The 57671-nt window shown below is 58.5% G+C and carries 45 protein-coding genes and 1 other annotated feature (2 of these 46 running past the window's edge); of the genes, 16 read left to right on the forward strand and 29 right to left on the reverse strand.

The window, feature by feature from the left end:
• The 11 genes from KI612_RS08000 to KI612_RS08050 all read right to left on the reverse strand — a co-directional run.
• A protein-coding gene (locus KI612_RS08000) for a type II toxin-antitoxin system RelE/ParE family toxin (protein WP_226443286.1) crosses the window boundary here: on the reverse strand, positions 1 to 284 show its 5' portion. Its footprint begins 28 nt before the window's first position; only the first 284 of its 312 coding nucleotides appear in the window; its start codon is at positions 282 to 284; the stop codon falls past the left edge of the window.
• Positions 285 to 286: 2 nt separating this feature from the next.
• On the reverse strand, positions 287 to 571 hold the full coding sequence (locus KI612_RS08005) for a ribbon-helix-helix domain-containing protein (RefSeq protein WP_226443287.1): 285 nt from the start codon (positions 569 to 571) through the stop codon (positions 287 to 289).
• 62 nt (positions 572 to 633) lie between these two features.
• Positions 634 to 1827: a Wadjet anti-phage system protein JetD domain-containing protein gene (locus KI612_RS08010; RefSeq protein ID WP_226443288.1), complete on the reverse strand. Its 1194-nt coding sequence runs from the start codon at positions 1825 to 1827 to the stop codon at positions 634 to 636.
• Complete coding sequence (locus tag KI612_RS08015) at positions 1824 to 5198, reverse strand: ATP-binding protein (protein ID WP_226443289.1); 3375 nt, start codon at positions 5196 to 5198, stop codon at positions 1824 to 1826. The genes KI612_RS08010 and KI612_RS08015 overlap by 4 nt, the downstream gene beginning before the upstream one ends.
• Before the next feature lie 6 nt (positions 5199 to 5204).
• Complete coding sequence (gene ptuB, locus KI612_RS08020; protein ID WP_226443290.1) at positions 5205 to 5834, reverse strand: retron Ec78 anti-phage system effector HNH endonuclease PtuB; 630 nt, start codon at positions 5832 to 5834, stop codon at positions 5205 to 5207.
• A complete protein-coding gene (locus KI612_RS08025) occupies positions 5835 to 7325 on the reverse strand; it encodes an AAA family ATPase (protein WP_226443291.1) in 1491 nt (496 codons plus the stop codon). It abuts the gene before it with no gap.
• Between the two features lie 46 nt (positions 7326 to 7371).
• Positions 7372 to 8046, reverse strand: a complete 675-nt coding sequence (locus tag KI612_RS08030; RefSeq protein ID WP_226443292.1) for a DUF4194 domain-containing protein — start codon at positions 8044 to 8046, stop codon at positions 7372 to 7374.
• Between the two features lie 2 nt (positions 8047 to 8048).
• Positions 8049 to 9503 carry a DUF3375 domain-containing protein gene (locus KI612_RS08035; RefSeq protein ID WP_226443293.1) on the reverse strand — a complete coding sequence of 485 codons (1455 nt, stop codon included), beginning with the start codon at positions 9501 to 9503 and terminating at the stop codon, positions 8049 to 8051.
• A 3-nt stretch (positions 9504 to 9506) separates the two neighbouring features.
• Complete coding sequence (locus KI612_RS08040; protein ID WP_226443294.1) at positions 9507 to 9719, reverse strand: hypothetical protein; 213 nt, start codon at positions 9717 to 9719, stop codon at positions 9507 to 9509.
• Positions 9716 to 9838 (reverse strand): zeta toxin family protein, encoded by a 123-nt coding sequence (locus KI612_RS08045; RefSeq protein WP_226443295.1) that lies wholly within the window; start codon positions 9836 to 9838, stop codon positions 9716 to 9718. Before KI612_RS08045 ends, KI612_RS08040 begins: the two co-directional genes overlap by 4 nt.
• A gap of 9 nt (positions 9839 to 9847) precedes the next feature.
• Positions 9848 to 11752 (reverse strand): B12-binding domain-containing radical SAM protein, encoded by a 1905-nt coding sequence (locus tag KI612_RS08050; protein WP_226443296.1) that lies wholly within the window; start codon positions 11750 to 11752, stop codon positions 9848 to 9850.
• Positions 11753 to 11840: 88 nt separating this feature from the next.
• Here KI612_RS08050 and KI612_RS08055 point away from each other — a divergent pair, with 88 nt between their 5' ends.
• Positions 11841 to 12698: a type IV pili methyl-accepting chemotaxis transducer N-terminal domain-containing protein gene (locus KI612_RS08055; protein ID WP_226443297.1), complete on the forward strand. Its 858-nt coding sequence runs from the start codon at positions 11841 to 11843 to the stop codon at positions 12696 to 12698.
• A 27-nt stretch (positions 12699 to 12725) separates the two neighbouring features.
• Here the strand turns inward: KI612_RS08055 and KI612_RS08060 are convergent, their stop codons facing one another.
• Together KI612_RS08060 and KI612_RS08065 are read right to left on the reverse strand one after the other, a co-directional pair.
• Complete coding sequence (locus tag KI612_RS08060; RefSeq protein ID WP_226443298.1) at positions 12726 to 13625, reverse strand: patatin-like phospholipase family protein; 900 nt, start codon at positions 13623 to 13625, stop codon at positions 12726 to 12728.
• Positions 13626 to 13729: 104 nt separating this feature from the next.
• Positions 13730 to 14143 carry a hypothetical protein gene (locus tag KI612_RS08065; protein ID WP_226443299.1) on the reverse strand — a complete coding sequence of 138 codons (414 nt, stop codon included), beginning with the start codon at positions 14141 to 14143 and terminating at the stop codon, positions 13730 to 13732.
• A gap of 148 nt (positions 14144 to 14291) precedes the next feature.
• On the opposite strand from KI612_RS08065, the gene KI612_RS08070 reads away from it, so the two are divergent.
• Complete coding sequence (locus KI612_RS08070; RefSeq protein WP_226443300.1) at positions 14292 to 15632, forward strand: GGDEF domain-containing protein; 1341 nt, start codon at positions 14292 to 14294, stop codon at positions 15630 to 15632.
• Here the strand turns inward: KI612_RS08070 and KI612_RS08075 are convergent.
• The 3 genes from KI612_RS08075 to KI612_RS08085 all read right to left on the reverse strand — a co-directional run bounded on the left by KI612_RS08075 (position 15612) and on the right by KI612_RS08085 (position 20042).
• A complete protein-coding gene (locus tag KI612_RS08075; protein ID WP_226443301.1) occupies positions 15612 to 16643 on the reverse strand; it encodes a phospholipase A in 1032 nt (343 codons plus the stop codon). The genes KI612_RS08070 and KI612_RS08075 overlap by 21 nt on opposite strands.
• Before the next feature lie 324 nt (positions 16644 to 16967).
• Positions 16968 to 18917 carry a DNA topoisomerase IV subunit B gene (gene parE, locus KI612_RS08080; protein WP_226443302.1) on the reverse strand — a complete coding sequence of 650 codons (1950 nt, stop codon included), beginning with the start codon at positions 18915 to 18917 and terminating at the stop codon, positions 16968 to 16970.
• 72 nt (positions 18918 to 18989) lie between these two features.
• Entirely contained in the window at positions 18990 to 20042 is a 1053-nt protein-coding gene (locus KI612_RS08085) for an extracellular catalytic domain type 2 short-chain-length polyhydroxyalkanoate depolymerase (RefSeq protein ID WP_226443303.1), read from the reverse strand.
• A 145-nt stretch (positions 20043 to 20187) separates the two neighbouring features.
• Here KI612_RS08085 and KI612_RS08090 point away from each other — a divergent pair, with 145 nt between their 5' ends.
• The 4 genes from KI612_RS08090 to KI612_RS08105 all read left to right on the forward strand — a co-directional run bounded on the left by KI612_RS08090 (position 20188) and on the right by KI612_RS08105 (position 24103).
• Positions 20188 to 21111, forward strand: coding sequence for a DUF808 domain-containing protein (locus KI612_RS08090; protein WP_226443304.1), 924 nt, complete (start codon positions 20188 to 20190; stop codon positions 21109 to 21111).
• Positions 21108 to 22151, forward strand: a complete 1044-nt coding sequence (locus KI612_RS08095) for a serine endopeptidase (RefSeq protein WP_226443305.1) — start codon at positions 21108 to 21110, stop codon at positions 22149 to 22151. Before KI612_RS08090 ends, KI612_RS08095 begins: the two co-directional genes overlap by 4 nt.
• 70 nt (positions 22152 to 22221) lie before the next feature.
• Entirely contained in the window at positions 22222 to 23313 is a 1092-nt protein-coding gene (locus KI612_RS08100; protein WP_226443306.1) for an FUSC family protein, read from the forward strand.
• A gap of 328 nt (positions 23314 to 23641) precedes the next feature.
• Entirely contained in the window at positions 23642 to 24103 is a 462-nt protein-coding gene (locus KI612_RS08105; protein ID WP_226443307.1) for a hypothetical protein, read from the forward strand.
• 854 nt (positions 24104 to 24957) lie between these two features.
• Here the strand turns inward: KI612_RS08105 and KI612_RS08110 are convergent.
• A complete protein-coding gene (locus KI612_RS08110; protein ID WP_226443308.1) occupies positions 24958 to 26319 on the reverse strand; it encodes an HlyD family type I secretion periplasmic adaptor subunit in 1362 nt (453 codons plus the stop codon).
• A gap of 77 nt (positions 26320 to 26396) precedes the next feature.
• Complete coding sequence (locus KI612_RS08125; RefSeq protein ID WP_319002999.1) at positions 26397 to 38117, reverse strand: calcium-binding protein; 11721 nt, start codon at positions 38115 to 38117, stop codon at positions 26397 to 26399.
• Positions 38118 to 38195: 78 nt separating this feature from the next.
• Here KI612_RS08125 and KI612_RS08130 point away from each other — a divergent pair.
• Positions 38196 to 39427, forward strand: a protein-coding gene (locus KI612_RS08130; protein WP_226441047.1) for an IS3 family transposase whose coding sequence is annotated in 2 segments (ribosomal slippage) — positions 38196 to 38484 and positions 38484 to 39427 — 1233 coding nt in all. Because the reading frame shifts where the segments join, the coding sequence is not laid out codon by codon here.
• Positions 38474 to 38590: a sequence feature (AL1L pseudoknot), on the forward strand. Its footprint overlaps the gene before it by 117 nt.
• A gap of 12 nt (positions 39428 to 39439) precedes the next feature.
• Here KI612_RS08130 and KI612_RS08135 read toward each other — a convergent pair.
• From KI612_RS08135 to KI612_RS08170, 9 genes are all read right to left on the reverse strand, one after another.
• A complete protein-coding gene (locus tag KI612_RS08135; RefSeq protein ID WP_226443309.1) occupies positions 39440 to 40300 on the reverse strand; it encodes a lipase family protein in 861 nt (286 codons plus the stop codon).
• Between the two features lie 24 nt (positions 40301 to 40324).
• Positions 40325 to 41041, reverse strand: coding sequence for a hypothetical protein (locus KI612_RS08140; protein WP_226443310.1), 717 nt, complete (start codon positions 41039 to 41041; stop codon positions 40325 to 40327).
• Positions 41038 to 41964 carry a lipase family protein gene (locus KI612_RS08145; RefSeq protein WP_226443311.1) on the reverse strand — a complete coding sequence of 309 codons (927 nt, stop codon included), beginning with the start codon at positions 41962 to 41964 and terminating at the stop codon, positions 41038 to 41040. The genes KI612_RS08140 and KI612_RS08145 overlap by 4 nt, the downstream gene beginning before the upstream one ends.
• A 98-nt stretch (positions 41965 to 42062) precedes the next feature.
• Positions 42063 to 42494 carry an IS200/IS605 family transposase gene (gene tnpA / locus KI612_RS08150; RefSeq protein WP_226443312.1) on the reverse strand — a complete coding sequence of 144 codons (432 nt, stop codon included), beginning with the start codon at positions 42492 to 42494 and terminating at the stop codon, positions 42063 to 42065.
• Between the two features lie 107 nt (positions 42495 to 42601).
• A complete protein-coding gene (locus KI612_RS08155; RefSeq protein ID WP_226443313.1) occupies positions 42602 to 43333 on the reverse strand; it encodes a hypothetical protein in 732 nt (243 codons plus the stop codon).
• A complete protein-coding gene (locus KI612_RS19840; protein WP_264180833.1) occupies positions 43330 to 43458 on the reverse strand; it encodes a hypothetical protein in 129 nt (42 codons plus the stop codon). Before KI612_RS19840 ends, KI612_RS08155 begins: the two co-directional genes overlap by 4 nt.
• 148 nt (positions 43459 to 43606) lie before the next feature.
• Positions 43607 to 45748 (reverse strand): peptidase domain-containing ABC transporter, encoded by a 2142-nt coding sequence (locus KI612_RS08160; RefSeq protein ID WP_226443314.1) that lies wholly within the window; start codon positions 45746 to 45748, stop codon positions 43607 to 43609.
• A gap of 383 nt (positions 45749 to 46131) precedes the next feature.
• Positions 46132 to 46695 (reverse strand): hypothetical protein, encoded by a 564-nt coding sequence (locus tag KI612_RS08165; RefSeq protein ID WP_226443315.1) that lies wholly within the window; start codon positions 46693 to 46695, stop codon positions 46132 to 46134.
• Between the two features lie 31 nt (positions 46696 to 46726).
• Entirely contained in the window at positions 46727 to 47389 is a 663-nt protein-coding gene (locus tag KI612_RS08170; protein ID WP_226443316.1) for a helix-turn-helix domain-containing protein, read from the reverse strand.
• Positions 47390 to 47477: 88 nt separating this feature from the next.
• Here KI612_RS08170 and KI612_RS08175 point away from each other — a divergent pair, with 88 nt between their 5' ends.
• The 6 genes from KI612_RS08175 (at position 47478) to KI612_RS08200 (ending at position 52779) form a co-directional block, all read left to right on the forward strand.
• Positions 47478 to 47747, forward strand: coding sequence for a helix-turn-helix domain-containing protein (locus tag KI612_RS08175; protein WP_226443317.1), 270 nt, complete (start codon positions 47478 to 47480; stop codon positions 47745 to 47747).
• Positions 47748 to 48013: 266 nt separating this feature from the next.
• Entirely contained in the window at positions 48014 to 49528 is a 1515-nt protein-coding gene (istA, locus tag KI612_RS08180; protein WP_226443318.1) for an IS21 family transposase, read from the forward strand.
• Positions 49529 to 49544: 16 nt separating this feature from the next.
• A complete protein-coding gene (gene istB / locus KI612_RS08185; protein ID WP_226443319.1) occupies positions 49545 to 50297 on the forward strand; it encodes an IS21-like element helper ATPase IstB in 753 nt (250 codons plus the stop codon).
• A 326-nt stretch (positions 50298 to 50623) separates the two neighbouring features.
• Positions 50624 to 50953 (forward strand): hypothetical protein, encoded by a 330-nt coding sequence (locus tag KI612_RS08190; protein WP_226443320.1) that lies wholly within the window; start codon positions 50624 to 50626, stop codon positions 50951 to 50953.
• Positions 50954 to 51529: 576 nt separating this feature from the next.
• Positions 51530 to 51796, forward strand: a complete 267-nt coding sequence (locus KI612_RS08195) for a hypothetical protein (RefSeq protein ID WP_226443321.1) — start codon at positions 51530 to 51532, stop codon at positions 51794 to 51796.
• Between the two features lie 416 nt (positions 51797 to 52212).
• A complete protein-coding gene (locus KI612_RS08200) occupies positions 52213 to 52779 on the forward strand; it encodes a hypothetical protein (RefSeq protein ID WP_226443322.1) in 567 nt (188 codons plus the stop codon).
• A gap of 2 nt (positions 52780 to 52781) precedes the next feature.
• On the opposite strand, the gene narL is transcribed toward KI612_RS08200, so the two are convergent.
• Complete coding sequence (narL, locus tag KI612_RS08205; protein ID WP_226443323.1) at positions 52782 to 53426, reverse strand: two-component system response regulator NarL; 645 nt, start codon at positions 53424 to 53426, stop codon at positions 52782 to 52784.
• A gap of 8 nt (positions 53427 to 53434) precedes the next feature.
• A complete protein-coding gene (locus tag KI612_RS08210; RefSeq protein WP_226443324.1) occupies positions 53435 to 55303 on the reverse strand; it encodes a histidine kinase in 1869 nt (622 codons plus the stop codon).
• A 196-nt stretch (positions 55304 to 55499) separates the two neighbouring features.
• On the opposite strand from KI612_RS08210, the gene napF reads away from it, so the two are divergent.
• The 3 genes in view from napF to napA are tightly spaced (at most 2 nt apart) and all read left to right on the forward strand, a layout consistent with a single transcriptional unit that may run on beyond the window.
• Positions 55500 to 56063, forward strand: a complete 564-nt coding sequence (gene napF / locus KI612_RS08215; RefSeq protein ID WP_226443325.1) for a ferredoxin-type protein NapF — start codon at positions 55500 to 55502, stop codon at positions 56061 to 56063.
• Complete coding sequence (locus KI612_RS08220; protein WP_226443326.1) at positions 56060 to 56305, forward strand: chaperone NapD; 246 nt, start codon at positions 56060 to 56062, stop codon at positions 56303 to 56305. Before napF ends, KI612_RS08220 begins: the two co-directional genes overlap by 4 nt.
• 2 nt (positions 56306 to 56307) lie before the next feature.
• On the forward strand, positions 56308 to 57671 hold the 5' portion of the coding sequence (gene napA / locus KI612_RS08225) for a nitrate reductase catalytic subunit NapA (protein ID WP_226443327.1). 1186 nt of this gene lie beyond the right edge of the window; the window shows 1364 of its 2550 coding nt (coding positions 1-1364); it begins with the start codon at positions 56308 to 56310; its stop codon lies off the right edge, out of view.

The raw sequence follows: 57671 nt of genomic DNA on the forward strand, positions 1-57671 counted from the left end.
TAGCCCGCCTCGCGCTGGCTGCGTATGGCAAGAACAAAAATGGTGTCGAGCTCGACAATGTACCGGTACAAAGCGACATAGCCATGCGCGCGTCGGCCAATGATCAGTTCCCGCAAGTCCTTGCCCAGGGGGCGGCCGATCAGGGGATTGTGTTCCAGTACGTTGATTGCTTCGATGATTTCGCGAATTCGCTGGGCGGAATTTTCAATCTGATATCTGGCAAGGTGATCGATAACTCGATCAAGATCTTCCCCGACCTCCGCTGCCAGTTCGATTCTGGACATCTTCAGGGGGCCAGTTTGCGGGGCTGCGGACGCTGGGCGGATTCTCCGTCCAGACGCGCTTCCAGATAGCTGCGCATTTCCTCCCAGGCAACGGCTTTCCCGGTAGCTGTAATGTTGGCATAGCGGGCTTCGGCCTGCGCCTCAAACTCGGCGCGCTGTTCTTCCTGTGCCGCCTTTTCCGCAATGGCTTCGAGAATGAAGCTGTGTGCCGTGGTGCCGGAACGTTTTGCGGCGGCGGCAACGCGGCTTTTCAGGTCCTGCGGCAGGCGTATCGTTGTCGTGGTCATGATGACCTCCTGCATTTAAGTTGCCGATAAATGTAGCACGGCTGTGCTACTCGGGGTGCGGCTCAATTCTGAGCGATGCTTTTCAGAGCAGCTTGCAGCAGATCATAGGGGATACGTTCCTGTTCCAGTCTGAGTTTGTTGCCCAGCCGTTGGTCGCGCAGATCGTCGTAGAGCGTCTGTTCATCGGCCGTCAGGTGGCATAGTTCGCGTTGCTGCGGCAGGGGCTCGTCGCCCCAAAGGGCGCTATGGGCAAGAAAGGTCTGACGATCCATGAGCAAGGATTCGACGTGTGGGAAGTGGCTGCGCAATTCGTTGAGAATGGCAAAGCCGTGGGTGTCGATATCGCCCCAGTAGTGAATTTGGCAGGCGTGCAGCCAGGCTGCTTGCGCCAACGTGGCAAAGCCGTAACCGGCGCCGAAGATGAGCAGTGAGTTCGGCACGGCCGGGAAGGCGAGAAAGTTGATTTCGTTTTCGGTGATGAAAACCCGGTCGACCGTGCGGCCGAGGCCGGCAAAACTTGTGGCATCGAGCGTCAGATCGGCCTGACCCAGCGCCGGTAACGGCGAGCAGGCCGGGTCAAGCCAGCGCAGGCGGATGCGCTCGGGTTTGTCGAGAAAGCCGTAGCGGCGGTTGAACTGGTTGATGCCGTTGGCGCCGGCGTCGATTCCGGATTCGGGCAGGACCAGGTCGAGCAGCTCGCTGAGCACGCCACGCTGGGCTTCGACAAACTTGCTGTGCACGCCGGGAATATCCATCTGCCGCAGGTAGATGCCGGGGCGCGGGTGGGCGAGCAGCCAGTCGGTGACATCGAGTAGCTTTTCCCAGACTTCGGCGAGTTCGAGCGCACGCAGCGGGCGTTTGGTGAGCCAGGCGAGCAGTTTGGGCTGGCGGGCGGCGGTCGACGCGCCGATTTGCGCAAAAATGCGGGCTTCCTTCTGTTTGCCGAGCAGGGCGACGGCGCTAACCGCATCGTCGAGCCAGACTGCGCCCGGCAGGCTGTTCTGGCCGAAAACCTGGTGCCGGAAGTCGCGCATTTCGAGCCGCAGATGCGACATGGCGCGTAATTGCTGGCTCCACTCGCGGACGGCGGCAAAGTGGTCGCGCAGTTCGCTGGCACTCGGCGTCTTTAGCGTCAGGCGGCGGGGGACGATCGATGTGACGCCAGCTTCAGCCGGGAGCAGGGCGGCCAGGATGTCACCCCTGTCCCACCAGCGTTGCACCTGCTGGCGCAGATCGGCCGGCGTGCTCCATTTCATCCGGCCTGCCTCGCCTTTTCTTCCCGGTAGGCTTCGATGGAGAGATTGCGCAGCTTGGAGTCGCGGCCGTTTTCGTTATGCACGAAGCCGACGCTGGAAACGTAGGGTTCGATGATGTGGATTTTCTGCAACGGCGTGACGATCAGGAGTTGCAGGTTGAGCTGGGCGAACAGTTTGAGGCCGTATTGCGCCGATTCGTCCGAGCCGCGCCCGAAGGCTTCGTCGATGACGACGAAACGGAAGGAGCGCGAACGTGCGGCCCCCCATTCCAGCCCGAACTGATAGGCCAGGCTGGCGGCGAGGATGGTGTAGGCGAGTTTTTCCTTCTGGCCGCCGGACTTGCCGCCGGAGTCGGAATAGTGCTCGTGCTCGCTGCCGTCTTCGCGCCAGCGCTCGCTGGCCCCGAAAATGAACCAGTTGCGCACATCGGTGACCTTGGCGGTCCACCGCCGGTCGAGTTCGGATTGCCCGTCGCGACCACGAAAACGGTCGATGATGGCTTTTACCTGGAGAAACTTGTTTTCCGAATACTGGGCGTCATCCGAGCCGCTCAGCGCATTTTCGGTGCAGGCGCGCAGTTCGCCCTGGAAGTCGCGAATATCGGCATCCGGGCTGGGCTGCGCTTCGAGGACGATGAAACGGCCAGGGTTGTAGTCGATCTGGGTCAGCGACTGGTTGATCAGGGTGATGCGGTCGCGGATTTCCTCGCGCTCGCGGGCCAGTTGCGCGTTGAAATTGGCGATCTCGTTGATGGTGTTGACGTTGAGCAGATCCTTGAAACTGGCTTCAAAGCGCGGCAGGTCGTCGGTCTTGAGTTTGTCGAGCAGTTTTTCGTACTCGAAGGCGGCTTCGACGCTGGCGTCGATTTCCGCCGTTTCCAGCTTGAATTCTTCCTTGAAGGCGGCCATCGCCTTGACGATCTTCTCGGCGAGTCGGCCCAGGGCGCGGGTTTCCGCATCGATGCGGGCTTGCAGCCAGTCGCGCATGTCGCGTTCGCGGTTGTCGCAGGATTCGACGGTCAACTGGTGCTCGCCGAGGGCTTCACTGCGCAGGGGGTCGAGTTCGAGCGCGGCCTGCGCCATTTCCGGGGCGGGCAGGCTGGCGATGATCTCGCGGGCCTGGCTGGCCAGCTCTTCGGCGGCTTCGCGTTTGGCACGCAGGCCGCCGCGTTCATCGCTTTTTTCGCGAATCGCGCTTTCACTTTCGGCGAGCGCCGTCTGCGCCAGGGCAAGGCGTTCGCCCAGTTGTCTGAGCTGATCGGAAGCACTTTCCAGCGCACGTTTTTCGTCGCTCAGACGGGCAATCTCGCTGGCGACGGTCGACCAGTCGATTTCCCGGAAATCGCTGAAAATTTCCAGTTTCGACAGGGCTTCGAGGCGCCCGGCCAGCGCTACACGCTCTTTCTGCAAGCCGCTGATCTGTCCGGCAATGGCCGCCAGGCGAATTTCCAGTTGGCGCGTCTGGTCGCGGAGTGCGGCGATCTTGGCCGTGTTGGTCCAGCCCAGCACATAGCGGCTGCGGTCGTCGAGGCGGTGCCGGTCGTCCTTTTCATGCCGTTCGCCGGGTGCCTTGATCTGCCCGGCGCGGGTGATGGCGCGGGTTTCGCGGCGGAATTGCTCAGGCGTCGCGCAGCAGGCGACATTGAAGCGCTGCGCCAGTTCGTGTTCCAGCCAGTCGTAGAACGGCGAATCGGGCTTGATCGACAGCTTGCGGGCCAGCGAATCGCGGTGCAACTCGGGCAATTCGCCGCGTTTGCCGGTGCGTACCCGGTAATAGACCAGGTGGCCGCGCAGATGCGTGCGGTCTACCCAATCGGCAACCGCTGCGTAGTGCGCATCGGGCACCAGCAGAGAAAGGCCAAAACTGCGCAGCAGACGCTCGGCCGCGCCTTCCCAGTCGCGCTCTTCCTCCCGGACCTGCACCAGTTCGCCGGCAAAGGGCATATCGTCCTCGTCGAGTTCTAGGGCTTCGCACAGGGCAGTACGCAGGGCGATCTGCTCGGCCGTGATGTTGCTGCGCCGGCTTTTCAGGCTGAGGATTTCGCCGCTCAGGGCATCGTGCTCCAGCTTGCCCTGGCGCAGGCTGACGCCTTGTTCGGTGAGTGCATTCTGGATTTCCGCTTCCCGGCCGCGCACTTCTTCGAGGCGCTCGACCAACTGGCCGCGCTGGCAGGCGAAAGCGTTTTCGTCGGCGGCGCCGGTTTCGCCGAGTTTGGCGACAAGTTCGGCGTAAAGCCCGGCTTTCTGTTGGCGCCGGTTGCGTTCCTGTTCGAGCCGGCCGATTTCGTTGGCCAGGCGTTCGAGGCGGTCGCCGCCGTTGTCGGCGATGGCCTGTTTCAGTTCGTTGATGTCGCGCTGTTGGGCGAGGCGTTTGTCTTCCAGACCCTGGATGTGCGCGTCCAGCCTGGCGCAGTCGTCGGCCAGTTTGCCCAGACGCTTGTCGAGCAGGCGGAGTTTCAATCCGGCAAAGTAGGGGCGCAGCCATTCGCGTGCCTGCCGTAGCTTGTCGATGGCTTGCTGCAAAGCGTTGTGGCGGCTGCAATCGGCGATCAGCGGCGTGAGCAGTTCAAGCTGCCGCTTGGCCGCCAGCACCGCTCGATGCGCCCGGTTCAGGTCGTCGAAATGGCCGATCAGCGCGGCGATGCGCGGTACGACATCAAACGCTTCGAGCATGTGGCTGCGCACGAAATCGGTCAGGTTGCCGACCGATTTCATCGATACCGTCTGATGGAACAGTTCCAGCGCCTGCTCGCTTTCGATGCCGAAACGGCGCCGGAACCAGGCGCCGTAACGCGGGAAACTGTCCTCTATTTCAGCGCCCTGACTGCGCAGGCGTTTGCGCAACTGGGCGATGTCGCTGCCGAAATTGGCGAAATCGACGGCGATGCCCAGGTCGCGCTCGGCCCCGACAAAAAAGCGCGCCGGCTGGCCCTGCGCTTCCTTGAGCCAGAAAACCTGGGCCAGCGTCACCGTCTGGTCATAGCCGGCATTGTGGAAGACGCCGAGAATCACCGAGTAGTTGTTGGCATCGCGCAGGCTGACCGGCTTGGCCGAGCCGGTAATCTCGTTGCGCTCGGACTTGTAATGGCCGAGCACGTAGGAGCGCAACGACCGCTCCCGCGCATCGGCTCCGGCCGCCTTGTTGTAGGCAATGCGCTGGGCGGGCACGAGCAGGGTGGTGATGGCATCGACCAGGGTCGATTTGCCGGAACCGATATCGCCGGTTAAGAGGCTGTTCCGGCCATCGAGATTGAGCGTCCACACCCGCTGGTCGAAGGTGCCCCAGTTGAGGACTTCCAGACGTTGCAGGCGAAAGCCGGAGAGGGTGTCGTCGGCGAGGAAGTCGAGGGAGAGGGCTTGAGGAGTATTCAATGGGGTTCAGCCCTGGCGGGTGAGAACGTGTTTGATAGCGGTGGCAAAGGGGAGGTGGGCTGTTGCCGCGATTTCTTGCTGCAACAACGGCATCCATTCTTCTTCCTTGAAGCTCTCGGCGAGTGCGGCAAGATATTCGGCAGTTTGTACGTAGCCGCAAATTTCTCTATGCCGGATCGGCTTCAGGGCGGCGTCGAGGTTGAAGATGCGGATGGTTTCCCTGGCTCGGTTTTCATCTTCCGCTGACAAACCTTTGCGCGGGCTGACGCCGCCGTCCGGGGTAAAAACCAGGAAGCGTTCCGGGTCTTCTATGTCGGGTTTGATGAGTACCGCCGGCGGGTAAGTGCCAATACGATCCTTGTGCTTGCCGCAGGAATTTTCCCGGCTGCACGAGCCGAACAGGTTGGACCAGGCGAAGGTTTGTTTCGGATCGCGCCCTTTTTGCCGGAAGTGCTCGATATGCCGGTCCTCCGTTGCCATGTTGCCTTCGCAATAGGCGCAGCGTTGGTCTTGCATGACCCCCAGTTCGGTCCAGATGTCATCCTTGTCCGTTTTTGTGACGGCATCCCAGTTGTGGGTGCCGTGCCGATAGCTTTTCAGGCAGCCAGGTGCCTTGCCGCGAATTAGCTGGCGCATTCAGTCGGCCCTTTCAGCGTCTTCCTGTGGACGGTCCGGCTTGAATGCGGGTAAAGGCAGCTTTTGCTTGAAGGCTTGCAGGCGGATCAGGCGGTCGCATTCGCGGATGACAGGATGATCACTGCCGAAATGCTGTTCGATGGCCATGCGTAATTTCAGGCCAGCATCGTCGGTATGGCGATTCTGCTGAATCATGGCGTGATAGGCGGAAACATCCTGTGCTTCCGGCAGATCAGGGATGGGATCAACCCCCATAATTTCGGCAAGCAGGTCGGAACTGGCGACGCCTTTGGTCTGCTGACGTGGTCGTTCGACGACAACGCCAATGGCATCTTCGCTGAGGTGCAATTTGCGAATGCACGCTGCGTCTACGCTGGTTAAAACTTGCGGGCTGTGCGTGGTAACGACGAACTGGATACGCGGAAATGCTTGTTGCAGTTGGCCAAGGACGACTTGTTGCCAGCGCGGGTGCAGGTGCATGTCGATTTCGTCGATCAGCACCACGCCGGTGGTTTCCCGTGCTGCAGCACCGCCGAGGTGGGGGTTGAGCTTGACGCAGCGATAGGCGATGTCGCCGACCATGGCGAGCATGTTGCGGACACCGTCGCTGAGCGCGTCGACCTTCATGATCCCGTGTTCCGGGTGGTGCAAAATCAGCGAACGTTCATGGAAAAAGCTGTATTCCAGTCCGTGCCAGCCGGTGACTGCTTGCAGCATGGTGTCGATAGATTGGCGGACAACGGCGAGTTGATCCTCAATCCCGGAAAGTATCCGGGCATCCTGAGTCGAATTGGAGGGGCCGCTGAGTTTTGCGCCTCCTGACAATGGGCTTTCGTCGAGCGAGAAGATCATTTCCTTGCGGGCCGAAGAGGCCCAGCCAAACCATTCCTTGAAATGCAGGAAGGAAGATGCCGGATCGAGGCAGTTGCGATAGCCAAAGGTGCGGATGTAGAAATCTGTTTTCGTGGAGTCGTCTTTGACACGCGTTTGCTGGGTCAGCTTCTTGTTGGCATATAGACGGCCGGTACCGTAGTAGCCGAAGACCGGAAGATTGAGTGTTGGCTTTTCCGGGGCGCGAATTTGCTCCTGAAAATCCTTGGCACGCTGACGCATGAAGGCAGTGTCACCGGCGTCCTTGGTTTTCGAGTGCTCACTTTCTTGGTCGCGGTAGCGAATCCAAGTGCAGTTCGGGCCGCTGCCAAAATCACCCGTTACGATAACTTTAGTTGGAAGCTGACGCGCCATATCGTTGGCGTTCATTCGCAACAGGCGAATGTCGTCGATGGGGATGCCGTAGGAAGGGTCATTGAAGCGGCTTTTGGCCAGATCAAAACTACTCACAAATGGCCACAGTGCAATCCGGATGGCGTCCAGTACACTCGATTTGCCCAGCCCGTTTTCCGCTACCAGAACTGTCATTTGCGGGTGCAGGTCGAGTTCCAGAGCGGCGAAGCAGCGAAAATTCTCAAGGGCGATCTTGCTCAGGCGCATGGCTTAATCCTGTGGGGGTCCGGTGAAGGGCGAATTGGCGAGCATTTTAGGCTTTGTTCATGTCGCTGTGTGACGCAGCGGTTTCGCCCGCCAGTGCCGCCCGGTATTCCCCCAACCTATCATCAAACTCCGCCAGCCACTGCGCATCGACAAAAGCCTTGAGAATGCGCCTGACCTCGAAGTTTCCTCCACCGGCTGCGCTGCTACCAGCCGCCGGTTTTAGCCGGCGCAGGAAACCGAGGTCGACGATCTTGTTGATGTGGGTGTCAATCTGGTCGATCAGGCGGGCTTCGTTGCTGCTTTCCGGGAGGAAGAGGCGGAGCAGTTCGACGATTTCGTCGCGGGCCAGGATCAGGCGGGTTTGTTCGCCGCTGGCGTCGAATTCGGCGAGTTTCTTGCGCAGCAGGGCGAGCAGCAGGCTGACCGGGAAGGAGAGTGGGCGGCGGGCGATCAGGCGGGGCAGTTTGTCGGTTGGGTTGCCATCTTCCGCCTCGATTTCCGGTCTGGCACGCAGGAAGGCGTAGCCCTCGGCTTCGTCGAGCACCAGTTCCAGGCCGAGCACGGCGATATGGTCGCGGACGCGCGCTTGCAACTGGATCAGCGCGTTCCACAACGGGGCGTCATTTTCGAGATAGAGCACGCCCTTGAGCAGGCTGATGACGAGGCTGGAAAGCGCGTTGGCGCCGGGTGGGGATGGAACGTCGCTGGGGTTTTCGTTCATCGTTATCTCACGAAAATCACGCGCGGCAGGCGGGCGCGGCGGGTGACGGGGCTGGGGCCGGGGTCGTCGGCCTGCCAGGTGATCAGTTCCGGCGTGTTTTCATCGACCACGGCCTTGAACTGGTCGCTGCCCAGTTGCAGATAGGCAACGAGTTCGGCCAGGCCGTGGGCGAGCGGGTGGCGTTCGCTGATTTCCTTGAGGGTGATCTGTGAGCGATCCTGCAAGGCGTGGCGGATGTTGCCGGCGAGCTGCGCCTTGTCGACGACGGTTTGCGCATACAGTGCGCTGGCGTCGATTTCGTCTGCGTCGAGGACCTCGGCCAGCTCGGCGATTTTCGGTTTGCGGCGCGGCGTGTGCAGCGGTCGCTCTATCGGCAGTTCGATGTCGGCTGCCGTGTCGGCGATGTGCATGAATTCGCCGCTCGGCGCCTGGCCGCGCAGGGCGAGGGCCTTGCTTTCGATGCCGTGCAGGATGTCCATGATGCGCCGGTTTTCCAGCCAGGCCTGGTCGTCGAGAAAGCGGCGCAGTTGTTGCGAGAGCTGGGCGACGGTGCGCTGGGTGTGTTCGCCGGCCTCCAGCCAGTCGTAATGGACGCGGCGGGTGCGGGCCTCGGGTTTGAGTTCGCGCACGGCTGGCAGGGCAAGGATCTGGTCGAGGCGTTCGGTGAGTTCTTCCTGGCGCTGGCTCGACATCAGGAAATCCCAGAAGGCGCGGAAACTGCGGCCCTGGTCGGAATCGCCGATGGCATCGCGCTCGCCCATGATTTCGCCGAGCAACTCGCCTTTGCTGCCTTCCCACAAGGCGATGCGCTCGCGCACGCGGCGGTCGAGGCGGCGGAAATTGTGTTCGACTTCACGAAAGTCGCCGAGCAGTTCGCGGGCGATCTGCTGGAATTGCTGGAAGCGGTCGCGCAGCGCAGTGTCGTCGAGCAAGGGAATGTCGCCGCCCAGTACGCGGCTCATTTCCGCATCGATTTCATCGCGCCGGGCCTGCAATTCGGCGATGCGCCGCGCAGGATCGGCCTGGCTGCCTTCGCTCATCTGCTTGAGCAGGTCGAACAGGGTGAGCAGGCGCGATTCGGTGCCGACGAAACTGCGCTCGGTCAGGCTGCCCAGCCAGGCGATGGCTTTCTCGGTGGCCGGCGTCAGGTCGAATTGGGTTTCGTCCGAGCCTGGCCGGTAGAACTTGCGCAGCCAGCCTTTTTCCGGACTGGCCCAGTCGTTCAGGTAATCGCTGGCAGGTTTCGGATAGGTGTCCGGACCAAGCTGCTCGCGCAGGGCGAACAACTCATCTTCGAGCGCTTCGGCCAGATCGGCAGCAGGCAATACTCTCACATTGGGGGCAATGAAGGCGCGATGCAGAAAGCTGGCGATCAGCGGCGCGTGGTCCGAGCGCAGCAGGCGCCAGGCCGGGTGATGACTGCGCAGGGCATCGAGGGTGGGAAAGTCGAGGTTCAATGCCTATTTTTCGTTGTAAGGGGCTGGTGTTTGTTGCAGCATTGAAACGCTTTCTTTTTGCGGCTGACAGTACTCGAGAACGCCATCGCGGCTGATTACGATGGCTGTTCCCGTCTGCTCGGCAATTTCACGGGCGCGTTGGGCGGCACGTTGCAGGGCGACAAAGGAAAGGCGCAGATCGGCGTCGCGGGCTTGTTCAATGGGTTTGGGGTTCAAAACTCATCCTGGTCGAGCAATGCGGTTGTGCCCTTATTGGGCAGGAACTTGCGGGCAAAGGTGGTTTTCCCCGCGCCATTCGGGCCTGCGATGATAATGACGCGTGGGTTGTTGTCCATCGGCGGATACTATCTGTCGTTCAAGGCCTTGGCAATGAAGTGCCGCCCGACGCGCGGTTTCGGTACGCGCTCGTCGAACCAGGCGCGCACGTCCTCATCGAGCCCGATGCCGTGCATGTAGTTGTAGAGCGCCTTGTTCAACGCGCGGCCGAGGCTGTCGTGGTCGACGCCGGTCGGGTCGAAGAATTCGACGTCGTTGGTGGCAAAAGTGATCGGCGGCAGCGCCTTGAGCTTGATGCCGTATTCGGCCGGATTGAGACCGACCGGAGAATGCACGGTGCACGCGAAGCGGTGGAAGAAACCGGACTGGATGCAGCCTTCGGCGAACAGCTGGCGCACGTATTCGAGCGCATCGACCGTGTCCTGCACGGTTTGCGTCGGGAAGCCGTACATCAGGTAGGCATGCACGAGGACGCCGGATTCGCTGAAGGCACGCGTGACGCGGGCGACCTGGTCGACCGAGACGCCTTTTTTCATGAGCTTGAGCAGCCGGTCGGAGGCGACTTCGAGGCCGCCGGAAACGGCGATGCAGCCGCTGTCGGCGAGCTGGTTGCACAGTTCCGGCGTGAAGGATTTCTCGAAGCGGATGTTGCCCCACCAGGAAATCGCCCGGTTGCGCTTCTGCAATTCCTCGGCCATGGCCTTGAGCGCCTTGGGCGGCGCGGCTTCGTCGACGAAATGAAAGCCGCTCTGGCCGGTTTCGCCGATGATGGTCTCGATGCGGTCGACCAGCGTCGAAGCCGCAATTCCGTCGTAACGGCCGATGTAGTCGAGGCCGACGTCGCAGAAGCTGCATTTCTTCCAGTAGCAGCCGTGCGCCACGGTCAGCTTGTTCCAGCGCCCGTCCGACCACAGCCGGTGCATGGGATTGAGCATGTCGAGCAGCGACAGGTAGCGGTCGAGCGGCAGGCCGTCCCAGGTCGGCGTGCCGACGTCGGCGAAGGGCACGTCGGGCTCGCCGGTGGTGAAATAGCGGACCTGGCCGTCGATGCGCGTGAAGGTGCGCACGAGATTGAGGCGCGGCCGCTTGCCGGCGAGATGTTCGAGCAGCGCGATGATCGGCTGCTCGCCGTCGTCGAGCGTGACGTAGTCGAAATAGTCGAAGACGCGCGCTTCCTTCAATTCACGCAATTCGGTATTGACCCAGCCGCCACCGAGCGCGACGACGATTTTTGGATCGTGCGCCTTGATCGCCTGCGCCATGCGGAAGGCGGCATAGACGGAGCCGGGGAAGGGTACGGAAACCAGCACCAGACCGGGCTGGTGGCGGTCGACGGCCGCTAAAGTCAGTTTTTCCAGCGTTGCATCGACCAGGGTTTTCGGGGCCGCCAGGGCGCGTGCCAGCGGTTCGAAAGTCGGTTGGCTGCGCGCCAGCGATTCGGCGTAGCGGACGAACTCGAAGCGCGAGTCCACGGCGTCGCGCAGCACGTCGGCGAGGTCGTCGAGATAGAGCGTCGCCAGATGCCGCGCCCGGTCCTGCACGCCGAGCGAGCCGAAGGCCCAGGCCAGCGGGTCGCCGCCCTCGTCGTCGATGTAGTTGTCGAGCGAGGCGAAGCGCGGCCCTTCGGGCAGGAACTGGCGGCCGCAGATGCGGTGGCCGATCGACGGATCGCGCCCTTGCAGGAAGGCAACGGCCGGCGTGACGCTGGCCAGATAGCGTTCGAAATTGTCGACGAAGCAGTGCAGGCTGGGCGTGCGCTTTTTGGCCGGCAGGGCCAGCACCTTTTCATGCATGGCGCGCAGGCCGGCCGGTGAAAAGAGTTCCAGCACCAGTTGCAGCGCGATGTCCTCCTGCACCGCGTCGACGCCGCGCGAACGCAGGAAGCCGGTCAGGTAGGCGGTGGACGGATAGGGGGTGTTGAGCTGCGTCATCGGCGGGATGACGGAAAGGACGCGGAGATTGGTGGCGGGCATGGGGCGAATGATAGCAAGGGGCTGTAAAGCGCGTGACATCTTGGCGTGCTCCAATGCCCTCCCCGATCACGCTTGATACTGTTTCACGATGCCCCGATTCTGTTTGACCGGCACGACCTGCCGCAGCATTTTCCTTGTTTTTTCCCTGTTGACCGTTGCGCACGCGCAGCCGTCGGTGGCCTCCGTGCCTGCCGTGCGCACGGCCGATGGCAGTCCGCTGGCGCAGGATATCGCCGCCGCCGGCCGGCTGCGCATGCAGTCGCAGCGTCTCGCCAAGCTCTACCAGCAGGCGGTGATGGGCCTCAATGCCGCGCCGGCGCAGCAGCAGATCGCGCTGGCCGTCAGCGACGCCGACAGCGAGTTCGGCCGCCTGGCGCGTTACGGCAAGAAATCGGCGATACAGCGTACCTGGTCGCGCAGCGATGCACTGTGGCAGGAATTGCGCGCAGTGCTGAAAAAGGCCCCGAATGCGGCGTCGACCGAGCGGGTCAATCAACTCGCCGATGAATTGATGATCCACACCGGCAAGCTCGCCATGCAGATCGAGGCCGAGGCGGAAACGCCGGTCGGCCGGCTGCTCGACCAGTCATCGCGCCTCAACATGCTGGCCCAGCGCCTGGCCCGGCTTTACCTGCAGGCGCAGGGCGGCGACCGTTCGCAGGGCGTGCTGACCGACATCGAACAGGCGCGCCGCGAGTTTTCCACCGGCCTGCACGAACTCGACACGGCGCGCGAGAATTCATCGGTCAGCCGCGAGAACATTGCGCTGGCCAAGAACCAGTGGATTTTCTTCGACAGCGCGATCAGCCGCATGGGCAACACCGGGCGTGATGGCAAGGCAACACTGGATGTCGCCACAAGCAGCGAGCGCATCGCCCAGGTGCTCGATGCGACCAGCGCGCAATACGTGCGCGACTACGCCGAAGCTTCGCGCGCCGCAAAATAAGGCTAGGCGGCGCGTCGACCGCTACGCCTAGCGCCCGAGCTTCTGGCGGATCGCCGGCAGCGCGGCCAGCGCGGCGCGTTCGCCTTCGAGCATGGCATCGTGGCGGGCGGTGAAGTCCCAGGATTTGACGTAGGGCAGCTTGGGGCGGATGACGATGTCGGCGTCGCGCATTTCGTTGCGGCCGATGACGCCGCCCATGATGGTCGTGGTCTGCCACAGAATGCTGCTCAGGCTGTCCACCGGTTGACCGTCCGGCTGGGCCGAAATATCGACGGCGATGACGAAGTCGGCGCCCATCTCGCGTGCTGCCTGCACCGGCACCGGGCTGGTCAGGCCGCCATCGACATAGCTGTGGCCGCGGAATTGGGTCGGCTGGAAAACGCCGGGCACGGCGGCCGAGGCGCGCACCGCCATGCCGGTGTCGCCGGTGCGGAAGACGACGCGCTCGCCGGTCTTCAGATCGGTGGCGACGGTGGCGAAAGGCTTGCCGAGTTTTTCCAGCGGCCGGTTATGCAGGTGCTGGTTGATGAAATCCTGCAGCGCTTCGCCCTTGAGGAAGCCACGCCCGCCGAAGGTCCAGTCGGCGAAGATCTTCTCGTCGAGCTGCTGCGCGATCTTCTGCATTGCGAAGGCGTCATTGCCGGCTGCGTAGAGCGAGCCGACGACGGCGCCGGCACTGGTCCCGACCACGTAGTCGGCGACGATGCCCTGCGACTCCAGCATCTTGATCACGCCGATATGGGCAAAGCCGCGCGCCGCACCGCCGCCCAGGGCGAGGCCGATTTTCAGCTTGCGTGGCGGGTCGACCGCTGTCGCTTGCGGTTTGGCGGGCTGCAGCGTGGTGCAGGCGCCAAGGCAAAGCAGGGCACCGGCGAGCAGGATGCGCCGGCGGGTTGTGGCGAGGGAGGAGATGATCTGAGCGGGCATGGGGAGGGGCGTGGTGAGTGGCAGGCGGCGATTTTCCCATGTTCGCCGGAGGGTTATGGTATCCGCTTGTGACGCCGGGTCATCCTGCCTGACCGGAGTCGGTTTTATTCCCAGGTGCTGCTGCTATCGGTCATCGCTTCCAGTAGTTCGATTTCGCGGATACGTACGGCGATGCCCGCGGCGTGCGGAGCAAGCGTTCTCGGGAAGGCCGGAGCGTACCAGGTGCCGGTTTCGACGATGGCGTTGGCGCCCAGACTGCGGGCTTGCTCACGCAGCATTCTGATCACGTCGTCCTTGTTGCCGAACCAGCGGGAATACGCCCAGACTGATTCGATGACTTCGTAAGCGCCGGAGGGCGGTAGCGACTTCCCGGTAACGAGGATCTTGTCGCCGCGCAGTGCCTGCTGGCCGAGACTGTCGGAGCGATAAGTCGGGGCGTAGGTCTGGGCCGTGGCGCCGCCGAGCGAAGCGGCGAGCAGCAGGATGGCGAGGGCGGGACGCAGCGTGCGGGCGGCCATGGTGTTTCCTTTGCCGGTGAGGGAGGAGCGGATCGTTTTTGCCGTCATGCCGCGCATGATAGGGGAAAGCGGGGCGCACCAAAACCTCCTTGCATGCGATTTACGAGTTAGAGTTTGAAGTTGAACAACAGCAAAAGGAATCTGCCGCATGCCGCAAAAAGCCAGCGACCCCAATGTCTCGATCATCGGCCGGGTGTCCATCAGCCACCTGTTGCTGGTGATCTTTCTGGTTGGTTTGCTGACATCCTCGCTGGCGGTGTATTCGACCTTCGTTTCCTATCGCGTCGGCGCGGTTCGGGAAATGGCCAAGGCCGACGGTCAACGCATTTCGCACCTCGTTTTCGAGCACTTCTATTCGGTGATGCGCAAGGGCGCCAGTCGCGACGAGATCGATGACCTGGTGCATCACATCCAGAACCAGTTGCCCAATTACGAAGTGACGATCATCCGTGGCGAACCGGTCGCGCGTCAGTTTGGCGACCGTCCCGGGCAGGCTGACCTGCGTGCTCACGACCCGGTGCTGCAGAACGCCATGAAAAGCGGCGACGAGTATTCGGGCTTCCTCGGCAACAACCTGCGCTACCTGTTTCCGGTGCGGGTCACCGGCGAGTGCATCGGTTGCCATTCGCAGGCCGAGGTTGGCGAAATCAATGGCGTGATTTCGGTCAGTGTGCCGTTGGCTTCACTGGAAAAGCCGCTTGCTGCCTTTGCCTACCCGCTGATGTATCTGGCGCTGGGCCTGGTGATGATGCTGTTGCTGGTGATCTTTTTTGCCCTGCGCCGCCGGGTCAGTCAGCCGATAGTCGAGCTGGCCGGGCATGTTTCGGAAATATCCGGCGCGGCTGACTTTTCGCGCGAGGTAGTGCCGGGCAGTGACTGGCCGAAGGAAATCCGTGGCCTGGCCGACAACTTCAACGGCCTGCTCGGGCAGGTACGCAATTCGCAGGCGCAATTGCGCGAGATCTCATTGCACGATCCCCTGACCGGTCTGTTCAACCGCCGCCATTTCGATGCCGTGATCGAGCAGGCCAGTCAGGATGCCCAGGCTGGTGCGCCGGGTTTCTCCGTCCTGCTGATCGATCTCGATCGCTTCAAGCCGATCAATGACGTTTATGGCCACGCAGCCGGCGATGCCGTGCTGGTCAGCGTCGGCAAGTCGCTGCTCGGTGTGGTCAGGGAAAGCGATCTGGCGGCCCGGATCGGTGGCGACGAGTTTGCCGTGATCGCCTTGACGACGGGTTATGCGGAAGCGCTGGAACTGGCCGAGCGCGTGCGGCAGGCCATCGAAACGCCGCAGATGCGCTTTGCCAGCGATCAGGTCAGTGCCCGTTGCAGCATCGGCGTCGGCAGCTACCCGGACAGCGGTTTGCGCGCTTCCGACCTGATGCATGCCGCCGATCTGGCGATGTATGCCGACAAGCAGGCGCGGCGTGCTGCCGGCGTTGAAGCCGTCATCCGGCAGCCCGGCTCAGTACCACTCGAGCAGTGAGACGCCGACGCCGTAGTAGTTGGCGCGGTGGTTGTAGTCGATCATGCTCTCGCCGTAGCCGGAGAACCATTGCAGATGGCCGCGCAGTTCGCCGGCAATCGGGAAGGCATAATCCAGTTGCAGGGCGCCACGCCCGTCGCGCCCGCCCTCCAGGTTGTGGCGCAGCAGCACGGAAAACTGCTGCTTGCCCCAGCGTTTGACCAGCTGCACATCGGCCCGGCCGAGATAGCTGGAAATATCCGGGTTGTCGTCGTTGACGGCATTTTCCGGAATCCGCCACCACGGGCGCAGGGTCAGGGTCCAGTCATCCCTTTCCAGTGCCACTGCAGCAATCACCCGGTTCCAGCTGCGTGACAGCGGCAGCGAGCGGCCGTTCGACTGGTGATTGACGCCGAGCGAGACGTAACGCGCCCGCCAGCCGGCCAGGTTGTAGTCGGTGCGCCAGACCAGCATCGCTTCCGGCTCGTGGTTGGTCTCGCGGAAGGGCCGTGAATTGGCGCCGGTGTAAACCTGCCAGCGCGACGACTGGGTATAGCCGAACCACAAATCGCCATTGCTGCCGAAAATGTCTTCGTAGAGCTTGGTCTTCAGGCTGATCTGCAGCTTGGCCTCGTTGCTGCTCAGGTCCACGTCTTCACTGCTGTGCCCCGCGGCCGGCGAACTCGGCTTGCGGTTGGCGTTGGTCGCGTGGAACAGCGGCAGGGCATAGACCGGCTTGTACGGCCGGATGCGCAGGATGTGGCCGCGCTCGCCGGGATCAAGCTCCCAGGCCTTGCCGAGCAGGGAGTCGCTGCCTTCCTGCATTGCGGTCGCTGGCGGCTTGAGGCTGGCGGCGGTCGACGTTGCGGCCGGCGGCTTTTCCGGCAGCGTTTCCTTGTCCAGCCCGTCGTAGCAGGCGAGGCGCTGGCCGGCGTCGGCGATGCGCCGGCAGTCGGCGAGCGACTCGGCGCCGGCATGCGGCGCAGCCAGGATAAGAAGGGACAGCAGGCTCAGGCGAGGAATGGCAGGCATGACGTAAATCCGGCAAAACGACCATGAAGGGACGGGCGCGTGCATGATAGGCAAGGTGCCGGTCGGGGCAAGCGATGCGCCAACCGTTTTACCCGGATTTACCTTGTTTGGGCAAATGCCTTTGTTGTTTGGCCGGCTTAGAGGCTGTTCACGATCTTCCGAAAGTCATGAAACCGGGCTGCGGCATTATTTGATACGTCTGTAAAACCCCTCCCGACCTCCCCTTAACAGGGGAGGAGCCCCCCAAATCGCGCACCGGCGAGCTCCCTCCCCTGTTAAGGGGAGGGCTGGGGAGGGGTTTGAATGACAAGCATGAACAGCTTCTCAGACGTCCGCTTCGACCAGGCCGCCATCCTTTTCCATCCAGGCGCGGCGGCCGGCGGCTTCGCCCTTGCCCATCAGCAGGGTGAAAGTCGCGGTCATTTCCTTGATCGTTTCGCGGCTGGCCTGGAAGGGCACGAGGCGGCGGGTGTCCGGGCAGAGCGTGGTTTCCCAGAGCTGGTCCGGGTTCATTTCGCCGAGGCCCTTGAAGCGGGAGACGGTGATCTTGTTTTCCGAGACGCCTTCGTCGCGCAGCTTTTGCAGGGTCTGCAGCTTTTCCGCTTCGTCCAGGCAATAGACCTTGCGCGTGTGGCCGCGCGCCTCGACATCGACGCGGAACAGCGGCGGCTGCGCGACGTGGATGTGGCCGCGCTCGACCAGCGCCGGGAAGTGCTTGAGGAAGAGCGTGAACAGCAGCACCTGGATGTGCGAACCGTCGACGTCGGCATCGGACATGACGATGATGCGGCCGTAGCGCAGGCCGGAAACGTCGATGCTGTCGAGCTGGTCGATGCCGTGCGGATCGACGCCGATGGCGACCGAGATGTCATGCACTTCGTTGTTCTTGAACAGCTGGTCGCGCTCGACTTCCCAGGTATTCAGCACCTTGCCGCGCAAGGGCAGCACGGCCTGGGTTTCCTTGTCGCGGCCCTGCTTGGCGGAGCCGCCGGCCGAGTCGCCCTCGACCAGGAAAACCTCGTTGCGGCTGATGTCGTCGGATTCGCAATCGGTCAGCTTGCCGGGCAGGGTGGCGATGCCCGAGGACTTCTTTTTTTCGACCTTCTGCGTCGATTTCATGCGGTTCTGCGCCGCCTTGACCGCCAATTCGGCGATCTTCTTGCCGAAATCGGCGTGGCTGTTCAGCCACAGCTCGAACGGGTCGCGCACCATCTGGGTGACCAGTTTGTAGGCGTCGCGCGAAGTCAGCTTTTCCTTGGTCTGGCCCTGAAACTGCGGGTCGAGCACCTTGGCCGAAAGCAGGTAGGTCATGCGGCCGCAGACGTCTTCCTGCGCCAGTTTGACCTTGGCGGGCAGGATGGCGTGGTGTTCGGCGAAGGTCTTGACCGCCTCGAAGACGCCGGCCTTGAGGCCGGCTTCGTGCGTGCCGCCGTCCAGGGTCGGGATCAGGTTGACGTAGGATTCCGGCTTGCCGCCGCCTTCCTCGAACCAGGCCAGCGCCCAGGTCGCGCCTTCGCCGACCGCGAAACCGTTGGCCGTCTCGACATATTTTTCGCCGACGAAAATCGGCGCGACCGGCGTGCCGACCATCATTTCGTTCAAGTAATCGGCCATGCCGTTCTGGTAGCACCAGACCTTCTTTTCCTGGCCTTCGATGTCCAGCTCGACGGTGACATTGGGCATCAGCACGGCCTTCGAGCGCAGCAGATGCTCCAGTTGCGCCAGATTGACCTTGGGCGAGTCGAAATACTTGGGGTCGGGCGAAATGCGCACGGTCGTGCCGGTGTTGCGCTGGCCGACCTCGCCGATGCGGGCGAGCGGTTCGACGACGAAGCCGTCGGCGAAGACGATGCGGTGCACGCCGCCGCCACGCTTGATTTCAACTTCGAGGCGCGTCGACAGCGCATTGGTCACCGAGACGCCGACGCCGTGCAGGCCGCCCGAGAAACGGTAGGCGTTGCCCGACTCGGTCTTGTTGAACTTGCCGCCGGCGTGCAGCTTGCAGAAGACCAGTTCGACGGCCGGGCGGCCTTCTTCCGGGTGGATTTCAACCGGGATGCCGCGGCCGTTGTCGGAAACCTCGATCACGCCGTCGGCGCCGATGCGCACCGAAATCTTCTTGGCGTAGCCGGCCAGCGCCTCGTCGGCCGAGTTGTCGATGACTTCCTGGACGATGTGCGTCGGGCAGGTCGTCCTGGTGTACATGCCGGGGCGTTCCTTGACGGGCTCGAGATCTTTCAGGACGCGGATGGAAGAGGCGGAGTATTCAGTCATCGGTTTTCAAAAACAGGCAATTTTGGGTGTCGACCGCCTGGCGCAGCGGTCGACCGGATTCGGGGGCGGATTTTACCGTTTTGCGGCCTTGCCGAGTGCGTCGATCATCGCCTTGACGGCTCGCGGCTGCACGCCGTCGCGCGTGTGATAGTCGGCGCCGGTATAGCCCCACCAGTCCCAGCAGCCTTTCGGGTTGAGCACCCATTTGCTGGAACCGAAGGCAAAACCGTTGCGCGTCGCCGTTTGCGGGTAGAGCACGATCAGGCGATTGCTCGCCGCCCAGTGGTTGTAGCCGGCGCCCTCGATGAAGCGGCGGCCGACTTCGCCGACATTCTGGCGGCAGCCGTGGAAGGCGACATGCACGCGGCAACCGCCGGCCTGACAGGTCTTGGGCACGAAGGCATAGCCTTCCTCGGCCAGGCTGGCATCGGCGGCGCTGCCGTCGATGAAGGGGCGCTGGTCGAAGGCGATCAGCTCACCGTCGCTGGCCGTGGTGGACGGCTGCAAGGGGCCGAGCAGGTGAGTCAGCAACTGGCCGGCGGCGTCGAAATCCTGGCAGCGGTTGATGAAGGGCGGATTCGAGGTATTGCAGGCATTGGGCTGCGTATCGGCCACCGACGGCATGGCGTGGCCGGCGTCGGCCAGCTTGACGTAGCGCAGCGCGCCTTCCGGCAGCACTTCGCGATAGAAGGCGGCCAGCGTATCGACCACGGCGGGCGCGACGGTCTTGTCGGCGCTGCCCGAGAACAGCCAGACGCGGTCATCGCGCAGGTTCTTCACCGGGTCGATCTTGCCGGCGGCCGCGAGCTTTTCCATGGTTTTGAGGGTGTCGACCGGTGCGGGCGGGGCATCCTTGCCGGTCGGCTCCATGCAATTGGCGAGCGCCCGGCCGACCGCGCCTTCGGCACAGTAATAGGGACCGGCCGCGAGTACGCCGGCGCCGCGCACCAGGCTGGAATAGGCGACCTCGAACTGCACGGCCATGTAGCCGCCGGAGGAAATGCCGGACACGGTGACGCCGGCGACGTTGGCGCCCAGGCTGGGCAGGGGCGGTGCGGCCAGAACACCGGTGGCGGCAAGCAGCAAAACAAGGGCGCCGGCAGGGCGCAGCGGGAGGAATTTCATGGCGTTGCGGACTCCGTGGCAGGCGTGGGCGGATGTCTATCCGGGCGGCGGCAGGATAACAGATGCCGGCCCGCCCGGCGGTCGACGTCTGGCGAACGGCATTTTTCTTTAGAATGGCGGCTTCGCCATCAACCGAATGCCCCTCATGGCCGGAGCCAGCCTGCTTGCCCTGTTAGACGACATTGCCACCATCCTCGACGATGTCGCGGTGATGACCAAGGTCGCTGCCCAGAAAACCGCCGGTGTACTCGGCGACGATCTGGCACTCAATGCCGAGCAGGTGTCCGGCGTGCGCGCCGAGCGCGAGCTGCCCGTGGTCTGGGCGGTGGCGGTCGGTTCGCTGAAGAACAAGGCAATCCTGGTGCCGGCGGCGCTGGCGATCAGCACCTTCATCCCGTGGGCGGTCATGCCGCTGCTGATGATCGGCGGTTTCTACCTGTGCCTCGAAGGCGTCGAGAAACTCGCCCACAAATGGCTGCACAGCCCGGCCGAGGATCATGCCCATCACGCCGAGGAACTGGCTGCGGTGGCCGACGAAAACATCGATCTGGCCGCTTTCGAGGCGGACAAGATCAAGGGCGCGATCCGCACCGACTTCGTACTCTCGGCCGAAATTATCGTCATCGCGCTCGGCACCGTCGCCGGTCAGCCCTTTGCGGCGCAACTGGCGGTGCTGGTCGGCATCGCGCTGATCATGACGGTCGGCGTTTATGGTTTTGTCGCCGGCATCGTCAAGATGGACGATCTCGGCATGCACCTGCTGACCAAGCCGGGCAGCCTGCGCCAGACCGTCGGCAAGGGCCTGTTGCTGACCGCGCCGAAACTGATGAAGGCGCTGACCGTGATCGGCACAGCCGCGATGTTCCTGGTCGGTGGCGGCATCCTGGCGCATGGCGTCGAGCCGTTGCATCACTTCATCGAACACATCGGCGAAGTGGTCGGCCTGTTCGGTGGCGTCGTCGCTGCCTTGCTCAATGCGCTGGTCGGCGTTGCCGGCGGGGCGCTGGCGCTCGCCGTGGTCAGCGTGGGCGGCAAGCTGACCGCAGTTTTCAAGGGGCAAAAAGCATGAGCAAGGCACTGCGTCTGTCGGAAAAGTGGTTCCGTTTCGGCCTCTGGCTGGTTGCCTTCGTCTTCGCCAGCTTCCTGATCGGCCTGGGTGGGACGGTCGTGGAAAACCTGCCGCAGGTCGAGCATCACTACACGCTGGAAGATTTCATCGACCGCGACGCCGCCAATGCCGCGCGCGCCGCCATCCGGTCGACACAGGAAACACGGCAAAATGCCGACGAGAAAATGGCGCAGGCGCAACTGCGCCTCAACACCGCCCGCGCCGATGCGGCGACGGCGCGCGACACCTTCAACAACTGGCTGGCGACGCGCCACGTCACGCAACGCCCGGAGCAGGACCCGGAACTGCTCGCCCGCACGCGCCAGCTCGACGGCCTCAAGGCAGCCGAGCGGCAGGCACTGAACGGCGTCGAGGCGCAGCAGCAGATCCTGCTCGATGCGCAGCAGGCCGAAGCGCACGCCCAGCGCGACTTGCGCGAGCTGGAACGTGCCGCCACAGAGCAGCTATCGACCGAATTGCGCAGCCAGGAATTGCGCGTCTTCGGTTATCGCCTGCTGCTGACGCTGCCCCTGCTCGGCATCGCCGGCTGGCTGTTCGCCAAGAAGCGGCAGAGCACCTACTGGCCGTTTGTCTGGGGCTTCATCTACTTCGCGCTGTTCGCCTTCTTTGTCGAGCTGGTGCCTTACCTGCCAAGCTACGGCGGCTATGTGCGCTACGTGGTCGGCATCGTCATCACCGTGCTGGTCGGGCGCTCGGCGATCATCGCGCTGAACCGCTACCTCGAGCGCCAGAAGCAGGCCGAGTCCATGCCCGATGTCGAGCGGCGCAAGGAGCTGTCCTACGACACGGCGCTCGCCCGCCTCGCCAAGAAAGTCTGCCCCGGCTGCGAGCGCCCGGTCGACCTGGCCAATACGGCGATCGACTATTGCCCGCATTGCGGCATCTGCCTGTTCGATCACTGCGGCAAGTGCGAGCAGCGCAAGAGCGCCTTTGCGCGCTTCTGCCACGCCTGTGGCGCCGCGGCGAGAGCCGCCGAATAAGCACCGGCGGTCGGCTGGCAGCAGCCGGACTGGCCGCCTGTCACAGCAACTTCATTCGAAACGGGACCGCATGTACCGGCAAGCAGGGCGCAGATTACTGGCGCTGATCAAGGCAGATCTGCAGCATTTGACGACCATCCAGTCGTCCGACCGGCGCTGGCAGCTGCCGCTCTATGCGGCGCTGGCCTCGGGGCTGCCGCTGCTGGTCGGTGCCTGGTTCGGGCATCTCGATTACGGGCTGATCTCGTCGCTGGGCGGGCTGGTCTTCCTCTATACGCCGAACACGCCGCTCGGGCATCGCATGGTGCAACTGATGGCGAGCGCCTTCGGCATGATCGCCTGCTATACCTTCGGCGTGCTCAGCCATTTTTTCCCGCCGCTGATCGTGCTGGTGCTCAGTGGCCTCGCCATCCTGGTCAGCATGCTCTGCCGCTACTATCGTATGAACCCGCCGGGCAGCCTGTTTTTCATCATGGCCGCCTCGATCGGCGCCTATACGCCGGTCGATATTCTCCTGGTGCCGCTGCAGGTCGGTTTGCTGACCATGGGTGCCTTGCTCGCCTGCATGATTGCCTTTTTCTACAGCATTCACTCGCTGCGCTACCTGCCGCCCCAGCCGGTTGAGCCCTTGCCACCGGCCAGCTTTGATTTTGTCGTTTTTGACTCGGTGGTGATCGGCGCCTTTGTCGGCATTTCACTGCTGCTCGCGCAACTCCTGCAGCTGCCGCGCCCTTACTGGGTGCCGGTCAGTTGCCTGGCGGTCATCCAGGGCATGAACATGCGCGCCGTCTGGACGCGCCAGGTGCACCGCATGGCCGGCACCGTGCTCGGCCTGCTGCTCGCCTGGGCGCTGCTGCAACTGCCGCTCAATCCGTGGAGCGTTTCGCTGATGATGATGCTGCTCTCCTTCGTCATCGAAACCCTGATCGTGCGCCATTACGGCCTGGCGGTGATCTTCATCACGCCGCTCACCATCCTGCTCGCCGAAGCCGTCCAGCTCGGCCACGGCTCGCCCGAAGCCACCGTGCTCGCCCGCCTGATCGACACCTTGCTCGGCTGCCTGGTCGGCATCGCCGGCGGCGCCTGCCTGCACAGCCCGCGTTTCCGGGCCGTGGTGGGGGGCTGGATGCGGCGGCTGATTCCGGAGCGGTTGGTTTCTTGAGGGGCGATATTTGGCTCGGGTCCGGAAAAAATCGAGCTTGGCCCCTTTAACTCCCGAGGCTTGAACAATCGACACCCAAGTGTGAGCTCAACCTCTTTCTGGTGAGCTCCAACCCTTCGAATCAGCACCCAGCTGTGCCCGAACCGCATCAATCGAACACCTTGGTTCATGCCATGCGATTGACTTCAAACCGCCGCTCCTTACAATCCCCATAACCATCGCCCGTCCGGCGGTCCAGTCCAACGAGGTTTATCCGCCGATATGACTTCCTGCTCTCTTCAAACTCGTCCGCGTCGGCGGATAAACGCTATTCGTTAGGGCTTATCAGATGACAAATCACACTTGGTTTTCTCTGCTCCTTGTTTTTTGTCTTGGGGTATCTGGCGTATCTCAAGCAGCACAAGAAATGCCATGTGTTCCTGATGGCGAATGCAGCGACCCGTGCATTTATTTCTCAGACAAGGTTGTCCTTATCGATACCAACGATGGCGCGAAGATTAAGTATCAAGGGGAGGTCAGAAATCTTGACTTTGTTTCATCGAAAGACATACGCAAGCGCTATCCTCTCTTTGAGATTCCAGGAGACATACAGGTTAGAAGTTTCAGCGCCGGGAAACTAAAAGTAACAGCTCGATACAAAGTTGAGGACACCAGTTGTGCGGAGAAAACTGCCAAGGGAAAGTGGGTGCAACGTGAAACTTGCTGCTGGACAGAACAATCCGTGGAATTAACAATTCACGGCCCCCGGGGAAAAGAAGAGTTTTCGACCAACTGGCGTAGCGGATGCTGAGCCCTAACCTCTCGGTCGAGGCGCGGCTTCGCCGCTGGGAGGATGGTCAAGCTGCGCTTTCACAGCGCCCCTCACCTACACGTTCCTGAACGTCCGCTTTTCCAAACACTCAACTTCCGCTTTAAGTTAAATCGAGCCTGGCCCCTTTAATTACTGCGCCTGATCGACACCTTGCTCGGCTGCCTGGTCGGCATCGCCGGCGGCGCCTGCCTGCACAGCCCGCGTTTCCGGGCCGTGGTGGGGGGCTGGATGCGGCGGCTGATTCCGGAGCGGTTGCTTTCTTGAGGGGCGATATTTGGCTCGGGTCCGGAAAAAATCGAGCCTGGCCCCTTTGATCGGCCCCTTTGATCCTTTGATCCCGATGGAGGAATCCCCTGTTCCGCTACGCTCCACAGGGGATTCCTCCATCACAAAGACAAGGTCAGAGGCAACGGCAACATCCAAATCAAAGGCAAAACCGGAGCAGCGCCGTCCAGCTGCGAGTGAAGTCGAATGTGCTGCTTAAACTGACGGCATTACTGTCTTGATGCGTATTCCGAAGAAAACCGACATCCATTCCGATCTGGGGTAGGCCTCTGATTCCGCTGCAAACCCTGCCAGTCATTCCACTCGAAACCTTGCCAGGTATTCCGATCTCCCCGGCCACCTGGGACGCTTCTCTTGACTCAATAGGTTCGTGCGAAGGGAGCGTCCGTGCCCTGATCGATTACGGCATTGATCGCGGGGCTGCGGGTGAGGTTTTCGCTATCTAAATAAACGTGGTTTTCCCCACAAAGACAGCCTGGGCTCGGATCGGCGAAGCCGAACGAGCCAGGAGGCAAGCGGAGCGCGGCAGAGTTTATTCCTTGGGCAAACTACCGTTCCCGCCCCGCCTCATGCCAGGCTTTCCTGACGGGCGAGAGTAAATACTCCATCACCGTCCGATCACCCAGGCGAATCTCGGCATTCGTCTGCATCCCGGCCGAGAGCACAAAACGTTCACCGTCCATTTCGAGATTCAGGCGCTTGAGGGCGACCAGTGCTTTATAGACCAGCGGCTGGTTTTTCTTGGCCGGATCGGTCTGGCTGTTGCCGTTGCCTGTATTGTTGTCCGCCGCATCGGCGCTGACATGCTCGACCGTGCCTTCCACCATGCCGTATTTCTGGAACGGGAACGCCGCAAATTTCAGCTTTACTGGCTGGCCTTGCCGCACGAAACCGATGTCTTCATTACTGACCCAGACTTCGGCGCGAAGCGTCTCATTCTGGGGGACCAAGGTCAGCAGTACCGTGCCAGGCTGCACCACGGTACCGACGGTGTGGGTCGCCAGATCTTTCACTACGCCATCTTGCGGTGCCTTGAGTTCAAGTAGTTCCTGCTTGTGAGCTTGTTTGGTGACTTCCTGAGCCAACTTATCGAACTGCCCCTGAATATCATTGCGGTCGGCATGCAGTTGCCGGCGATAGTCAGAATCGATCTGAGCCAGGCGTTTTTCCGATTGAAGAATGCTGGCGCGAGCTGACTCGATCAGGAAAGCCTGAGTTTGAAGTTCCTGCTCTTTCTCGACGCGCTCCCGCCTTTTGTCACTGCCCATCAACGAGCCGGCAAAGCCATCCTTAACGAGCTTCTCGTAGGCTTTGTCCTGGTCGCGGTAATGCGGCAGGGTTTCCTCAAGTTTGTGTTTGACTTGCTCTGCCGCTGCCAATTCCTGTTTGGCCTTGATCAAACGCGAACGTTCTTCTGCCAATGCAGCTTCAAAGGAAGCACGGTTGGCACGATACTGGGCATTGATTTCCTGGGTCAAATCCAGCGGATCGTTGGCTTCGCTCTTAAACGGGACACCCGAGAGTTCCGCCTGAATTCGGCGCAACGCCAAGCGCTTGCGTTGATAGTCGGCCTCGATGGACTTTGTGTCGGCTTCGCTGATCAGCGTATCCATGCGCATCAAGACCTGACCAGCTTTCACGCTTTGCCCTTCCTTGACCAGGATTTCCTTGACGATGCCGGACTCGGAGGGCTGGACGATTTTGACGTAACTTTCTGGGATCAGCTTGCCTTCGGCTACTGCAACAATATCGAGGCGCCCCAAAATGGCCCAGAGCAGCAGGGCTAACAACATTACCAGTAATACCCAGAGCACCTTTCGTCCCAAAGGATTCGGAGACGTCGCCTGCAGACGCAACAAGGGCGGGGAAAAATCAATGGCCTGGGCATCAGCCGGAAACAGGGATTTCATTAAGTGTTTTCTGAGAAGAAGGAAACCGGGAGAGGCTGGCCTCTCCCGGTACAACGGTCATTCAAGACAAATACACCTTACGACAAACGCGCCGATCCGGTTTGCAACCCGGCGAGTGGCGAAAGCGTTTGTGCTGAAGACCCCAAAGCCGTATCCGACAAGGTGTTCAATGCCGCTGTCGCGCCAATCCCGGCCAATGTCCCATTCTTGCCGTACTGGTAGGCAATATCTCCGCCCAGTGCAGCTGAATCGGAGCCAGCCAACTGGAAGTTGGTTAATGCATTGGTCAACGCCCAACTGGTTAGACTGGTGTTGGCTGCGCGCGCAGTATCAAAGGCGCCCACCAGGCCAGCAAAGTTGAACTCCTCGACTTTCTGATCCTTCAGCGGGTCACTGCCACCTGCTGTAAAGCCGGCCATGGCCTCGGCGATGACTTGCAGGTTTGCTACGGGCTTAGAGGGTGTCGTGACATACCAGTTCTTAAAGGTGATCTGGTCGCTGGTACCGATCTTCAGTACGAGGTCATTCGTGGCCTTGCTGAACGACAAATCAGCATAGCTGATGCCGCCGCCCAGCGAGATCGTGTCGCTCCCCGTGCCACCTGTGGCAAAGGTATCCTGCCCATCGCCCTTGTTGAACAGAATGATGTCGTTACCTGCCGCCGTGGTATAGGTGTCGTTGCCCAGACCGCCGAGATAAATCTCAGCACCAGTGCCGCCAGTAATACTGTCGTCACCAGCGCCACCATTGAACAAGGCCGTTCCAGAAGTATCAGTCAGGATATCGTTGCCGGCACCACCTTCAAGAATGTCATTACCGGCACCGCCGTTCAGTGTATTGACTGCCGAATTGCCCCGCACTAGGTTGTTCAGCGCGTTGCCGGTACCGTTAATCGCCGTCGTACCACTCAGGAACAAGGCCTCAGCATTGGCAGCCAGCGTCAGCGTAATGGTGCTATTAACGATATCAAAGCCTTCGTTAGCATTTTCGGTAACAATATCAGACGCGTTGTCGATAAAGTAGGTGTCGTCACCCAACCCGCCAAGCAACTTGTCGGCGCCGGTTCCTCCGTCGAGCGTGTCGTTGCCGGCACCGCCGGTCAGCGTATTGACTCCGCTATTGCCGATCAGCACGTTGTCCAGGGCGTTACCCGTGCCGTTGATGGCGGTCGTACCGGTCAGGGTCAGGTTCTCGACATTGGTGGCCAGTGTGTAGGTGACACTGGATTGGACCAGGTCGGTACCTTCGCTTACGGCTTCGGTCGCAACATCTGCCGTGTTATCTACGACATAGGTGTCGTTACCGGCACCACCATCCAGCGTGTTATTGCCAGCATTTCCGGTCAGCACATTGTTCAAGGCATTACCGGTGCCGTTGATCGCGGTCGTGCCGGTCAAGGTCAGATTCTCGACGTTGGTAGCCAGCGCATAGGTCACGGAGGCTTGGACCAGATCGGTACCTTCGCTGGCGCTCTCGGTCACGACATCCGCCGTGTTATCTACGACGTAGATGTCATTACCGACTCTACCAACCAAAGTGTCGGCCCCGGCACCACCATCCAGCGTGTTATTGCCAGCATTTCCGGTCAGCACATTGTTCAAGGCATTACCGGTGCCGTTGATCGCGGTCGTGCCGGTCAAGGTCAGATTCTCGACGTTGGCAGCCAACGTGTAGGTCACGCTGGCTTGGACCAGATCGGTACCTTCGCTGGCGCTCTCGGTCACGACATCCGCCGTGTTATCTACGACGTAGATGTCATTACCGACTCTACCAACCAAAGTGTCGGCCCCGGCACCACCATCCAGCGTGTTATTGCCAGCATTTCCGGTCAGCACATTGTTCAAGGCATTACCGGTGCCGTTGATCGCAGCCGTGCCAGTCAGGGTCAGATTCTCGACGTTGGCAGCCAGCGTGTAGGTCACGCTGGCTTGGACCAGATCGGTACCTTCGCTGGCGCTCTCGGTCACGACATCCGCCGTGTTATCTACGACGTAGATGTCATTACCGACTCTACCAACCAAAGTGTCGGCCCCGGCACCACCATCCAGCGTGTTATTGCCAGCATTTCCGGACAACACATTGTTCAAGGCATTACCGGTGCCGTTGATCGCAGCCGTGCCAGTCAGGGTCAGATTCTCGACGTTGGCAGCCAGCGTGTAGGTCACGCTGGCTTGGACCAGATCGGTACCTTCGCTGGCGCTCTCGGTCACGACATCCGCCGTGTTATCTACGACGTAGATGTCATTACCGACTCTACCAACCAAAGTGTCGGCCCCGGCACCACCATCCAGCGTGTTATTGCCAGCATTTCCGGTCAGCACATTGTTCAAGGCATTACCGGTGCCGTTGATCGCAGCCGTGCCAGTCAGGGTCAGATTCTCGACGTTGGCAGCCAGCGTGTAGGTCACGCTGGCTTGGACCAGATCGGTACCTTCGCTGGCGCTCTCGGTCACGACATCCGCCGTGTTATCTACGACGTAGATGTCATTACCGACTCTACCAACCAAAGTGTCGGCCCCGGCACCACCATCCAGCGTGTTATTGCCAGCATTTCCGGTCAGCACATTGTTCAAGGCATTACCGGTGCCGTTGATCGCAGCCGTGCCAGTCAGGGTCAGGTTCTCGACGTTGGCGGCCAGCGCATAGGTCACGCTGGCTTGAACCAGATCGGTGCCTTCGCTGGCGTTCTCGGTCACGACATCGGACGCGTTGTCCACGAAATAGCTATCATCCCCTAAGCCACCAACCAAGATATCTGCACCAGCCACTCCATCAAGTGTGTCATTGCCAGAGCCTCCGGTCAGCGTGTTATTGGCAGCATTTCCGGTCAGCACATTGTTCAAAGCATTACCGGTGCCGTTGATCGCGGTCGTGCCGGTCAAGGTCAGGTTCTCGACGTTGGCGGCCAGCGCGTAGGTCACGCTCGACTGGACCAGATCGGTACCTTCGCTGGCGTTCTCGGTCACGACATCCGCCGTGTTATCCACCACGTAGGTGTCATTACCGATTCCACCAACCAAGGTGTCGGCCCCGGCACCGCCGTCAAGCGTGTTATTGCCAGCATTTCCGGTCAATGCGTTGTTCAAAGCATTACCGGTGCCGTTGATCGCAGTCGTGCCAGTCAGGGTCAGGTTCTCGATGTTGGCGGCCAGCGCATAGGTCACGCTGGCTTGAACCAGATCGGTGCCTTCGCTGGCGTTCTCGGTCACGACATCGGACGCGTTGTCCACGAAATAGCTATCATCCCCTAAGCCACCAACCAAGATATCTGCACCAGCCACTCCATCAAGTGTGTCATTGCCAGAGCCTCCGGTCAGCGTGTTATTGCCAGCATTTCCGGTTAGCACATTGTTCAAGGCATTACCGGTGCCATTGATCGCGGCTATACCGGTCAAGGTCAGGTTCTCGACATTCGCCGCCAGCGTGTAGGTGATGCTGGCCTGAACCAGGTCGCTGCCTTCGCTGGCGTTCTCGGTCACGACATCGGACGCGTTGTCGACGAAATAGCTATCATCCCCTAAGCCACCAACCAAGATATCTGCACCAGCCCCTCCGTCAAGTGTGTCATTACCCACGCCACCTGTCAGCGTGTTATTTCCTGCGTTTCCGGTCAGCACATTGTTCAAGGCATTACCGGTGCCGTTGATCGCGGTCGTGCCAGTCAAGGTCAGGTTCTCGACGTTGGCGGCCAGCGTGTAGGTCACGCTCGACTGGATAAGGTCGGTACCTTCGCTGGCGTTCTCGGTCACGACATCCGCCGTGTTATCTACGACGTAGGTGTCGTTACCGGCACCGCCAACCAAAGTGTCGGCCCCGGCTCCACCGTCCAGCGTATTATTGCCAGCATTTCCGGTCAGCACATTGTTCAAGGCATTACCGGTGCCGTTAATCGCGGTCGTGCCGGTCAAGGTCAGATTCTCGACGTTGGCAGCCAGCGCATAGGTCACACTCGACTGAACCAGATCGGTGCCTTCGCTGGCGTTCTCGGTCACGACATCGGACGCGTTGTCGACGAAATAGCTATCATCCCCTAAGCTACCAACCAAGATATCTGCACCAGCCCCTCCGTCAAGTGTGTCATTACCCACGCCACCTGTCAGCGTGTTATTTCCTGCGTTTCCGGTCAGCACATTGTTCAAGGCATTACCGGTGCCGTTGATCGCGGTCGTGCCAGTCAAGGTCAGGTTCTCGACGTTGGCGGCCAGCGTGTAGGTCACGCTCGACTGGATAAGGTCGGTACCTTCGCTGGCGTTCTCGGTCACGACATCCGCCGTGTTATCTACGACGTAGGTGTCGTTACCGGCACCGCCAACCAAAGTGTCGGCCCCGGCACCACCGTCCAGCTTGTTATTGCCAGCATTTCCGGTCAGCACATTGTTCAAGGTATTACCGGTGCCGTTGATCGCGGTCGTACCGGTCAAGGTCAGGTTCTCGATGTTGGCGGCCAGCGTATAGGTCACGCTCGACTGGACAAGGTCGGTGCCTTCGCTGGCATTTTCGGTCACGACATCTGCCGTGTTATCTACGACATAGGTGTCGTTACCGGTACTGCCAACCAAAGTGTCGGCCCCGGCACCACCGTCCAGCTTGTTATTGCCAGCATTTCCGGTCAGCACATTGTTCAAGGCATTACCGGTGCCGTTGATCGTCAGCGCACCGGTCAAGGTCAGATTCTCGACGTTGGCAGCCAGCGTATAGGTCACGCTCGACTGGACAAGGTCGGTGCCTTCGCTGGCATTTTCGGTCACGACATCTGCCGTGTTATCTACGACATAGGTGTCATTACCGACTCCACCAACCAAGGTGTCGGCCCCGGCGCCACCATCCAGCGTGTTATTGCCAGCATTTCCGGTTAGCACATTGTTCAAGGCATTACCGGTGCCATTGATCGCGGCTATACCGGTCAAGGTCAGGTTCTCGACATTCGCCGCCAGCGTGTAGGTGATGCTGGCCTGAACCAGATCGCTGCCTTCGCTGGCGTTCTCGGTCACGACATCGGACGCGTTGTCGACGAAATAGCTATCATCCCCTAAGCCACCAACCAAGATATCTGCACCAGCCCCTCCGTCAAGTGTGTCATTACCCACGCCACCTGTCAGCGTGTTATTTCCTGCGTTTCCGGTCAGCACATTGTTCAAGGCATTGCCTGTGCCATTAATTGCGGTCGTGCCAGTCAAGGTCAGGCTCTCAACGTTGGCAGCCAACGTGTAGGTCACGCTCGACAGGACAAGGTCGGTACCTTCACTGGCGTTCTCGGTCACGACATCCGCCGTGTTATCCACCACGTAGGTGTCGTTACCGGCACCGCCGATCATGGTGTCAGCTCCGGTTCCTCCGTTCAGGGTGTCGTTACCCACTCCGCCGATCAGAACGTCATTGCTCGCGGTACCCAGTAGAGTCAGGCTGGAACCTGTGATGCTTTGGCTCTTGATCCCAAAATTGGTGTCGTTCAATTGCGTGCTAATTGCCACATCTGTCATGGAGGACAGGTTGCCTGATTTACCATATTGGTAAGCCATGGCACCACCGAGTGCCTGGGTATCTGAACCACCTAGGCTAAATTCAGATAAATGAGGTGCCAATTGCCATTTTGTAACCGTCGGATCTGCGACAAGCGCAGCTTCGAACTGGCTGACCAAACTGACAAAATCAAATTGCTGGATACGTTTAGCCAATAACGGATCAGTTGCGCTGGCACTATAACCAGGCATTGTTTCGACGATCAACTGAAGAACCTTGACGGGCGTAGAAGAGGGGCCTGATGAGTTGAAAAAACCCAGCAAGCTATTGAATTTTATGCTGTCGCCGTTGCCAAGATCGAGTACCAGCGTGCTCCCCGACTTGGAAAAAGCTAAATCAGCGTAAGTAATGCCTCCGCCTAACGAAACCGCGCTTTGTGGCACGGAAGGAGTGGATGAATTTATGCAGGCATCCTGGCCATCCCCGCGGTTGAACAGTAGGACATCATTTCCTCTCTCGGCAACGAGAATGCTGTCTGTACCCGTGCCGCCGATAATTAAATCGTTGCTACCCGTAGATTGAATCGTGTCGTTGCCTGCTCCACCATCAAATAGGTCGCTCGCACTATCATCGGTAACGAGATCGGCATAAAGCGTATCCGCTCCATCGCCACCATAGAGCAGATCGGCTCCGCCATCACCCAAGAGCACATCATCCCCGCTGCCTCCTCTCAAAGAATCATTGCCTGCGCCACCGGAAACCAAATCGTTTCCACCCAGTGCATCAATAACATCGCTTCCTGGTGTGCCTAAGATGTAATTAACGCCTTCCGAAGGCGGTGTCGCAAGCATCGAGTTCAAGTTGCTTACGCCCCAGGTTGTACCATTGGCAAAGATGACTTTCTCGACTTTGTAACTATCGTGAAGAAGCCATGATTTCAAGGTCACGACATCCGTTGTGCCAATGATAGATAGCAGTAAATCTCCTGAGGAATTGAAACTAACAGTGACATCCGTCGGCAAAATATTGGCCCCAAGACGAAGTACATCGGTATTGCTGAGTGTTTGATCTACGTCGTAGATCGAATCCTGCCCAGAGCCTCGACCGAATAGATAGGCATCATTTCCATTCCCGCCCCGCAAGATGTCATTGCCAGCCCCACCGTCCAAGGTGTCATTGCCAGAATCGCCGTATAAGGTATCGATTCCACTTGTTCCAATGATCGGAATAGCTGCAATCTGAGACTGCAAGAACGCCTCATTCCATGTCGTTCCATCGGCAAAGGTTACGCGCTCAATACGACCGCCACTCCCGTTGTCCTGATTCCAGCTTGAGATTTTTATTTGGTCGCCACTACCGTTGATACTGAGAAGCAGGGCATCACCACTACGTGAGAAACTTATATCACTAGATGAAATACCGGAACCAAAGCTGATGGTATCGATATTGCCTGCCGTTTTGTCGATGTCAATGATGGAATCCTGTCCATCGCCACGATTAAACAGATAAGTATCATTCCCGACACGTCCATATAAGACATCGTTTCCCGCTTTACCATCCAAAACATTGCTTCCGTCATCCCCATATAAGGTATCGTTACCGCCCGTTCCCATGACAGGGATTGCTGACACTAAAGCCTGCAAATATGCAGCATTCCAAATAGTGCCATTAGCATACTCCACGCGTTCAATTTTACGATAGTCCCCATCAAACCAACTCTTGACAGTAATTTGATCACTGGTGTTATTGATCTTAAAGACTAGGCTCGTACCGCTCCGGACAATCGTTATATCGCTCGCAGCGATCCCGGCGCCAAAACGAATGGTGTCCAAATTACCGATAGTGACATCAAAGTCGTCAATCGTATCCTGCCCACCCCCCTGATTGAACAGGTAAACATCATTTCCCTCTCGACCAATCAATGTGTCACTACCTGTACTGCCATTAAAAATATCGTTTCCGACATCCCCATATAGCGTGTCATTGCCAATTGTTCCCATAATGGGCAATGCTGACACCAAACCCTGTAGATATGCTTTATCCCAGCTTGTGCCATCGGCAAAAGCTACTCGCTCAAGACGATAACAGGAATCCTCTCGCCAAGACTGCACGGTCAATTGATCATTAGTGCCTTGAATCCTCATTACCAAATTCGAGCCCCTGCACTCCAGGGAAATATTGCTTGCAGTAATTCCAGCCCCAAATTGGAGGGTGTCCAGATTTCCCACTCTCGAATCAGCATCGTAAATCGTGTCTTGTCCATCACCTAGGTTAAACAGATAGACATCGTTCCCCTTACTACCTTGCAGAACATCATTGCCCCCCCCTCCATTCAGTGTATCGTTACCATCACTGCCATAGAGGTTGTCATTTCCCTCAAGCCCTCGAAGGGTTGCATTTTCACCTGACCAAGCTTGCAGTGTGTCACTGCCGGCACTACCGATAAGAGGCACTCCGGCAATTTGCGCCTGCAAAAAGGCTGCATCCAACGTGGTCCCATTAACAAATTCGAGGCGTTCGATCCAACTGTTCGCCCCGTATCCCCAACTCCCGATTTTGATTTGATCGCTCGTTCCCTTGATCCCCAAAACCATATCTTTGCCGCTACGTACAAAAGTGATATCGCTTGGTGCAATTCCGGCTCCGAAACGGATGGTATCCAAATTTCCTTGTGTAGCATCGGCATCGTAAAGCGTGTCCTGCCCACCGCCCAGATTAAAGAGGTAGATATCGTTACCCACCCCCCCTTGCAGGGAGTCGTTGCCAGTCCCTCCGTCTAGAACATCGTTACCGAGACCACCGCTTAAAGTGTCATTTCCCCCCATTCCTTGGAGGGTGGCGTTTTCATCTGCCCATGCTTGCAGCGTATCGTTACCGATAGTGCCGACGACCGGTAGCCCGATAATTTTTGACTGCAATAAAGCGGCATCGAAAACAGTGCCATTGGCAAACTCAACACGCTCAATATGGTAGGAATCCCCCATTCCCCAGTTCTGTATTTTTACCTGATCGCCCGTTCCCTTAACTCCCAGAAGCATATCTCTGCCACTACGCCCAACGGTGATGTCACCTGGCGTAATCCCCGTACCAAATTGGAGAATATCCAAGTTACCCACGGTGGAATCAGAATCGTAAATCGTGTCCTGACCGCCACCAAGGTTAAACAGGTAAGTGTCGTTGCCAGTACCGCCCTGCAGAGTATCATTCCCTGCTCCTCCATCTAGGATGTTATTCCCGATATCACCCTCCAGGACATCGTTGCCATTAGTCCCTATAGTCAGGGTGGTCGTTGCACGTGCCTCTAAATATGCCGTATCCCAGATTGAGCCATCGGTAAATGTCACGCGCTCAATATGGTATGGATCTTCATCGCTATCGCCCCAATCGCCTATCGACAACTGATCGTTGGTGCCTTTAATGCCGAGTACAAGATTATTATTACTTCGCGCAAACGTGATATCGCTCGGAGCAATTCCAGCGCCAAAACGGACTGTATCAATATTGCCCTTTGTCGAATCATTGTCATAAATCGTATCTTGCCCATAACCCAAATTAAACAGGTAGATGTCATTGCCGAGAGCGCCGCGCAAGATGTCTCGCCCAGCACCGCCGTCAAGAATGTCGTTGCCATTGAAACCAATAAGTATATCGTCTCCGGTTTTTCCCTGAAGACTGGCGTTTTCATTGGCCCAAGCAATTAGCGTATCGGCGCTATCCGTACCCACCACGGGCATGCCAATCATTTGAGCCTGCAATTGCGCCGCACTCCACTTCGTGCCGTCACTGAAATCGATACGCTCAATACTGTAATTGTCGCCCCCACCAAAATTCTGCAGAGTCAACTGATCAGTAGAGCCGTTAATTTTTAATACCAAATCGTAGCCACTACGCACCACGATAATGTCGCTAGGTGCTATTCCTGCGCCAAATCGAACAATGTCAAGATTGGCGACTGTCGAGTCTCTGTCGAAGATGATGTCCTGACCGCCACCACGGTTAAATTGGTAGACATCGTTACCTGTACCCCCCTGCAGACTATCGTTGCCAGCTCCACCATCTAGGTAATCGCTCCCCTCATTGCCGTATAAACTATCATTCCCTCCATACCCATACAAAGCATCGTTATCACTACCCCCTTTCAGCTTATTGTCATTGATATCGCCTATCAAATCGTTGGCTCCAATCTTGGTTAACAAACCAGTGAAACCACTGTCAAGAGGATTACCTTTGGAACGTAGTGCATCAAGCACTTGCAATCCGATTTCTCCTGTTGATCTAAGCGTATCGCCAAATTCATTGATAATGACGGAGTTATTGATTGGGTCGGCGTCATAAAGTTGATGGAGCATAGTGACGGTATTGCTGACATCACGCTCAATTTTTTTGGCGGTTGAATTCCAGACTATCCCTACACTATCGTATAGGGATTTGAAGTGGGTCTGCGCCATGAGTTCGGCATAGACATAATCACACAAGTTGCCAAAAATATCCGCCAGGGACTCCGCTGCAACGGGTCCCGCACCACCTGGGAAATAGCCTGATTCTTGGACATAGCCTTCTCCCAGAAATGCCTCAATGGCATATAGCTGTCGCGCATCCTTCATATAGCCGCGACTGTCTGGCGCCATATTTTCCGCTCCTGTCCAGGCAAAAATAATTTGGGCGGTAAGTTCTTTGCGGGCAGCACTATCCTTTTGCGTAACGAATTGGGCGACCAGACTTCTTAGATGCCCACTGCTGTCACGCATCATGGCCTGGTGGAGATCGTAAACCTGACCATAACCTCGTGCATTCGGCTGGGCAGCGATATCAATAGAGACCACTTGTTGATCTTCTGCTATCGTGAATGTGCTATCTACTTGAAACCAGATATCCTCAGCCACAGCCTTGCTGCCATCGGTACGGGTGTAACTGCCGGCTAACTGGTGAATGTTGCCTTGTGCATCGGTGCTACCGAGGGTGTTGTAAGCGATATCAAGCGATTGCACCCCCACCTGAGTTAAGGTTAGCAATTCCGTTGCCTGACTCACACCATCGCTGTTCGCATCTTTCCAGATACACAGTTTGGCGAAGACACTATCTTTATTGTCTATTTTTCCGTCGTGGTTGTTATCCAGTTCAGACAGCGCAGCATAGCCATTTGGCGCTTTTTTGCCATTTTCCAGTATTGTTTCTGATCCAAATAGTTCCGCACCGGAACCAATCCGGCCATCTCCATTACGGTCATAAACCAGAAGACCATCGTCAGGAGCTGCCCAGCCGGTACTTTCGGCAAATCCGTCTCCCGCATGGTCGAAGTAGGTACGTGCCTCAGCCCCGACGGTTTCGACACCATCGCCATCAAGATCAAGAATGATCGGAGAAATAACTTTTTCTGCGGCCCCAAAATCCTTTTTTATTTTTTTCATCGGATCATCCGGTTCCTCATCTAGATGAATACCCAATTCATCATTGCTAAACCCTTCGATTACCAGAGGATCGTTAATCTCCAGACGATTACCCCTCAATGCATAGGTATTTCCGATGTTGTCCGTCCAGACGACTTCCCCCTCTTTGCGCTTAGCCAGGGTGAGTTGCTTATTATTGAGGTAGACAGTGCCTTGACCGTCCGAATCGCGGATGGTATCGCCGTTATCGGCGTAATAGGTATCGAAGCCGTCACCTCCTTCGAGGGTGTCGCCGCCAGCACCATCGTTGCCATAGAGGATGTCGGCATCAGCACCACCGAGCAGGATATCGGCCCCAGAGCCGCCAACGAGTATGTCTTTGCCGGCACCACCAGCCAAAATATCGGCCAGTGAACTCCCCGTCACAGTGTCCGAGTTGGCCCCACCCAACATGAAGACTCGTTCTGTTCCACCCGTTGAAGCCATGCCGGAAGTACCGGCCTGGATATACCAGTCTTTGATACTGGGTAGTTCCGCAAGAATTTCATTTAGCTCGTTACCACTAAAATTATTTTGCAAATAGGTCAGAAAATAAGCCGTATAACCTTTGGCTTGATTCAAAGAGGCGGAGACATCTCCACGGTCAAAGTGGATTCCTCCGCTAATTTCAGTAAAAAGTGTTTTGTGTACATCCGTCGCATTCGGGCTCTCGTAATACATTTGCATGGCAAATGCCGTCAGCGCTTTGCTAACGTTGCTATCTGCCAACGACAAACCACCATCTTTGGCAATTTTCCAGAGATCACGGGTGAAGCGGGTGAGCATGGCATCCGCCTTCGCTCCGCCGGGAGCGTTGCCTGCCTCGTGGCGAACAAGGCGTTCGAGGAAGTTTTCGTGCTCCGTATTCGCTATGCTGGTATCAAAGGCGTACAGGTTCTTATCGAACACCATCTTCAATAGATCGGGCAGCTTGAAGGTATGAATCGCCCCGGGAATTGAGGAGGCTCCATTTCTTGAGAGAATGGAGCCATGAGTAAGACGAACAAATATTCCCCGGAAGTCAGAGAGCGCGCCGTACGGTTGGTCCAGGAAGCACGCAAGGATCGACCTTCGCTATGGGCAGCGGTCGAGTCGATAGCGCCGATGATTGGCTGTTCAACGGTGACGCTGCACGAGTGGGTCAAGAAACACGAAGTCGATACCGGCGTACGTGATGGCATTCCGACCGCCGAGCGCGAGCGCATCAAGGCGCTGGAACGCGAAGTCAAGGAACTGCGGCAGGCCAACGAGATTCTGCGATTGGCCAGTGCGTTTTTCGCGCAGGCGGAGCTCGACCGCCTCAAGAAGAAGTGAGGGCCTTCATCGACCGGCACCGTGAGCGTTTCGGGGTCGAGCCGATCTGCACGTTGTTGCAGGTCGCCCCGTCCGCTTATTGGCGCCACGCCGCACGCCAGCGCGATCCCTCTTTGCTGAGTGCCAGGGCCCGCCGGGATGCCTTCCTGACTCCGCACATCCAGCGCGTCTGGCAGAGCAACTTTCAGGTGTATGGCGCCGACAAGGTTTGGCGGCAATTGCAGCGGGAAGGCATTCAGGTCGCGCGTTGCACCGTCGAGCGCCTGATGCGCTGGCTGGGTCTGCGCGGCGTGAGGCGCGGTAAGGTGGTACGAACCACCTTCGGTGACGCCGCGGCGTCGTGCCCGCTGGATCGGGTCAATCGACAGTTCAAGGCAGATCGGCCGAATCAGTTGTGGGTTTCCGATTTCACCTACGTTTCCACTTGGGCAGGATTTGTCTATGTCGCCTTCGTCATCGACGTGTTTGCCCGCCGTATCGTCGGTTGGCGGGTCAGTCGCTCAATGCGCACCGACTTTGTTCTAGATGCCCTGGAACAGGCGCTCTATGCTCGCCAACCAGAACGGGATGCCAGCTTGATCCATCATTCAGATCGCGGCTCGCAGTACGTTTCCATCCGCTACACCGAGCGACTGGCCGAGGCAGGTATCGAGCCCTCTGTCGGTAGCAAGGGCGACAGTTACGACAATGCCCTGGCCGAAACCATCAACGGTTTATACAAAGCGGAGCTAATCCATCGCCGGCCCCCCTGGAAAACGGTGGAATCCCTGGAACTCGCCACCCTCGAATGGGTGACCTGGTTCAACCATCAACGACTCCTTGAGCCCATCGGCTACATCCCACCCGCCGAGGCTGAGGATCGGTATTATCTGCAACTCACCGCGCAGGCTGAACACGCCTGCACTTAAACCACGGAGCCTCTACGAAACCCGGGGCGATTCAGTAACCCGGTTGAGCGTTTTTGCGTTGGCATTGCTGTTGGTGGCCGCGGTCGGATCGCTTTGCAGGAAGGCCGTGAGCAGCGCCTGGGAATGCAGGTCGATGCCACCTACTCCATCGTGGCTATTGGGGATATCGGCTTGCGAGCCGATACGGTTGGAGGTGGGCACCACCGGCCAACTGGTCAGGAATTCGCCATCGGTGTTGATATTGGTGACTTTCTGTTCACGAACGGCAAGCGTGTCCCCGACGATAGGATTGGGATACGCGGGGTCGCCTGCAATGACAAACGCTTTGAGGCTAGCCAACTGTTTCTCGCTGTAACTACCCCTGTTTCGTAGATAGCTCAGCAAATCGGCTGCAACCGAGTGGGAGATGATGTTGCCACCGATGTTCGAGGTAGAACTCAGGGCAGAACGACGGAACGGAGCTTGGTCGAAGGTGGTGGCACTTTCGTTGAAATAAACGGCCATCAACGCAGCCAAGCCACCGCCCAAGCTGTGGCCGGTGAAGGTAATAGTCGCGTTGGCGTTGAGCGCCTTGATTTGCAAGTAATAGTCGGCAGCCTGGCGAAGTTGGTCGCAAATGTTCCCCAAGGCGAGTGCCCCATCCGTGGCAATGTCGCCGGAAAGATCGGCGGGGTTCGTGCCAGCGTAGGAAATGACGATCTCGGAGGCCTTCTGAAAGGCAACGGCCTCGAAACCGCTATTTGGCAAGTTCCGGTAAGAACCACCAACCTCACTCCATCCTAAGTCAGTTGGCTCTGGGAAACGGTTGACCTGGGCACGGGTGGAGCGATATGCAATACCGGCCAACAACGCGTATTCAATACTTACTGTCATGATCAGTTTTTCCCCTTGAATTCGTTACTTACAAATATTCTCGAAATACTTTCGATTAAATTCGCCGGGGGCCCCCCAGCCACATTTGTAATGAATTAACTCTTCACAACTGCTTATTCCCAACCCCGCCGCCACAGCCTCCCTCAAAATGCTCTTATTCTCAGGCTGACGAAGTTCACTGGTAATTCGCCGTATCGTTTCAGCATCTACAAAGTATTTCCCTAGGCGCTCCACTTCAGTGTCGGGCGACGACGAAATCAGATTCGGGGTCTTGGTTTCCAAGGGAAGCTCCTGCAATGGAACGTGCTCCCAAGTCTTGCCTCCGTAACGGAATACGACATAAGGAGGGTTCGGCCTGTCCCACTTGTTGTAGGCTAGGCACCCCATCGGGTTGGCAACCAGATAAATCGTGCCCTGGTAGATATCGAGCGCCATGGGCAGGAAATTACTGCTGCCCAAATCGGGTGTGGCCTTGTCTTCCCAAATGACCCGCTCACCCGTGGTCGGATGCGTAAACGCCAACGCCTGTTTCGTGTAGGCAGGCTTTTGTCCAACTTCGTGGCGGCCACCTCGCTCGACGCTTCGGTCTACGACAAGCTTGTTGCCGTCGTGCAGCAGGACTTCTTCTTGCCAACTGTCGCCACCGAAACCGAGCAATCCAGCGCAGGCGTTCAGGCTGAACAGGGCGACCAGGGCTAGTAAGGTGGCGAAACGCCTCAACAGCAAATGTCCGTAGCTCATGCCGCATTCCTTTCGGGGCTATTCGCTATGCTGGTATCAAAGGCGTACAGGTTCTTATCGAACACCATCTTCAACAAATCGGGCAGCTTGAAGGTGACCCGGTTGAGCGTTTTTGCATTGGCATTGGAGTTGGTGGCCGCGGTCGGATCGCTTTGCAGGAAGGCCGTGAGCAGCGCCTGGGAATGCAGGTCGATGCCACCTACTCCGTCGTGGCTATTGGGAATATCGGCCTGCGAGCCGATACGGTTGGAGGTGGGCACCACCGGCCAACTGGTCAGGAATTCGCCATCGGTGTTGATATTGGTGACTTTCTGTTCACGAACGGCAAGTGGGTCCCCAGCGATAGGATTGGGATACGAAGGGTCGCCTGCAATGACAAACGCTTTGAGGCTAGCCAACTGTTTCTCGCTGTAAGTGCCTTTGTTTCGTAGGTAGCTCAGCAAGTCGGCCGCGGTCGAGTGCGTGATGATGTTGCCGCCGATGTTTGTCCTAGATATCAGGGCAGAGCGGCGGAACGGGGCTTGGTCGAAGGTGGTGGCACTTTCGTTAAAATAAACGGCCATCAACGAAGCCAGGCCACCGCCCAGGCTGTGACCAGTGAAGGTGATAGTCGCGTTGGCGTTGAGCGCCTTGATTTGCAGGTAATAGTCGGCAGCCTGGCGAAGTTGGTCGCAAATGTTCCCCAAGGCGAGTGCCCCATCCGTGGCAATGTCGCCGGAAAGATCGGCGGGGTTCGTGCCAGCGTACGAGATGACGATTTCGCTGCCGCTTTTGTAAGCAGTAGCTTCAAAGCCACTTGATTTATCTTCCGGGAGACGGGAATAGATGGTCCAGCCATTCGGGAGCGGAAAACGGTTGATGTCCGAGCGCGTATCGTAATACGAGGCACCCGCAAGCAAAGCAAAGTCGACAATCGTGGTCATTTCGATTCTCCGAAAAGTTAAATCCCCCCCGGCAGAGCCGGGGGCCTATCACTGGGGCGCCTCAAAGGCGCTGGTAAACCTGGAGCCGCCCAGGGCGGCTATACGCCTAATTTCATCTGGTCGTAGCGTTCATCTTGATCTTCCTGGTTACGAATGTAGGCCCTCACCATCGCCTCATCCAGCCCGACCGTCGAGACAAAATAGCCTCGCGCCCAAAACACTTCGCCCGTGAAATTCCGGGCTCGCCCACCAAAATCTCTCGCGATCGCAATCGCGCTTTTGCCCTTGAGGAAGCCGACCACGTTCGACACCGCAAACTTCGGTGGAATGCTGATGCAGATGTGCACGTGGTCACCCATCAGGTGCCCTTCGACGATTTCCGACTCCTTTTGCTTTGCCAGCTCTCGGAAAATCTCCCCGAGATGCGGGCGTAGTGCCCCAAATATCCGTTTCTTCCGCTTCTTCGGGATGAACACCACATGGTACTTACAGTTCCACCGGCTGTGACTCAGGCTTTGATACTCTTGCATCGTGAATCTCCTTCTCTTGGTCGAGATAGAAGACTCACAACGACCGCCGTATAGGTCAAACCTGGGTGAGTCCCCCGGCAGAGCCGGGGGATTACCTCAATGATTTATTACTGCTTATCCTGCTTTTCGCGTTGATCAATCATGCTTCGAGCAATCGGGTCGTTTGGAATAATCCAATACCCGTTGTACAAAACCCGTTCCTCGCACATCTGCTCAAGCCGCTCCTTCGATAAGGCCTCCCGCAGAATGGCTTTGTATTCGGGTTGCCGAAATCCGGCATTTAGTCGCTTGATGGCCTCTGAATCGACAAAGCGTTTCCGTAGGCTCTCCACTTGCGTGTCTGGCGACGAAACAATCAGGTTAGGAGTCTTGGTTTCCGGCGGTAGCTCGTGCAACGGAATACGCACCCAGGTCTTGCCGTCGTAGCGGAAAATGACGTAGGGTGGATTTGGCCTGCCCCACTTGTTGTAGGCTAGGCACCCCATCGGGTTGGCGACCAGATAAATCTTGCCCTGGTAGATATCGAGCGCCATAGGCAGGAAATTGCTATTGCCCAAATCGGGTGTGGCCTTGTCCTCCCAAACGACCCGCTCACCCGTGGCCGGATGCGTAAACGCCAGCGTCTGTTTGGTGTAGGCAGGTTTCTGCCCAATTTCATGGGGGCCACCTCGCTCGACGCTTCGATCTACGACAAGCTTGTTGCCGTCATGCAGCAGGACTTCTTCTTGCCAGCTATCGCCCCCCAATCCGAATAGTCCGGCGCAGGCGTTCAGGCTGAACAGGGCGATCAGGGATAGTAACGGTGCGAAGCGCCTCAACAGCGAATATCCATAGCTCATGGCGCATTCCCTTCGGTGCTATTTGCCTTACTGGTATCGAAGGCGTACAGGTTCTTGTCGAACAACATTTTCAATAGATCGGGCAGCTTGAAGGTGACCCGGTTGAGCGTTTTTTGCGTTGGCATTGGTGTTGGTGGCCGCGTTTGGATCGCTTTGCAGGAAGGCTGTGAGCAGCGCCTGGGAATGCAGGTCAATGCCCTCCACTCAGTAGTGGCTGTTGGGGATGTTGGCTTGCGAGCCAATGTGGTCAGGAATTCGCCGTCGGTGTTGATATTAGTTATCATCCTCTACAACCTCCATTTGCCGAGTTGTAGTTACACCAAGCTCAATCACTTCATCCACCTGCAACCCCCGTGGAATCTGATGCGTAATAAATAGCATCGTCACCTTCCCCTTGAGCTTGTTGATCGTTCGCGCAAAGTGTTCTGCCGTCTGCTGATCCAGATTGGACACCGCTTCATCAAAGACCAGAATCTTCGGCCGCTTGAGCAGCGCCCGGGCAATGGCGATGCGTTGTCGCTGCCCGCCAGATAGCCCGGTACCGCGTTCGCCGATTTCCGTCTGGTATCCATCATTGAGCGTTTCGATGACTTCGTGGATTTCCGCCGCCTTGCAGGCCTGGATGACGTCCTCGAAGCTGGCATGCGGGTGGGCCATGACCAGGTTGTCGTAGAGGGTGCCGGCGAAGAGCACGGTTTCCTGCGGCACGACGCCAAAGGTGTTTCTGAGTTCGTTGGCGGCGAGGTGGCGGATATCCTTGCCGTCGAGGGCGATATGGCCTTCGTTGGGTTGGTAGAAACCGAGCAACAGTTTGGCCAGGGTACTTTTGCCGCAACCGGAGGGGCCCATCAGCACGGTAAGGTGGCCGGGTTTCAGGCTCAGGCTGAGATTCTTGTAGAGCCAGGGGTGGTGTTCGGAATAGCGAAAGGCAAGATGTTGCAGGTCGATGCGGCCCGGCCCCTGGTTCTCGCGGGTCGGTGTCAGGGTGTGCGGTTCATGCGGCATGTCGAGAATGTCGCCGAGGCGTTTGACGGCGATATTGGCCTGCTGGAATTCCTGCCACAAGCCGACGAGTCGCAACAGCGGCTGGCTCATCCGTCCGGCAAACATCTGGAAGGCAACCAGCATGCCCACCGTAAAGCCATCGTTCTGCATGACCAGCAAGGCACCGACGACCAGGATGGCCAGTGTCATGACTTGTTCGAGGCCGTTGGCGATGACGTTGTAGGTATTGCCGACCTGCTTGGTCGAGAAGCCGGCCGCCAGATATTGGGCGAGGAAGTCGCCGTATTTCTTGTCGATGTCGGCTTCCATCTGCAATGACTTCACCGTCGCCATGCCCGCGACGTACTCGGTGAGAAAGGACTGGTTTCTGGCGCCAAGCATGAACTGCAGGTTGAGCTTGTCGCGAAATACCGGGGCGACCAGGAAGCTGATGAAGGCGATGGCACCGAGCAAACCGACGGCGATCAGCGAGAGTTGCCAGCTATAGGCAAACATCACGGCCAGGAAGATGAGCAGGAAGGGGAAATCGAGGACCAGCGTGACGGCGGCGCTAGAGACGAATTCGCGGATGGTTTCGACGCCGTGCAGGCGGGCGACCAGGGTGCCGGTGGGACGGTTCTCGAAATAGGGCAGCGGCAGCCTGAGCAGGTGCCGGAAGACCTGGCTACCGAGCACAGCATCGATGCGGTTGCCGGTGTGCAGCACCAGGTACTGACGCAACCAGGTCATGGTGCTGGTGAACAGCATGAACATGACGAGTGCCACGCCCAGTACGATCAGGGTGCTGTTGGTTTGGTGGACGACGACCTTGTCGATGATGACCTGGGTGAACAGCGGCGTCGCCAAACCGACCAGTTGAATGGACAGGCTGGCGAGCAGCACGTCGCGCCAGATGGTTTTGTGTTTGAGGAGTTCGGGGATGAACCATTTAAACCCGAATTCCTTCTTCTCGGCCGTGAAACCGGGAACTTCGTCACCCTTATTGGTGCCGCTGGCTTCACGGGAAATCAGGATGATTTCGGCTTCGAACTGGGTGGCGACTTCTTCGACCGCGATGGTTTCCGGGGTTTGCGAGCCAGCCCGAAAATAGAGAAGCTTCTGGCCATCCGTCTTGAGGACGAGGACGGGAATGGTGGCCTGCGGTGTTTCTGCTTCGGGTACGGTTTCCGGAGTCGCGCGCAGGAAAGCAATGGACGGCAGCGGCAGCTTCAACCAATCCAGATGGGCGGTGGTGCAAGTCCCGGTTTTATAGCCCAGCGCCCGGGCGGATTCGTGGAAGGTTTCCAGCGAATACGGCGGCGGGAATTCCTGCGCGACGAGATTGGCATCGAATGGCTGGCGATAAAGGCTGCAGAGGCTACCGAGCAGCCACAGCACATCGTTGTCCCGCAGCTTTCCCACTGATGCCATTGTTATCTGAATAGCCCATTTTAGTTAAGGGCATTCTGAGTACGAGACCATGCCACGTCAATACAACAAACGTCATATTTCGTACGTTTTTTTGCATATCTGGAACAAATTAACGGAGCGTGCATTGGGGGGGGCAACTCAGTTCAGACCTTCGTGATATTTCAAAAGGATATGAAATATGGGAGTATTAAAAGCGAGATCGAGAGGAGATTCGTCCCTGATGACTTGGGATATCGTGGTTTATTTTGCTTTACCACTGCTGGCATTGGTCGCCCTGCTTGTCATGCTCTCCGGCACGCGATCATCCAAGTCGTAGCCGCCATGTCGGAATGATCTGTTCCAACGAGGTGTGGGCGGGTGCCGGAGAGGTTAATTCAGTGCGCTCAGCGTGCTTTTTCTGGGGTATCAAGAACGCCAGATTGTTTTAGCGTGCGCCACGGCACGACAAACATTTTGAGTAAAACTGCACCTGCGCCCAGCCAGATGAGGCCGAGAAGAATTTGGCCCAACATCCGTTTCCATTCTGGCTCGGCAGAAAGCGCCACCTGGAAAATTCCGCCACAGAGAATGGCGCTCAGAATACTGAGCTGTATCCAGCCATAAATAGGCATCAAGCGACTACGATCAATGATGAACTCGGTGCGAGTGATACGGATGTGGCCCGCACGCTTCAACCAGCGGATTTCGTCATCCGAGAGATCGTATTTATTCTGAAAGTCGATGGTTTCCTCACGAACTACTTTGGTTGCCTTAAATCCGAAGCGATACCCAAACAACCGGTCATTGTCTTTGGCGACGCGATCCAGTTTCTCTTTGGTCCAGGTGGCCAATACCAGCTTGATGCTGCCGGGGATGAAATACTCGTGGTAGTCCCGGCCGGCATTGCGTTGTTCGAGGGCCAGATTCAGTTGAGTGATGTCGAGGTCTTGCGGTTGCTCGTCCTTCATGATGCACTCCCTTACGGTTGAGAAAAACCGTTCAGCCCTCGTGATAGTCACGTCCCGCATTGCGTTGCGAGGGGCTGATATTGATCTGTATGGTGCTGCCGGATGAGCGGGCCAGGGCGGCCACCTTATCAATGGGCTTTCGGGCCTCGAAATGCGCCATGGCGGCTGCCAGCAAATTGCGCCGCTGGGCGCCGGCATCGGTGGTCCACAATTGCCCGTTGTACAGTTCTATCGCGAGTTCCGCATCGGGATCGGTCGGGGCAACCAGGTCGAGAAAGGCGCGGATATCGGGTTCGGCGGCGGCTTCCTGCAAGCGGCCGTCGCGAATCAGGAGCAGCAAGGCTTTTGCCGTCGGGTTGGCGTCGATGATCGCCGAACGGGCCACAGCAATCTGCAATCGAACGGTCCGCAGCAGGTCAAGATCGATACCGCTATTCCCTGTGAGGTTTCCTTCGCCCGTGAGCAGCCAATCGACGGAAATGCCGAAGGTGGTCCGCACGGCATAGAGAAACTCCGCACCCGGCTTTTTCTGACCGCGCACCACGTCACTGACGAAACCGGCCGAAATGCCCAGCGTACGGGCAAATTCCGATTGATTCAGGCCAGTATGGGAAATCGCTTGCGCGAAGCGGAGAGCCAGTCCCTCCAGTCCAAGCGGGGCATCTCCCCAATTTCCTTGATTTGATATTCTCATATAGCGTATATTTGTCTCTATCGCGAATGTCGTTATCCGCTAACAGATAGGCTACTCTTCTAATAAACCAATGTCACCTCAATTGAGCATGGACGCTATCGAAATTAGCTATCGCCTGCGCCGCCTTGGCAAGACGCAGGCCCAGATCGCCCGGGATGTTGGCGTTTCCGGCGGCGTGGTCAGCAACGTCATCTATGGCCGGATCTCGGCGTATGCCGTGGCGCAACACATTGCCGGCCTGCTCGGGCTTTCGATTGAAGAGCTCTGGCCGGAGCGTTACGTATTCAAGCCCCGCCATGCAGTATCGAAACGGCTCCCGCATGAGGATGGCGCAACCGATGGGGAGGTTAAGCCATGACCTGACGCTCAATGTCAATTTGGGGCCAGGAAAAGCAAAAGGGCTCGGAGTACCACCTCCAAGCCCTTTCAGAACTTCCGTAACTAAACTTCGCACGGATTTTGCGATTCCTCTAGCCGGTCTGTCAAGACCGGCGGCCTTCCCTATGTTCCCAATGATCGGCTCCGGCGCCTTCCAGAAGGATGGCGCACGCGGGTCTCACCTGGAGAAACAGCCGTCTGCGCCCTGGCGCGGCCGGCATCATCATGGCCAACAGGAGAATCGCCATGCGCAAAATTCGGCAAGTTCTGCGCCTTGCTTTTGAAGCCGGCGCCAGCCGGCGTCGTATCGCCAGGAGTCTTGGACTCAGTCGCGATGTCGTGACCGATTATCTGACACGAGCTACAGCGACCGGTCTTAACTGGCCGCTGCCGCCCGATCTCGATGACGCGCAATTGGAGGATCGGCTCTTTCCCCCAATGAGCGTGAATGCGCTTCGCAAGCCGGAACCGGCGTGGGCGGTCATTCATCACGAAATGAAACGTAAGGGGGCCACGCTGCAGGTGCTACACGAGGAATTTTTAGCTGAACAGCCGAGTGGCATCGGCTACAGTCTATTTTGTGATCGTTATCGCGAATGGCAGCAGGGTTTGAAGCGTTACATGCGGCAAACCCATGTCGCTGGCGAGCGGGTGTTTGTCGACTATGCAGGATCGACGGTCGTCATCCTTGATCCAGAGACCGGGGAAGTGCGAAAGGCCCAAATTTTTGTCGGGATACTCGGTGCGTCGAATTACACCTACGCCGAGGCGCATTGGAGCCAGCAGTTGCCCGACTGGATTGCCGCCCACACGCGAATGTTCGAGTTCTTCGGCGGGGTTCCGCAGGCCGTCGTTTGCGACAACCTGAAATCGGCGGTCACCAAGGCAAGCCGCACCGAACCGAAAGTGCATCCGGCCTATCTGCATCTGGCAGAACACTACAACACGCTGATTCTGCCAGCCCGGCCACGCAAGCCCAAAGACAAAGCCAAAGCTGAAAACGCCGTGCTGATCGTCGAGCGCTGGATTCTGTTTCGCTTGCGCAAGCGGGTTTTTACGAACTTGCTGGAATTGAATGAAGCGATTTGCGAATTGCTCAATGATCTGAATGAGCGCAAGTTCCAAAAGCTTCCTGGTTCCCGGCGCACGCAATTCGAAGCGCTGGATCAACCGGAACTCACGGCGTTGCCGACACAGGCCTTCGAATACACCGAGTTCCGCAAGGTCCGCATTGGGCTCGATGGCTGTTTCGATGTCGACGGGTGTATCTACAGTGCGCCCTTCACCCTTTGCAAACAATCGATCGAATTGCGGATCACGTCGGCCACCATTGAAATCCTGCATCGTGGTCGACGAGTGGCGAGCCACGCCAGAAGTGGTGGCGTGGTGCCGGTCATTGATCCTCAGCATCTGCAACCGGCGGATCGCTACTTTGGATTATGGAGCGCAGACCATGAATTGGTCTGGGCGACGACGATCGGTCCGAATACCCGAGCCTTCCTGCAGATCCTGCTATCGACGACGAAGCTCAAGGAGCAAGGTTACCGCTCAGCCGGCGCGTTGAAACGTATGGAAAAGGAATTCGGCGCCGAACGTCTGGAGGCTGGGTGTACACGTGCCATCGATATCGGCGCCAATTCATTGAGTAGTGTGCGCTCAATTCTACGGACGGGACTGGATCAGCAGCAAGCACCCGATGACGACTTCCAGGAAGCCTCCTTCCATCACCCGAATGTACGCGGGTCCGACTATTACCATTAATTGAGGGAAAACAACCATGATGATACAAGACACCCTACATAAGCTTAACGAGATGAAGCTATTTGGCATGGCCAAAGGTTTCGAGGATCAACTGGCCAGCACACTGGCCGGACCGCTGAGTTTCGAAGAGCGATTCGGATTGCTGGTCGATCAGGAATCCACCTGCCGGGAGAATCGAAAATTGCAGCGCCTTCTGCTGTTGGCCAAGTTGCGTGAGAGTGCATGTGTAGAAGACATTGATTTCCGGCCAGGTCGTGGGCTGGATCGGGCTGAGATCGCTTCGCTGGCTTTGGGCAACTGGATTCGGCATGGGCATAACCTGATCACGACTGGCCCGACAGGGAGTGGTAAAACCTGGCTGGCATGTGCTTTTGGTAATCAGGCCTGTCGGCAGGGGATGTCCGTCAGCTTTCTGCGTTTGCCCTTGTTGTTAGAAGATTTGGCGGTGTCGCACGGCGATGGCAGTTTCCGTAAGCGGCTCATGCAACTGGCCAAAGTCGATCTACTGGTTTTAGACGACTTCGGGATGGCGGCGCTCAATGCGGTTGGGCGTAATGATCTGCTTGAGGTAATTGAATGCCGCAACGGCACTCGTTCGACGCTGATCACCAGCCAATTGCCTGTGGATCGCTGGCACGACTACCTGAGCGGCGGCAATCCGACGGTGGCGGATGCCATCCTGGATCGTCTGGTCAGCGGCTCGCACCGCCTTGAACTGAAGGGGGAGTCGATGCGTAAACAGCGGGCACGGAAATCAGCGACGACCTGAGCGCAACCGGCTCAAAAAATGAACCCGCCTGCGTGGCGGGTTTCCTTTGGAATGAGTGGCCGACTTTGGATCGGAATGGCTGGTAGGGTTTCGAGTGGAGCGGGTGGCTGCTTTCGACTGGAATCAGTGGCAGGGTTTGAATCGGAATCGGTGGCTGGTTTGGGGTGGAATACGCACTTGACTCAGGGGGCCACTTCAGTCTGACCCCAATGCCGTTACTTTCTCTTTTTTGTGGTTGGTTTGTGCGGAAATCTATTGGCATTTTTCATGTCGTGATAACCACAATGGCGCCTGTATCACCATCATCAACTACATGAGGATTCATCATGAACCAAAAACCAGCACCTAGCAGTATTTCCCAGGCCACCGAGGACCTGTGCGAGATTCCCCACTTGTATGCGCAATACAAAGGAGAATCCCATGAGGAGCGGGCTAGGGCTTATCTCGCGGTTGAGGAAGCTTTCGAGCGAGTCCGAGACTATCTTGACCGGCAAAACACGGAGGCCCCGAGAGATTGGGAGGCGGAGACGGACTTAAAAGCCGCCTACCTGCAGGCTCAGGAGATTTTGGAACAATCGTTCAATTCCCACATTGCGGCTTTCCGCGTGGAGCTGGCCCGGATCAAGGAAATGTCCCTTTGGGGGAGCAAAAAATGACGGATTACTCCCATTGGACGGAAGAGGAGGTGGAGTTTGATCCTGTGGTCATGGCGGAGGACATAGCACTGGCGGATCGGGTGCTGGATACTTTCTATTCCGAGTTATCCTCGGGGCGCCTCCCCGATTGGCAGGATATAACCTCCGAGCTTAGGCAGGCCGTTTTCTTACTCCACGCCTGCTCGGATAGGTCTTGGGAATGGCTCTTCGAGCAAGATATATGGAAAGAACTCCGTTCATCTGACGGGGCTCCCATTTACTATAGCAAGCTCCTTCCTCTGATTCCTAGCTTTCGTCTCCTTGTCCAGGCGTCCATTGGCGGGAGGATATCTCGTGAAAGTAGGGAGCGTACCCCGGCACCTGCGGACGATGGGGATGTGCTTTTCTAGCAGCCTGTCGGACTAATATATGTGAATAAAAGTGGAATAAAAGGGGCCAGGCTCAAATTATCAATCGCCCCGTAGCTGCCATCTGTGGCCAAATCGAGAGACTAAAAAGTTGGCTTGTTATTCCATGTGGTTCGCGTCACGATGATGGCATGAGCGCTATTTCCTGCAGCGCAGCTGAGAGTAATAAATGTCACTCACTCGTCTATTCGTGGTTTCTTTTTTATGCGTCAGCCTGGGCGCAGCGGCGGGATTCCCGTTTATGTCAAAAACGGTTTCCTGGAACGAAGAGGTTTTGCTTTCCAACGGGCAACTACTCTTGGTTCATCGCGATGCCACCTATGGGCCGGATGAATGGGGCCGATCTGGTAGAGGGCGCCTCAAAAAGCAATCGATTCACTTTTCTCTCGATGGAAAAAAAGTGAAGTGGGAAAATGATGACAAGTGGTTTTTTTGACTACATGCCAGACATTCTTGACGTCATCGGCAACACCCCCTTCTTAGTTATGCCGATACATGATTGGGCACCATGCAACAAATACGATTTTCCCCAAGAAGGTCTCGTTGCGTTTGCTTTTAAAAATGAAATGTGGAGGCGTATTCCACTTGTCGAATTGCCAGCAAATCTGAAAGTGAACCTACTTCGAAGTACCCATGACATACGCTACGGGAAAGAATACAGGGACAAACTGATTACGCCGCAAGACAAAGTCAGATTAGAAGGCGGTGCTGGTTGGGGGGGGCACAAAGCCAGGACAGCCAATTTTAGAGGCTAGTAAGTTCTACGTAGCGAAAGAAGAGTCATGTGCGCGCATTCACCCATTACCTAATCCTCAACTTGAGGAGGCTGCGGAACAGAACATCAGGGCGGAAATGAATGCCCCTGTGCTGACAGCCAAAGTCAAACAATCCTCTGGCGTGCCCCAAACCGTTACTGCCGACGATTGTCAAAAAGCACAGGGAAACTGGACCGGCTCAGGCTACCTCCGCAATAACTGCAAAGGAATCGTAGAAGGCATTGAGAACATTCGCCAATATCGCGATGGCGGCGGATGGCATATGGTTGGACACTCGCTTCTTTTGAAGAATGGAAATCAGATTCCCATAAAACAGACTGCCATCCAATTGGCGAAAGCGCCTGCTTTGATGGAGGTAGTGGTCTGCGGTGAGAGCGATGTCTTCGCGATAAAAAGACGAGACAAAGAGCAGCTAATTGTTCATCGCTTTACGCAAACCGGGAATCCAATCGGTGCATTGCGGGTTGATCTTCCCGATATTTCTCAGTTCATTCCGGAGGGAAAGTGGCCGATGCTTTGGGAGGTTCAGGTCACGAAAGAGAGCCTCACAATCACTCTCGGAAACTACTCCTATACAAATACAGCCGGACATGGAGGAGTGCTTGAGCAACAAGTCACCTACACAGTGCAATTGCCAAAGTGACCTCAGTGAATCTGGTTCGCTACCGCCCAGACCGCGGCTTCGACGCGCGAGCGAAATTTTAGTTTTTTCAGCAGGTTGCGGATGTGTACCTTGACCGTGCTTTCCATGATGTCGAGTTCGCGGGCGATCAGTTTGTTTGATTTGCCGACGGCCAGGCATTTCAGGATGGCGGTTTCGCGTTCGGTCAGGTTGGCGGCGTTGCGGCTGTCGACGACGCTTTCCTGGCGCAGCGCAGTGGCAAGCAGGCTGGTCAGCTCCGGGCTGATCGCGTTCTGGCCTTTCATCACGTTGCCGATCAGGCTGAGCATGTCAGCCGGGTCGTTGTCTTTCAGGATGTAGCCGTCGGAGCCGGCGCGGATGGCGGCGATCAGGTCTTCCGGGGCGTTCGAGACGGTGAGGATGATGATGCGTGCGTCGATCTCGTGGTCGCGCATGGTGCGCAGGGTTTCCAGGCCGTTCATGCCTTTCATGTTGAGGTCGAGCAGGATCAGGTCGGGGTCGAGTTCGCGGGCGCGGGCGATGCCTTCCTGGCCGCTCGCGGCTTCGCCGACCACGGCGTAGCCGCTTTCGAGTTCGAGCAACTGGCAGACGCCGCGGCGGAACAGGGGATGGTCGTCGATGACCAGGACGCGGGTGATATCGGGCATGGGGTTCCTCAGGGTGTGGGCTGGCGGTAGCTTTGCGGGCGGAAACTGAGCGTGATCGCGGTGCCCTGGCCGAAGCCGGTTTCGATTGACAGTTCGCCGCCGAGGATCAGGGCGCGGTCGCGCATGATGCTGGTGCCGAAATGGTTGGCGGGAATGCGCTCCGGATCGAAGCCGCGGCCGTTGTCGGCAATGCGGACGCTGACCGCATGTTCGTCGTCGACGCGGATGTCCACGCTGGCTGTCCTGGCGCCGGCATGGCGTTCGATATTGCCGAGCGCTTCGCGGATGACGCGGATGACGTGCATTTCCTCGTTGCCGGTCAGCACGATGCCGGACAGGGCGTTGTCGAGGCGGACGGGAAAGCCGAGTTTTTCCGAGAATTCGGCGATGGTTTCCTGCAGCGCCGCATTGAAGCCGCGCTCGTCGATGCGCAGGCGGAAGGTGGTGATCAGTTCGCGCAGTTCGCGGTAGGCCGAGCTGAGGCCGTTCTTCAGTTCCTGGGCAATGGCGTAGGCGTCGGTGGCCGGGTCGATGTTCTTTTCCAGGCGGGTGACCTGGATTTTCAGGTAACTCAGCGACTGGGCGATCGAGTCGTGCAGTTCGCGGGCGATCGCCGAGCGTTCCTCGAGCACCGCGAGACGGTGCTTTTCTTCGGCGCGGCGCATGTTGGAGAGGGCGTTCGAGACATGGTGGCCCACCGTTTCGATGATGCGCGCCTTGTCGCGCGGTAGCGCGGCGCCGGCCTTGATGAAGATGGGCATGGTGCCGCGCAGTTTCTCGCTGTCGCCGATCGGCAGGAAGAGGATCTGCTGTGCCGTCGGGTCGGCCGCCGCGGCCTGTTCGGCGAGCGGTTGCTGGGCGCGTTCAAAACAGTGCCCGCAATCGTGTTGACCGCATAGCGCCTGCAACTCGTCCGGCCTCAGGTCGCCGAGTACCGGGTGCGCCGGCAGCTGGCCGTTCTCGCTGATGCAGACCATGCTGTGGCCGAGTTCGAGGGCGCTTTCAACTTCCTGCAGGATGGCCTGGATCATGTCCAGCTTGAGGTCGCTGGCCGATAGTTGCTGGCTGGTCCGGTAGAGCAGTTCGAGCGAGCGATTGCTGCGGGTCAGCTCCTCGGTCTTCTCCTCGACCTTGTCTTCGAGGTGGGCGTACATGTTGGCGATTTCGCCGATCATGGTGTTGAAGGCGCGCCCCATCTGGCCCAGCTCATCGCTGGTGACATGCTGGACGCGCACGGTAAACGCGCCCTGCGACACGGTTTTTGCCGCCTTGAGCAGTTCGGCGAGGGGCAGTACCAGCTGCCGGCGCAGCATCCAGGTGGTGACCAGGCTGAGCAGGACGATGATCGCAAGCAGCACGAATTGCGTGGCACGCAGGAAATTGACCTTGCGCTCGAGATCTTCCTCGATCAGTTGCACCACCAGGTCGATCTGGCCGACGAAGACCGGCACGTCCTGCGCCATTTCGTTGAGCGCGTCGGCGTTGCCTTCGGCGGCGGCGCGCGCCAGCGGCCGGATGCTGGCCTGCCAGTGCGTGCTGACGACGCCGATTGCGTCATCGAGCGCGACGTTGTCGACCGACTTGGCCTTGATGAAGCGGTCCAGGCTGTTCAGGCGGCGTTCGAACTGGTCGACGGTGTCGAGCGCCTGGCGCCGCTTGTCCGGCTGCTGTACCTCGCTCAGGGTGCGGAAGCTCAGCATGCGCAGCGAACCGGAGAGATTGATCGCGTTCGCCTTGCCGCTGATGTTGTCGGCCACCGCCGTGGACATCACGATGGAAATGAAGGAGAGCAGGGCGAGTGTGCCCATCGCGATGCCGAGCCGGGCCAGCACGGAGTCGCGCAGGGCATGGGTAATCGATTTCAAGAAGCTTGTCATGGTGTGTATTGCGGCTTACCCCGGCTGGCGTTGTGGGTATTGCCCGAAGGTGGCACCCGGCGCGGCGTGTTTTTACATGGCCTTGATTTTACGTGGAAATGCCTGTGCCAGCGGGGCGAATCATCTACCGCTTTGGAGGTAGGAGGCGTAGCGGTCGACGTCTTTTACCCCCTGTTTTTCACGGAAACGCCTCCCTATGATGCAGCTCAGATCATTCAAGGGGGCAGTCAAGGTGCAAGTTTCCCGCCGCGCATTTCTCGGGGTTCGCCACAACGGCAGTGGCGATGTCATGCGCCCGCCCTGGGCCTTGGCCGAGGCGGCTTTCCTGGAAAACTGCACGCGTTGCGATGCCTGTATCGATGCCTGCCCGACCCATCTGCTGGTCAAGGGCAGTGGCGGCTTTCCCGAGGCCGACTTCACGCCGGGCCGGGCGCCTGCCGGCTGCACCTTCTGCGGCGACTGCCTGAGCGCCTGCCGCGACGGTGCCCTGGAAAAAATCGACGGGCAGGCCGCCTGGTCCTTGCTGCCGGTTTTCGCCAAGACCTGTCTGGCCGTCCTCAATGTTGTTTGCCGCACCTGCGGCGAAGCCTGCGAAGCGCGGGCGATCAGCTTTCCGCCGCGTCTCGGTGGCGTCTCCCTGCCGCAACTCGATGTTGCCGCCTGCACCGGCTGCGGCGCCTGCCTGGCCGATTGCCCGACGCAGGCGATCGCCATGTTCCCCGATTCCTCACGTTCCATTGCCACGCAAGGTGCCGCATGAAGATTGTCAGTCTGGTTCTGAAATATTTCCCGGCTCGCGCCGAACAGGTCAAGGCGGGGGTGGAAGCCGTTGCCGGCGCCGCCGTCGCGCATGACGACGGTGCGGGACGAATGATTGTTGTCGTCGAGGATGGCGAAGGTTACGCCGTCTCCGACTCGATTATCCAGGTCCATCAGGTGGCCGACATCATGTCGGTGACTTTGGCTTACGAATACAGCGACGAAGCTCTTGAGGAGGTTTGACCATGACCATGAACCGACGTGAATTTCTGAAAACCCAGGCCATTGCGGCCGCTGCCGCCACGGCGGGGATTCCGCTGGCGGCCGATGCCGCCAAGCCGGTTGCCGCCCCGGCCGGCGGGACCGACATCCGCTGGGACAAGGCGGCCTGCCGCTTCTGCGGGACCGGCTGCTCGGTGCTGGTCGGCGTGCAACAAGGCCGCATCGTGGCCACCCAGGGCGACCCGGATGCGCCGGTCAATCGCGGCCTGAACTGCATCAAGGGCTACTTCCTGTCGAAGATCATGTATGGCGAAGATCGCCTGACCAAGCCGCTGCTGCGCATGAAGAACGGCAAGTACGACAAGGAGGGTGATTTCCAGCCCATCACCTGGAAGCAGGCCTTCGACGTCATGGAGGAGAAGTGGAAGGATGCACTGAAGACGACCGGGCCGTCGTCGATCGCCATGTTCGGTTCCGGCCAGTGGACCATCTGGGAGGGCTATGCCGCTTCCAAGCTGATGAAAGCCGGCTTCCGCACCAACAACCTCGATCCCAATGCGCGTCATTGCATGGCATCTGCCGTGACCGGCTTCATGCGGACCTTTGGCATCGACGAACCGATGGGTTGCTACGACGACATCGAAAATGCCGACGTCTTCGTGTTGTGGGGCTCAAACATGGCGGAAATGCACCCGATCCTGTGGTCGCGCATTACCGACCGTCGCCTGACCCATGCCGGGGCCGAGGTGCATGTCTTGTCCACCTTCGAGCATCGCAGCTTCGAACTGGCTGACAACGGCATGATTTTCGTGCCGCAAACCGATCTCGCCATCCTCAACTACATCTGCAACTACATCATCCAGACTGGCAAGGTAAACAAGGCTTTCGTCGAGAAAAACGTCAATTTCAAAATTGGCGAAACCGACATTGGCTTTGGTTTGCGGCCGGCACATGCGCTGGAGAAGGATGCCAAGTTCAACGGTTATCCGGGAGCCGATGGCAAACCGAAGAACAACCCGAGCGATGCCCGGCCAAGCAATTTCGAGGAATTCAAGAAGTTCGTTTCGGAATATACGGCCGAGAAGGTCAGCAAGCTGTCCGGCGTTCCGGTTGATCGCCTGAAGAAGCTGGCCGAGGTTTATGCCGATCCGAAGAAGAAGGTCACCAGCTTCTGGACCATGGGCTTCAACCAGCATACGCGCGGCACCTGGGTCAATAACATGATCTACAACGTGCACCTCCTCGTTGGCAAGATTTCCGAACCCGGCAACAGCCCGTTCTCGCTTACCGGTCAGCCTTCGGCCTGCGGTACGGCGCGTGAAGTCGGCACCTTTGCCCATCGTCTGCCGGCCGACATGGTGGTGACCAATCCGGAGCACCGCAAGCA

The sequence above is a fragment of the Quatrionicoccus australiensis genome, from assembly GCF_020510525.1.
Taxonomy (GTDB): Bacteria; Pseudomonadota; Gammaproteobacteria; order Burkholderiales; family Rhodocyclaceae; genus Azonexus; species Azonexus australiensis_B.

What these genes read in the sequence shown, in the direction of transcription:
- KI612_RS08005 (WP_226443287.1), bottom strand. Translation starts at nt 571, where the DNA reads ATGACCACGACAACGATACGCCTGCCGCAGGACCTGAAAAGCCGCGTT.
- KI612_RS08010 (WP_226443288.1), bottom strand. Translation starts at nt 1,827, where the DNA reads ATGAAATGGAGCACGCCGGCCGATCTGCGCCAGCAGGTGCAACGCTGG.
- ptuB (WP_226443290.1), bottom strand. Translation starts at nt 5,834, where the DNA reads ATGCGCCAGCTAATTCGCGGCAAGGCACCTGGCTGCCTGAAAAGCTAT.
- KI612_RS08025 (WP_226443291.1), bottom strand. Translation starts at nt 7,325, where the DNA reads ATGCGCCTGAGCAAGATCGCCCTTGAGAATTTTCGCTGCTTCGCCGCT.
- KI612_RS08030 (WP_226443292.1), bottom strand. Translation starts at nt 8,046, where the DNA reads ATGAACGAAAACCCCAGCGACGTTCCATCCCCACCCGGCGCCAACGCG.
- KI612_RS08045 (WP_226443295.1), bottom strand. Translation starts at nt 9,838, where the DNA reads ATGGACAACAACCCACGCGTCATTATCATCGCAGGCCCGAATGGCGCG.
- KI612_RS08050 (WP_226443296.1), bottom strand. Translation starts at nt 11,752, where the DNA reads ATGCCCGCCACCAATCTCCGCGTCCTTTCCGTCATCCCGCCGATGACG.
- KI612_RS08055 (WP_226443297.1), top strand. Translation starts at nt 11,841, where the DNA reads ATGCCCCGATTCTGTTTGACCGGCACGACCTGCCGCAGCATTTTCCTT.
- KI612_RS08060 (WP_226443298.1), bottom strand. Translation starts at nt 13,625, where the DNA reads ATGCCCGCTCAGATCATCTCCTCCCTCGCCACAACCCGCCGGCGCATC.
- KI612_RS08065 (WP_226443299.1), bottom strand. Translation starts at nt 14,143, where the DNA reads ATGGCCGCCCGCACGCTGCGTCCCGCCCTCGCCATCCTGCTGCTCGCC.
- KI612_RS08070 (WP_226443300.1), top strand. Translation starts at nt 14,292, where the DNA reads ATGCCGCAAAAAGCCAGCGACCCCAATGTCTCGATCATCGGCCGGGTG.
- KI612_RS08075 (WP_226443301.1), bottom strand. Translation starts at nt 16,643, where the DNA reads ATGCCTGCCATTCCTCGCCTGAGCCTGCTGTCCCTTCTTATCCTGGCT.
- parE (WP_226443302.1), bottom strand. Translation starts at nt 18,917, where the DNA reads ATGACTGAATACTCCGCCTCTTCCATCCGCGTCCTGAAAGATCTCGAG.
- KI612_RS08085 (WP_226443303.1), bottom strand. Translation starts at nt 20,042, where the DNA reads ATGAAATTCCTCCCGCTGCGCCCTGCCGGCGCCCTTGTTTTGCTGCTT.
- KI612_RS08090 (WP_226443304.1), top strand. Translation starts at nt 20,188, where the DNA reads ATGGCCGGAGCCAGCCTGCTTGCCCTGTTAGACGACATTGCCACCATC.
- KI612_RS08095 (WP_226443305.1), top strand. Translation starts at nt 21,108, where the DNA reads ATGAGCAAGGCACTGCGTCTGTCGGAAAAGTGGTTCCGTTTCGGCCTC.
- KI612_RS08100 (WP_226443306.1), top strand. Translation starts at nt 22,222, where the DNA reads ATGTACCGGCAAGCAGGGCGCAGATTACTGGCGCTGATCAAGGCAGAT.
- KI612_RS08105 (WP_226443307.1), top strand. Translation starts at nt 23,642, where the DNA reads ATGACAAATCACACTTGGTTTTCTCTGCTCCTTGTTTTTTGTCTTGGG.
- KI612_RS08110 (WP_226443308.1), bottom strand. Translation starts at nt 26,319, where the DNA reads ATGAAATCCCTGTTTCCGGCTGATGCCCAGGCCATTGATTTTTCCCCG.
- KI612_RS08125 (WP_319002999.1), bottom strand. Translation starts at nt 38,117, where the DNA reads ATGGTGTTCGATAAGAACCTGTACGCCTTTGATACCAGCATAGCGAAT.
- KI612_RS08135 (WP_226443309.1), bottom strand. Translation starts at nt 40,300, where the DNA reads ATGACAGTAAGTATTGAATACGCGTTGTTGGCCGGTATTGCATATCGC.
- KI612_RS08140 (WP_226443310.1), bottom strand. Translation starts at nt 41,041, where the DNA reads ATGAGCTACGGACATTTGCTGTTGAGGCGTTTCGCCACCTTACTAGCC.
- KI612_RS08145 (WP_226443311.1), bottom strand. Translation starts at nt 41,964, where the DNA reads ATGACCACGATTGTCGACTTTGCTTTGCTTGCGGGTGCCTCGTATTAC.
- tnpA (WP_226443312.1), bottom strand. Translation starts at nt 42,494, where the DNA reads ATGCAAGAGTATCAAAGCCTGAGTCACAGCCGGTGGAACTGTAAGTAC.
- KI612_RS08155 (WP_226443313.1), bottom strand. Translation starts at nt 43,333, where the DNA reads ATGAGCTATGGATATTCGCTGTTGAGGCGCTTCGCACCGTTACTATCC.
- KI612_RS19840 (WP_264180833.1), bottom strand. Translation starts at nt 43,458, where the DNA reads ATGCCAACGCAAAAAACGCTCAACCGGGTCACCTTCAAGCTGCCCGAT.
- KI612_RS08160 (WP_226443314.1), bottom strand. Translation starts at nt 45,748, where the DNA reads ATGGCATCAGTGGGAAAGCTGCGGGACAACGATGTGCTGTGGCTGCTC.
- KI612_RS08165 (WP_226443315.1), bottom strand. Translation starts at nt 46,695, where the DNA reads ATGAAGGACGAGCAACCGCAAGACCTCGACATCACTCAACTGAATCTG.
- KI612_RS08170 (WP_226443316.1), bottom strand. Translation starts at nt 47,389, where the DNA reads ATGAGAATATCAAATCAAGGAAATTGGGGAGATGCCCCGCTTGGACTG.
- KI612_RS08175 (WP_226443317.1), top strand. Translation starts at nt 47,478, where the DNA reads ATGGACGCTATCGAAATTAGCTATCGCCTGCGCCGCCTTGGCAAGACG.
- istA (WP_226443318.1), top strand. Translation starts at nt 48,014, where the DNA reads ATGCGCAAAATTCGGCAAGTTCTGCGCCTTGCTTTTGAAGCCGGCGCC.
- istB (WP_226443319.1), top strand. Translation starts at nt 49,545, where the DNA reads ATGATGATACAAGACACCCTACATAAGCTTAACGAGATGAAGCTATTT.
- KI612_RS08190 (WP_226443320.1), top strand. Translation starts at nt 50,624, where the DNA reads ATGAACCAAAAACCAGCACCTAGCAGTATTTCCCAGGCCACCGAGGAC.
- KI612_RS08195 (WP_226443321.1), top strand. Translation starts at nt 51,530, where the DNA reads ATGTCACTCACTCGTCTATTCGTGGTTTCTTTTTTATGCGTCAGCCTG.
- KI612_RS08200 (WP_226443322.1), top strand. Translation starts at nt 52,213, where the DNA reads ATGAATGCCCCTGTGCTGACAGCCAAAGTCAAACAATCCTCTGGCGTG.
- narL (WP_226443323.1), bottom strand. Translation starts at nt 53,426, where the DNA reads ATGCCCGATATCACCCGCGTCCTGGTCATCGACGACCATCCCCTGTTC.
- KI612_RS08210 (WP_226443324.1), bottom strand. Translation starts at nt 55,303, where the DNA reads ATGACAAGCTTCTTGAAATCGATTACCCATGCCCTGCGCGACTCCGTG.
- napF (WP_226443325.1), top strand. Translation starts at nt 55,500, where the DNA reads ATGATGCAGCTCAGATCATTCAAGGGGGCAGTCAAGGTGCAAGTTTCC.
- KI612_RS08220 (WP_226443326.1), top strand. Translation starts at nt 56,060, where the DNA reads ATGAAGATTGTCAGTCTGGTTCTGAAATATTTCCCGGCTCGCGCCGAA.